We start from the raw sequence: 56,585 nt of genomic DNA, 5'->3' as shown, positions 1-56,585 counted from the left end.
ACTGTTTCCGTGAAGCTGACAAAAGTTATTATATACAGGTTGTACCCCTTTTGTAAAGGGGATTTTTATTTTTTTTATTTTCTAACTATTCAACCCTCATCAGTACAACATTTTGACTGAAATATAATTTCAGTATTTAAATATAATATTGAAATTTCATGTCATACTCAATATACTGAAAATGAAGAAATAAGGAGGTATGTCACATGCAGCCATCTCAACTGCGTTCTTTGACAACAGAATCAAGAAACCCTAACACCATGAGAATTTCACAAGCAAGCCCGCTAGAAATACTCCAAATGATTAATGCGGAAGATATGAAGGTCGCTCAAGCCGTCAACCGTGTCCTTCCAGACGTAAAGACAGCAAGTGACTTTGCCTTTGAATCCATCTCGAATGGGGGCAGACTCATTTATCTAGGCGCTGGAACAAGCGGCAGAATTGGGGTAATGGATGCGGTCGAATGTCCACCTACCTATAGCATTTCACCTGATGTCATCGTAGGCATCATGGCCGGTGGCGACTCTGCCTTTTCACATGCAGCAGAAGATGTGGAAGACAGTGAAGAAGCTGGTCAAAAAGATTTAGAACACATTCACCTGACATCAAAAGATACGGTTGTCGGCATCGCGGCGAGCGGTAGAACACCCTATATCATTGGCGCTTTAAACTATGCTAGAACCATTGGAGCAAAAACAGTAGCCCTCAGCTGCAATGAACAAGCAGAGATTAGCGAACTAGCAGACTGCGCCATTGAAGTCGTCGTAGGAGCAGAAGCCATCACTGGGTCAACACGAATGAAAGCCGCATCCGCTCATAAAATGATTTTAAATATGCTTTCCACCTCTGTCATGATCAGACAAGGCAAAGTATATGAAAACCTGATGGTAGATGTAAAAGTAAGCAATCATAAACTGAAAGAACGCGCCATCACCATCATTCAGCATGTGACCAATGCTTCCTACGAACAAGCCGTAAAAGCCCTTGAAGCAGCCGATTTAGAAGTTAAAACAGCCATCGTCATGCTCCAAACCAAAACAGATAAAAAGACAGCCAAAGACCTGCTCAACAAAGCAGATGGTCACATCGACAAAGCCATCTTACGTCATCAATCTTAAAGGAGGAAACTCATGTCAGCAGGCGGACTCACCCTACTACACACAATGAAATCAAAGCTTCCCCAATCTGAAAAAATCATTGCAGACTATATCCTTGCCCATCCTGACAAAGTCATTAAAAGCACAGTGCATGAAATCAGTCAGGCTGCCGGCGCAAGCAGCTCTGCCGTCATCCGCCTCTGTAAGTCTCTCGGGCTGGATGGCTATCACGATTTGAAAATGCGGATCGCTGGAGACTTAATGCACACTGATAAACAAGGCTACCGGGATATCGAACAAGATGAACCACTTCAATCCATTATTCAAAAGACAGCAGGAAACACCATTCAATCGATCAAAGATACAGCCTCTATTTTAAATGTAGAAGCTTTAGAAAAAGCTGTTCAACTGCTGCTGAATGCAAACCAAATCCATTTTATCGGTGTGGGTGCATCTGGCATCGTCGCAGCTGATGCCCAGCAGAAATTTCTCAGAATCAATTATGCAGCTACAGCCTTTACTGACATGCACATCGCATCTACGGTCATCGCAAATGCTGGAAAGAATGACATTGTGTTCGGTATATCCTTTTCAGGAGAAACGTTAGACATCATCCAAGCCCTTCAGCTCGCAAAAGAAAATGAAGTGAAAACCATTGCTTTAACGCATCCAGGGCATACAAGCGTTTCTGCATTGTGTGATGTCCATCTATCAACGTCCGGTTCCAATGAAGCACCTTTTCGCAGTGCTGCCACTTCCTCTAGAATGGCACAGCTCTATTTAATCGATGTCTTGTTCCTCAGTTTAGCCTCCCGTCAATATGAACAGACAGCACAATATATTGACAAAACAAGGCATGCCATCCGCTCCATGAAACGAAAAACAAAGGGGGATTCAACATGAGTCATCAAAAGAAATATCAGCAGTTGGCGAAAGACATCCTTTCACTCTGTGGTGGTTCTGAAAACATTTCTTCCCACACACATTGTATGACACGTCTCCGAATTACACCCATTGATCGTGAAAAAGTGCAAACCACCGCGATCAAAGAACTCGATGGCGTCATTGGCGTCGTCGAAGCGGAAACACTGCAAATCATTTTAGGCACAGGTGTTGTCAACCAAGTATCAAGTGCGTTTGAACAGCTGCTCAATGCCTCAGGTTCATATGACTTAAACAACGAAGCACAGAAAAACAAACAAGCCATTTCACAAAAGAACCGCACACCATTCAAGCTGTTCTTACGGCGGATCGCCAGCATTTTCATTCCCATTATTCCAGCACTCGTTGCATCGGGTCTTATAACGGGTATTACAAAAGCGGTCGTGCAAGCAGGCTGGCTCGATGAAAAATCTCAAGCTGCGATTATCCTAACCGTTATAGGCTCAGGCTTGTTTGCTTATCTCGGTATATTAGTAGGAACAAACGCCGCAAAAGAATTTGGTGGCTCTCCTGCATTAGGCGCATTAGCAGGTATTCTCATCATTAACCCAGCTGCCACTGATATTATGTTATTTGGCACTAATATTCTACCAGGTAGAGGCGGACTTATCGGTGTTCTTCTTGCAGCTATTTTTATGGCACTTGTTGAGACCCGGATCAGACGCTTCGTCCCGCAATCACTCGATATCATCGTCACACCAACCATCACACTACTCATTACAGGCATTTTCACGTACGTTATCTTCATGCCAGTCGGCGGATTTATATCTGATGCCATCACCTCTGGACTTACTTATCTATTAAACATTGGCGGTATTTTTGCCGGATTTGTCCTTGGTGCGACCTTCCTTCCTCTTGTTGTCACTGGACTTCACCAAGGCCTAACACCTATTCATATGGAACTGATTAATTCAATTGGAGATGACCCGCTTCTGCCAATCCTCGCTATGGGAGGCGCAGGACAGGTCGGTGCTGCCTTTGCCATTTATATGAAAACAAAAAAGAAAAAGCTGAAAAGAGCCATTGCAGGCGGACTTCCTTCAGGAATGCTTGGAATTGGAGAACCGCTCATTTTCGGTGTCACACTCCCGCTCGGAAGACCCTTCCTCACTGCTTGTCTCGGCGCTGGAATCGGCGGAGCATTTCAAGCCTATTTCCAAATCGCCACTAAAGCAATCGGGGTATCAGGTCTCCCATTAACCTTTATCGTTCACACACATCAAATGCTACTTTACTTAATAGGACTCTTCATTGCATATGTCGCTGGATTTATCTTCACATACTTATTCGGATTTCATGATGATATGGCTGTTGAATTCGAGGAAAATAAGCAATAGGAGGTCTAGCTCTTGAAGAAATATTTTCTCATCATCACAAGTCTGTTCATGCTCCTAGGGTTACCAGTACAAACATTTGCAACTAGCTCCCATCCTGTATCGTCTTTGTCTAAAACAGCACCTGAAGAATATCCCGTCTTAAAAAAAGCAAAACGACCGGAACAAGTAGGTTTTTCTTCTAGGCAGCTTAGGAAGGTTGATCACATGATTCAAAACGATATCAAAGCAGGGTTTCCAGGGGCAGCACTCATCATTATCAAGGATGGTCAGATCGTCCATCAAAAAGCCTATGGCTACAGACAAAAATATAAAGGGACAACAGAACTCAAATTCTATAAGAAAATGAAAAAGAACACACTGTTCGATTTGGCATCCAATACTAAAATGTATGCCACCAACTATGCCCTGCAAAAGCTAGTATATGAACAAAAACTAGATGTAAATGAAAAAATACAAACCATCCTGCCTGACTTTCAAGATGAACCAGATGCAAAGGTAACCGGCAAAGATCAGCTTCGAGTCAAAGACCTTCTCACCCATTCTGCCGGACTGCCTTCCAGTGTTTTATTTTATAGCAAAGAGCAAGCGGGCTCTTTTTTCTCTCAAGATAGACAAACAACCATGAAATGGCTGCCAAAGGTGCCTCTGCAATACAAGCCAGGCACTCAGCATATTTATAGTGATATTGATTACATGCTGTTAGGCATGATCATTGAGAAAAAAACCGGTATGCCACTTGATCAATATGTAGAGTCGACGATTTATCGACCGCTTGGTCTAAAACATACCATGTTCAATCCGCTGAAAAAGGGATTCAAGCCAAAGCATTTTGCAGCAACCGAGCGTCTAGGCAATACACGCGATGGTGTCATTGATTTTGAAAACATTCGCAGGTATACCTTGCTAGGTGAAGTCCACGATGAGAAAGCCTACTACTCAATGGCAGGTGTCTCCGGACATGCTGGACTTTTCTCTAATACATCAGATATGGCCGTACTGCTTCAACTGATGCTCAATAAAGGAGGCTATGGGAAAACAACCATCTTTGACCAAGCTTCTATCGATCTCTTTACGGAATCATCAGACACGAACCCAACTTACGGGCTAGGCTGGCGGAAAAACGGCAATACTGACATGGAATGGATGTTTGGGAAATACGCAAGTAAAGAAGCGTATGGACACACAGGCTGGACCGGAACGATGACACTAATTGATCCAAAACACAATCTAGGCGTCGTCTTGCTGACAAATAAAAAGCATTCACCCGTCGTTTCACCTGAAGTCAACCCAAATCAATTTGAAGGTGACCTTTTCCCAACTGGTACTTATGGAAGCATCATGACTGCAATCTACGAATCTTTTAAGTAAAAGGAGGAATTCGATGTTAAAAGCTCTGTTCCCCGCTGCACTCGTTTTGGCCCTGCTCACCTCTTCCATTCCAACGGAAAAGGTGAGCTCCGCCCCTCTCCCAACTGCCAAACAAATGGTTCAGGACATGTCCTTGGATGAAAAAATTGGCCAAATGCTCATGCCAAACTTTCGCAATTGGCAAGCAGAAGGTGAATCCGCTCCTACAGGCTTCACAAAAATGAATAAAGAAGTCTCTCACCTTGTAGAGAAATATCATTTAGGCGGTGTCATCTTATTTGCAGAAAATGTCGTTGATACGAAACAAACCGTCAAACTCACACATGAATTTCAACAAGCATCACCCAACATTCCTTTACTCATTTCCATTGATCAAGAAGGCGGAATCGTCACAAGACTACAAAAGGGAACACATTTCCCAGGAAATATGTCGATTGGTGCCTCTCGAAGTAAGAAAAATGCTTATGACACTGGTAAAATCATCGGCAAAGAATTAAACGCTCTAGGTATCAATACAAATTTCTCTCCTGTTCTTGATGTAAATAATAACCCGAATAACCCCGTCATCGGTGTCCGTTCCTTTAGCTCTGACCCTGAACTTGTCACGAGACTTGGTCTGCAAACCATGAAAGGACTTCAAAAGGAAAAGACCATTTCCACATTAAAGCATTTCCCAGGACATGGTGATACAGCTGTTGATAGTCACTACGGTCTTCCGCTTGTCGAACATGATCTAGATCGTCTTAAAAAGGTGGAGCTGTATCCATTTCAACAAGCAATCAACGCAGGGGCAGATATGGTCATGACCGCTCATGTTCAATTCCCAGCCATTGATGACACAACGTATAAAAGCAAAAAAGATGGCGAGGACATTATGGTTCCAGCAACCTTATCAAAAAAAGTCATCACAAACTTATTAAAAGAAGACATGGGCTTTCAAGGAGTGGTTGTAACAGACGCCCTCAATATGAAAGCGATTGCAGATAACTTCGGACAGGAAGAAGCTGTGGTAATGGCTATTAAAGCAGGCGTCGACATTGCCCTCATGCCAGCACCTGTCACGTCCTTAAAGACAGAAAAAAACCTAGAGAATGTGTTCAATGCTTTAAAAAGAGCAGTTCTCACAAAAGAAATTCCGATATCTCAGATCAATCAATCTGTCGAAAAAATCCTTCAATTAAAGATCAAACGCGGCATCATTTCCGCCAATAAACCAGTAAGCCTTGAGAAGAAAATCAAAAAAGCCACACAGCTCGTTGGTCAAAAGTCGCACCGAAAAGCAGAACAAAAAATGGCACGTGAAGGAATCACTCTCCTTAAAAACAACGACAAAACTTTGCCTTTTAAGCCTAAAAAGAATGACAAAATCTTGTTCATGGCACCGTACGAAGATCAAACAAAAGCAATGTCCGTCACAATTGAATCACTAATCAAACAGAAAAAGATCAAACCTGTGCGTATCCAATCATACGCATTTGCAGATAAGAGCTTCTCCAAAGAAACAGCCAAACTCATTCAAAATGCTGACTATGTCATTACCGGCTCTTACGTTGTCCAAAATGACCCGGCTGTGAATGATGGCGTCATTGATGACGGTGTACAGGATCCGAAAAAATGGGCAACGGCCTTCCCTCGTGCTGTCATGAAAGAAGCAGCAGCACAAAACAAACAATTGGTCATCATGAGTCTCCGAAACCCTTATGATGCGGCAAATTTTGAAGAAGCCGATGCCTTACTAGCTGTGTACGGTTTTAAAGGGTACTCAAACGGACAATTCAATCAACCGAATATTCCTGCGGGACTAGAAGTGATTTTTGGAGCGGCCTCACCTAAAGGGAAATTACCCGTCGCTATCCCATCAGTCACTCATCCTAATCAAACCCTTTACCCATTTGGCTATGGACTCAATTTAAAAGGAAAACAGATCAAATAGGAGGGATTCTCTTGAAAAAGACAGCAAGCTTGATACTCGCTAGCATTCTCATGATCAGCACATTGACCGCCGCCTCCCCCGCAGATTCAGAACGAACAGATACAAAAGGAAAAAAAGCAACAGTCAAAACAGGTATCGAAACATTACTCTCAAGTAACCTCTCTTGGCTTAAAGGGAAAAAAGTAGGGCTTATTACGAATCCTACAGGCATTGATGCAAACATGAAAAGCAGTGTCGATCTGCTATTTGAACACCCCGATATTAAACTGACTGCCTTGTATGGGCCTGAACATGGCGTGCGCGGTGATGCACAAGCAGGAGAAGGCGTCGAATCGTATACTGACGAAAAAACAGGCCTGCCTGTTTACTCTCTTTATGGAAAAACAAGAAAGCCAACTCCTGAAATGCTCAAAAATGTAGATGTCCTGCTATTTGATATTCAAGACGTTGGTGCTCGTTATTACACCTATATTTACACGATGGCCTATGCAATGGAAGCAGCTAAGGAAAACAACATTCCATTTGTTGTCTTAGATCGTCCAAACCCAATAGGCGGGCTAAAAGTAGAAGGACCCGTATTAGAGCCAGAACACGCCTCTTTTGTAGGTCTCTATCCCATCCCATTAAGACATGGGATGACGACTGGAGAACTTGCATACATGTTTAATAAAGAGTTTCATATCAACGCTGATGTAAAAGTGATCAAAATGAAACATTGGAAACGATCCATGACGTTCGATGACACGAAGCTGCCGTTCGTCCTCCCTTCACCTAACATGCCGACCGTTGATAGTACCTTTGTTTACCCAGCAACAGGATTAATCGAAGGCACAAACGTTTCTGAAGGCAGAGGAACGACAAAACCGTTCGAACTCATTGGCGCTCCATATATCAATAGCAATGAGCTAGCAGATCATTTAAATGGGTTAAAACTAAAAGGCGTTCAATTTAGACCTGTCTCATTTACCCCTACCTTTTCAAAACATGCCGGGACTTTGTCTCACGGGGTACAGCTTTATGTCACAGACCGAAAATCATTCGAAGCAGTCAAAACAGGTCTATCCATCATCAAAGCAATACATGACTTGTATCCTAATGACTTTCAATTCCTACAAACAGGCAGCTTTGATAAACTCATCGGGAATAGCTGGATCAAAGAAGAAATCAATAAAGGCACTTCCATCAAACACATCATGAAACAATACCACCATGACCTAAAGACATTCGAAAAGAAACGAAAAAAATACCTCATCTATTAATCGCAAAAAAACCTCCATCTTAAAGGATGGAGGTTTTTTCATGATAAAGACTTAGTCACAGCAGGTACTTTCAGCTCGAAACGATGAAGTAAAAAGCCAAACAAGGCTGCAAGCACTTGCTGAAACAGCATGCCAATCACAACAGGAACAGCAACAGCAGGCGGGAAAAAGCTAATGGCAAGCACAGCACCCGCGCTAATGTTCCGCATACCGCCCGTATACACAATCGCCACAATTTCTCCTTGGGTACATTTCATCGCCTTTCCAATCAACCACGCAAAAGCATACCCACTCATCGCAATGAAAAAGACAGTCGCTGCTTTGCTAAAAAATGCAGCATCCAGTTCACGCAAATATGGGGCGACAACAGAACTGTTAATCGATACGACAACAAACAAGCCTAATTTTGAAAAAGGAGCCAAGGTCTGACTCATTGCTTTTGTCACCGATGGCTTTGCATACTGACGAACGAGCATCCCTAAAATAGAGGGCAGCACCACCATACCGAATAGTCCTTTCATGATCGCCACCATGTCCATATGGACCTGTGTACCAACGAAGATTGACAAGCTTACTGGCACAATCAATGGCGAAAGCAATGTATCAATTAATATGATAGATAACGTTAACCCCACATTCCCTTTATACATTGCCGCCCATATTAAACTAGACACACCTGTCGGAATCACCATCGCAAGCGTCAAACCGGTGATCGTCATAGAATCACCCGCAAATATCAAATGCCCCGCCGACCATGCATAAAGGGGCATCAGCACATGCAAAATCATAAACGATAAAATCAAAGGCAATGGATGCATCACCGTATGCTTTAAAGCTGAAAAAGTAGATGACAAGCTCCCTGAAAATGTCATCACAGCAAACACCCAAGGCACCAAAAAGGTGAAATCTTTTAAATACGCCGCCAATAATACACCAAGTAGCACGCTGACAGGCGTAATGAGCGGCATCATCCGGCCGAGCACCTGATTCAAACGGACAAGCATGCCGGCCACCTCCATCCTTCACTTTCTTCCTTGTTCTATTGTAACAAACAGAAAAGTCTCTTTAAGATCCGATCACTTGTTTCATAAGTTTTTGACTAGACGTATCCATTCCAACTACGTCCACCTCTACACCAGCTGTACGATATTTTTCCTTCACACGTTCAATCGCGGCCACACCTGATTCGTCCCATATACGCGCTTCAGACAAATCAATCACAACCGTTTTCAGGTCGTTTCCATGATGGAAGGCTTGAATCAATTCAGTCACGGAAGCAAAGAAAATTTGTCCCTTAATTCGATAAATCCATGTACCAGCTTGGCTTTCTGTAGAGGTGATATGAAGTTTTGATATTTTAGCTACAAAGAATACGGCACTAAGCAGCACCCCTGCAAAAACACCCTTGGATAAATCATGAGTGAACACCACCGTCACGACCGTGACAAACATCACAAGAGAATCTGTTTTTGGGTTCTTTTTTAGCTGCTGGAATGAACTCCAATCAAAGGTACCAATAGAAACCATGATCATGACAGCCACAAGAGCAGCCATTGGAATTTGAACGACTACATCACCGAGCACAAAAATCAATACCATTAAAAATGCACCAGCCACAAAGGTAGAAAGCCTACCTCGTCCCCCTGCCTTTGTATTAATCACAGATTGACCAATCATCGCACAGCCAGCCATACCGCCAAAAAATCCTGCCACCACATTGGCAATTCCTTGGCCTCTCGCTTCCTTATTTTTACGACTAGACGTTTCCGTCATATCATCTACAATCTGTGCTGTTAATAAAGATTCAAGTAAACCAACCATCGCAAGTGCTAAGGAATAAGGAAAAATGATGGCAAGTGTTTCCCAGCTAAACGGTACATTGGGAATAAGAAAAGTTGGCAAAGAGCTAGGAAGCTCTCCCATGTCCCCAACCGTTCTGACATCAATATGCCCAAATACAGCAATCATCGTCATCACAATAATCGCAATAAGTGGAGAGGGAATAACTTTTGTGACCATCGGCAATACATAAATGATCAACAATGCTCCACCTGTCATGATATACATAGCCATGGATTCCCCAACGAAATGCGGCAGCTGGGCCATGAAGATCATAATTGCCAACGCATTGACAAAACCAACCATCACAGACCTCGGAATAAATTTCATCAGACGAGAAACACGGCACACTCCAAACACAATTTGAATCAAGCCTGTTAAAATCGTAGCTGCGAACAAATACTGCAATCCATGATCTGCAATTAAATTGACCATGACCAGCGCCATAGCCCCAGTAGCGGCAGAGATCATACCTGGTCGTCCACCAACAAACGAAATCACAATCGCGATACAAAACGAAGCATACAAACCGACCTTAGGATCAACGCCCGCAATAATTGAAAACGCAATCGCCTCAGGAATCAAAGCCAAGGCCACTAAAATACCCGCCAGCACATCCTGACGCACATGTCCAAACCATTCTTGCTTTACAAATAAATCTTTCAAACCATCTACTCCTTTTTATATACATACCGTACAAGGAAAAAGTAGGCGAATAAAAACCGGAGATACAGAAAGGGAAAAACAATAACCATTCAATTTCGGGGAAAAAGATGAACGTACAGAGTCTTTTGTAAGAGAGGAAGTCATCACTTTAGTAAGGATAAAAGAAATACGCCGAAGAATCAAGAACAAATAGAAGGGGTATGTAGAAAGCTAAGGCAAAGCTTCCATCAAAATCGCTCGAGTCATTTTCTATTTTCATGAGCCTAACTAAGATCAATAAACGTCAACTTATTTTAAAACAAACAAAAAAAGCCTTCTCATCAACGAGAAACCTTAACATTTACCATTATCATATAGAGGAAAGCTTCCAAGCGGGCTCGAACCGCTGACCTCTTCCTTACCATGGAAGTGCTCTACCTACTGAGCTATGGAAGCATGGCTCCGCAGGTAGGACTCGAACCTACGACCGATCGGTTAACAGCCGATAGCTCTACCACTGAGCTACTGCGGAATGGATAAAGTAACTTCTTCCATTGGAAGGATATAAACAAAAAGCTTGGCGGCGTCCTACTCTCACAGGGGGAAACCCCCAACTACCATCGGCGCTGAAGAGCTTAACTTCCGTGTTCGGTATGGGAACGGGTGTGACCTCTTCGCTATCGCCACCAAACCTGATGGAGAGAATGTTCTCTCAAAACTAGATAACAATGTTCATTTTTCACATTAGAATATAGGTTAAGTCCTCGATCTATTAGTATCTGTCAGCTCCACGTGTCACCACGCTTCCACCTCAGACCTATCAACCTGATCATCTTTCAGGGATCTTACTTCCTTGCGGAATGGGAAATCTCATCTTGAGGGGGGCTTCATGCTTAGATGCTTTCAGCACTTATCCCGTCCGCACATAGCTACCCAGCGATGCCCTTGGCAGAACAACTGGTACACCAGCGGTGCGTCCATCCCGGTCCTCTCGTACTAAGGACAGCTCCTCTCAAATTTCCTGCGCCCGCGACGGATAGGGACCGAACTGTCTCACGACGTTCTGAACCCAGCTCGCGTACCGCTTTAATGGGCGAACAGCCCAACCCTTGGGACCGACTACAGCCCCAGGATGCGATGAGCCGACATCGAGGTGCCAAACCTCCCCGTCGATGTGGACTCTTGGGGGAGATAAGCCTGTTATCCCCGGGGTAGCTTTTATCCGTTGAGCGATGGCCCTTCCATGCGGAACCACCGGATCACTAAGCCCGACTTTCGTCCCTGCTCGACTTGTAGGTCTCGCAGTCAAGCTCCCTTGTGCCTTTACACTCTGCGAATGATTTCCAACCATTCTGAGGGAACCTTTGGGCGCCTCCGTTACATTTTAGGAGGCGACCGCCCCAGTCAAACTGCCCACCTGACACTGTCTCCCTGCCCGATAAGGGCAGCGGGTTAGAAGGTCAATACAGCCAGGGTAGTATCCCACCGATGCCTCCACCGAAGCTAGCGCTCCGGTTTCCAAGGCTCCTACCTATCCTGTACAAGCTGTACCAACATTCAATATCAGGCTGCAGTAAAGCTCCACGGGGTCTTTCCGTCCTGTCGCGGGTAACCTGCATCTTCACAGGTACTATAATTTCACCGAGTCTCTCGTTGAGACAGTGCCCAGATCGTTGCGCCTTTCGTGCGGGTCGGAACTTACCCGACAAGGAATTTCGCTACCTTAGGACCGTTATAGTTACGGCCGCCGTTTACTGGGGCTTCAATTCGCACCTTCGCTTACGCTAAGCGCTCCTCTTAACCTTCCAGCACCGGGCAGGCGTCAGCCCCTATACTTCGCCTTACGGCTTCGCAGAGACCTGTGTTTTTGCTAAACAGTCGCCTGGGCCTATTCACTGCGGCTTCTCGGGGCTTTAACACCCTAAGAAGCACCCCTTCTCCCGAAGTTACGGGGTCATTTTGCCGAGTTCCTTAACGAGAGTTCTCTCGATCACCTTAGGATTCTCTCCTCGCCTACCTGTGTCGGTTTGCGGTACGGGCACCTCTCACCTCGCTAGAGGCTTTTCTTGGCAGTGTGGAATCAGGAACTTCGCTACTAAATTTCGCTCGCCATCACAGCTCAGCCTTCACGGGAAACGGATTTGCCTATTTCCCAGCCTAACTGCTTGGACGCGGATATCCAATACCGCGCTTACCCTATCCTCCTGCGTCCCCCCATTGCTCAAATGGTGAGGAGGTGGTACAGGAATATCAACCTGTTGTCCATCGCCTACGCCTTTCGGCCTCGGCTTAGGTCCCGACTAACCCTGAGCGGACGAGCCTTCCTCAGGAAACCTTAGGCATTCGGTGGACGGGATTCTCACCCGTCTTTCGCTACTCATACCGGCATTCTCACTTCTAAGCGCTCCACCAGTCCTTCCGGTCTGACTTCACTGCACTTAGAACGCTCTCCTACCACTGTTCGTAAGAACAGTCCGCAGCTTCGGTGATACGTTTAGCCCCGGTACATTTTCGGCGCAGAGTCACTCGACCAGTGAGCTATTACGCACTCTTTAAATGGTGGCTGCTTCTAAGCCAACATCCTGGTTGTCTAAGCAACTCCACATCCTTTTCCACTTAACGTATACTTTGGGACCTTAGCTGGCGGTCTGGGCTGTTTCCCTTTCGACTACGGATCTTATCACTCGCAGTCTGACTCCCAAGGATAAGTCATCGGCATTCGGAGTTTGACTGAATTCGGTAACCCGGTAGGGGCCCCTAGTCCAATCAGTGCTCTACCTCCGAGACTCTTACCTTGAGGCTAGCCCTAAAGCTATTTCGGAGAGAACCAGCTATCTCCAGGTTCGATTGGCATTTCACCCCTACCCACACCTCATCCCCGCACTTTTCAACGTGCGTGGGTTCGGGCCTCCATTCAGTGTTACCTGAACTTCACCCTGGACATGGGTAGATCACCTGGTTTCGGGTCTACGACCACGTACTCATGCGCCCTATTCAGACTCGCTTTCGCTGCGGCTCCGCATCTTCTGCTTAACCTTGCACGGGATCGTAACTCGCCGGTTCATTCTACAAAAGGCACGCCATCACCCGTTAACGGGCTCTGACTACTTGTAGGCACACGGTTTCAGGATCTATTTCACTCCCCTTCCGGGGTGCTTTTCACCTTTCCCTCACGGTACTGGTTCACTATCGGTCACTAGGGAGTATTTAGCCTTGGGAGATGGTCCTCCCGGATTCCGACGGAATTTCACGTGTTCCGCCGTACTCAGGATCCACTCTGGAGAGAACAACATTTCAGTTACAGGGCTGTTACCTTCTTTGGCGGGCCTTTCCAGACCTCTTCGCTTATATCGTTCCTTTGTAACTCCGTATAGAGTGTCCTACAACCCCAAGAGGCAAGCCTCTTGGTTTGGGCTGTTCCCGTTTCGCTCGCCGCTACTCAGGGAATCGCATTTGCTTTCTCTTCCTCCGGGTACTTAGATGTTTCAGTTCCCCGGGTATGCCTTCTCATACTCTATGTATTCAAGTATGGATACTACTCCATTACGAGCAGTGGGTTTCCCCATTCGGAAATCTCCGGATCAAAGCTTGCTTACAGCTCCCCGAAGCATATCGGTGTTCGTCCCGTCCTTCATCGGCTCCTAGTGCCAAGGCATCCACCGTGCGCCCTTTCTAACTTAACCATTTCTTACTTTAGAAAGAATCACTATGTGTGATGAACTTTGCATTGCATTCAATGTGAATGTATTACTTATTGTTATCTAGTTTTCAAAGAACAATCCTGTCTCGCTAGAGACATGTTTGAAGGAATGATCCTTCAAAACTAAACAAGACGAAAAACGTACGCTGCTCCATATATCCTTAGAAAGGAGGTGATCCAGCCGCACCTTCCGATACGGCTACCTTGTTACGACTTCACCCCAATCATCTGCCCCACCTTCGGCGGCTGGCTCCATAAAGGTTACCTCACCGACTTCGGGTGTTGCAAACTCTCGTGGTGTGACGGGCGGTGTGTACAAGGCCCGGGAACGTATTCACCGCGGCATGCTGATCCGCGATTACTAGCGATTCCAGCTTCACGCAGTCGAGTTGCAGACTGCGATCCGAACTGAGAACAGATTTGTGGGATTGGCTAAACCTTGCGGTCTCGCAGCCCTTTGTTCTGTCCATTGTAGCACGTGTGTAGCCCAGGTCATAAGGGGCATGATGATTTGACGTCATCCCCACCTTCCTCCGGTTTGTCACCGGCAGTCACCTTAGAGTGCCCAACTGAATGCTGGCAACTAAGATCAAGGGTTGCGCTCGTTGCGGGACTTAACCCAACATCTCACGACACGAGCTGACGACAACCATGCACCACCTGTCACTCTGTCCCCGAAGGGAAAGCCCTATCTCTAGGGTTGTCAGAGGATGTCAAGACCTGGTAAGGTTCTTCGCGTTGCTTCGAATTAAACCACATGCTCCACCGCTTGTGCGGGCCCCCGTCAATTCCTTTGAGTTTCAGTCTTGCGACCGTACTCCCCAGGCGGAGTGCTTAATGCGTTAGCTGCAGCACTAAGGGGCGGAAACCCCCTAACACTTAGCACTCATCGTTTACGGCGTGGACTACCAGGGTATCTAATCCTGTTCGCTCCCCACGCTTTCGCTCCTCAGCGTCAGTTACAGACCAGAGAGTCGCCTTCGCCACTGGTGTTCCTCCACATCTCTACGCATTTCACCGCTACACGTGGAATTCCACTCTCCTCTTCTGCACTCAAGTTTCCCAGTTTCCAATGACCCTCCCCGGTTGAGCCGGGGGCTTTCACATCAGACTTAAGAAACCGCCTGCGAGCCCTTTACGCCCAATAATTCCGGACAACGCTTGCCACCTACGTATTACCGCGGCTGCTGGCACGTAGTTAGCCGTGGCTTTCTGGTTAGGTACCGTCAAGGTGCAAGCAGTTACTCTTGCACTTGTTCTTCCCTAACAACAGAGCTTTACGATCCGAAAACCTTCATCACTCACGCGGCGTTGCTCCGTCAGACTTTCGTCCATTGCGGAAGATTCCCTACTGCTGCCTCCCGTAGGAGTCTGGGCCGTGTCTCAGTCCCAGTGTGGCCGATCACCCTCTCAGGTCGGCTACGCATCGTCGCCTTGGTGAGCCGTTACCTCACCAACTAGCTAATGCGCCGCGGGTCCATCTGTAAGTGACAGCCGAAACCGTCTTTCATCCTTGAACCATGCGGTTCAAGGAACTATCCGGTATTAGCTCCGGTTTCCCGGAGTTATCCCAGTCTTACAGGCAGGTTACCCACGTGTTACTCACCCGTCCGCCGCTAACATCCGGGAGCAAGCTCCCTTCTGTCCGCTCGACTTGCATGTATTAGGCACGCCGCCAGCGTTCGTCCTGAGCCAGGATCAAACTCTCCGAAAAAGTACAAAACCGAAGTTTTGCTTTTCGCCAGTTTGACTGACTACCTATGATGTATCATAGGATTTTTTATAAAAACTCGAATTAACAGGTACGTTTTGTCTTGTTTAGTTTTCAAAGATCATCTTCGCCGTTCTTAGCGGCTTTAATAATATAACATTTCGCTTCATCTTATGTCAATAACTTTTTTCAAGTTTATTTCCCGAAGCGTTTGTGTTTGTCACTGTGTGTCAGCGACGATTAATAATATATCACGAAAACATTCTGTTGGTCAACGCCTTTTCAGAACTTTTTTTAAAATAGTTTTATCGTGCATGTTAAACCCTTGTCCTGCATACAATCAAGTAACAATCTTGGACAAGGCAGGAGTGTTTGAATTGAGTCGATTATATGTGTTGCCTATTAAACGGCTGAAGCAAGTAGTCATTATTCTTGTAGCAGCCCTTGCAGCTGCAACCTTTTTTTATGTACAAAAGGCACCGCCGCTGTCGGTATTTAAAACAGAACAAGGACCCCGAGCAATTTATAAAGGAGAGACATCATCAAAACACGCAGCCCTTACGTTTAATATTGGCTGGGGAGACGAGAAGGCTGTTCCTATTTTAAATGTCCTCCGCGAGTACGATATAAAGAACGCCACTTTCTTTCTGTCTGCTTCTTGGGCTGAGCGTCACCCGGATATTGTGAAAAGGATTAAAGAGGACGGCCATCAAATCGGCAGCCTTGGCTATGCATATAAAAATTATAGCCAGCTTGAAGAAAACGAAATTAAGCAAGATCTTGTCCGTGCACAAAATACATTTCAAAAGCTTGAACTGGAAGACATTCAATTATTAAGACCGCCAACTGGGCAATTTAATGAAACGGTATTGAAAATTGCAACACAGTATGGTTATACCGTTGTCCATTACAGCATCAATTCTCAAGATTGGCTGAACCCGGGCGTCGACCAGATTGTTCATAATGTAAATGATCGAATGAAAAGCGGAGACATCATTCTCCTTCACGCCTCAGATTCAGCCACCCAAACCGCTCAAGCCTTACCAGCCATTTTAAAACACTTAAAAGACAAGAATTTAAGAAACGTCACGGTTGGCGAGCTTATCTCTAATACAAAAACAAAGTCAACTGAGGTTAAGTAGCTTTTGCTTTTGAAAACCGCGGCATAGCTAATAACTGAAACGCATTACAACCTAATAGCGGGAATAGCATTAAATATAGCCAGTCCTCTTCATTGACTCTAAGCGCCGGAAACCATTCTAACGACGTGATGACGACCATGAGAAACATTGCAGAAATAAATGTTTTCTTAGAGGACTGCTGCTGTTTAAAATAAGACACGATCAATGCAAACACACCGATAAAAACAGGCAGCCACAAGTATGGAAGAAATGATTCATTCTCCCCGAAAAACAAAAATCGCAAATAAGCTAAATCAAACAGCACGAAAATCACAAGGAATAACTGAATGGTATTCCATAAAGAATGCGACCTGAAAATCTCCAGCGCAAACCGGTGCACTGTCAAAAAGACAACAAACCCCATCTGACTGATTACACTAAAGATCATCCCCACACCAATAAACCAAAATAACACAGACGCAATCTCTAAAATCTCAAACGATACAAACAGCTTCTGATATTTCCCCCACTCCAGCGCAAAACCTACCACGCTTGTAATGACCGCTCCAACAGCCAGCACAGAGAAGAAAAAACGAACTAAATCCCGACTTTTCATTGAAATGACCCAACCCCTATTTTTGTTATGTATAAATTCATGTGAAACATTCATATTAAAAGTAAGACATGTAACGAAAGGAGCCACAGTATGTCAAAAGGCATCTTGCGTATAATGAGCTGTTTTCTTCTTTTATCTCTAACAGCTTGTGCTCCCAAAACCCAATCCTCATCTAATATGGACTATGACGAAACGAAAAAAATGGTCGTCGATATTTTGAAAACAGATGACGGTAAAAAGGCCATTCAACAGTTATTAAATGACGAGGCAATGAATGAAGCTTTGGTAATGGATGAACAAACTGTGAAAAAAACAATAGAGAAAACACTGACTTCTGATAAAGGCAAAGAGTTCTGGAAGAAGGTCTTTGAGGATTCTAAATTTGCCGAGACTTTCGCAAAATCCATGCAGCAACAGCATGAAAAGATGTTAAAACAATTGATGAAGGACCCTGACTATCAACAAATGATGATGGATATTCTCAAGGATCCTGAAATGGAAAAGAAATACGGTGAACTGGTCAAAAGCAAAGAGTTCAGAAAGCACTTAGAGAAAGTTATTACAGAAACATTAAGCAGCCCTCTCTATAAGAAGAAGTTCGAAGATGAGCTAAAAAAAGCAGTCTCTGAAAGCAGCAATGATTCCGGTTCACAAGGAAGCGGCAGTTAAACATCACCCGAGTGGCACAAGGTCCACTCGGGCTTTCATTATGCTTTCACTGTTAATTGTTCAATGACTTTATTGGCAATGTGTTGATACACTTCCCCTGTCGGATGACTCGCATCATAGACAGAAGGTGCAAAATCGTCCTCATTCCAATCAGGCTGTCTTAAAGGGATTTGACCAAGAACTGATACACGCAGCTCCTCCGCCAGCTTGTCCCCGCCGCCCTTTCCAAAGACATATTCCTTCTCACCTGTTTTTTTGCTTTCATAGTAACTCATATTCTCAACGACCCCTAGCACCTCGTGATCTGTTTGCAGTGCCATTGCGCCTGCTCTAGCAGCAACGAAAGCCGCTGTTGGATGCGGTGTCGTCACAATGATTTCTTTACAGCTCGGAAGCATCGTATGAATATCAAGTGCCACATCACCTGTTCCAGGCGGAAGGTCTAATAGTAAGTAATCTAATTCTCCCCACTCTACTTCGTGGAAGAAGTTATTTAGCATTTTACCAAGCATCGGTCCTCTCCAAATGACCGGTGCGTTTTCTTCAACAAAAAAGCCCATTGAAATCACTTTGACGCCAAAGCGTTCCACAGGAATAATTTTTTCCCCTTTAACTGTCGGTCTGACGGTGATTCCCATCATATCCGGTACGCTAAAGCCGTAAATATCAGCATCGATCAGTCCCACTTTTTTCCCTAGACGAGCCAGTGCCACAGCCAGGTTAACGGAAACGGTTGATTTCCCAACTCCGCCTTTTCCACTCGCAATCGCTAAGAACACAGGTGGATTTTTAGAGTTGAGCAAATTTTCTTCCTCATCCTGTGACGGCATAAACTTTTCAAGCGTTTCTTGAGGCAGTTCTTCAAAACGAAGTCCTACAGTGTTCGCGCCGGCTGCTTTTAAAGCTTGTACGATGTCTTGCTGCAGCTTCATCTGCTCAACAGTGCCTGTTTTGGCAATCGCCACTTTTAAGCTCACATGCTCTTTTTCAGGCTTTAGGCTGATTTCCTTGATGGCATCCAGCTCACCAAGCGGTATATGAAGGAAAGGTTCGTCCATCTTCCCAACTAGTTTTCTCACATCATCTTGTCCGATCATAGCAGAACCTCACCCTTTATTGAATTCGTTTACAATCCAAGTATATCATACATATCCTTACAATGTCTGTCCTCTTTGCCTGCGATAAACAGGAAAAAGCCCCTTATTCAGGCGGCTCTTTTTGCTCTGTTAAATATCTTAAAATGCCTTTATAAATCGAAGCAGCAATTTGATCCTGATATTTAGGAGTCGCCAGCTGACCAGCCTCTTTTGGATTCGATAAAAATCCGATTTCGACAAGCGCTCCTGGCTTCGTGACATTTTGCATTAAATAAATCCCGTTGATTCGCTTCGCCTTGCGATCTGTGTTTTCAAGGTTGTTGCGCAATTCATCTTGAATGAACTTCGCTGCTTTTTCATTCTCTTCATACTTTCCGTAAAAGAACGTCTGTGCCCCGCTCCATTTGTTCGATGGGATCGCATTTAAATGAATGCTTAAATAGAGATCCGCTTCAGATTCATTGATGACTTTCACACGGTTTCTCAAATCCTCCGCTTTCTTTCGGGCATAACCCTTTGTATTCTTTGATGATAAATCAGAGTCATCCTCCCGGGTCATGAGAACAAGCGCTCCCTGCTCCTGCAAATAGTCTCTTATCTTCATGGACACATCCAGTGCAATCTCTTTTTCGAGTAACTCGCCGCCAACAGCACCGCCATCTGGACCGCCGTGACCCGGATCTAAATAGATGATCTTGCCGCTCAAAGGCAAGTTCCACGATTTCCACGAATCATCATTTAGAAACTGAAATCTGAATAAGAATAAGAGGACAATAAACCCGATTAAAAACCCTGTCCATTTCAGCTTTCTTTTCATCCCTGTCCCTCCCATACACCATTATTTTATAGATATGGGACAAGGGCTGGAAATATGCTTAGTGCAGTCGAAGCTTATGCCTTTTTTCTGATTCCCGAAAGCCTTCCTGCCACCACTTACTTAAAAATTCCTTCGCAAATGGATACAGACACGACATCTTACGCTCCATTCGGAACATATTCCCCCACGATTGCAAACACCCTGCTAGCTCCTCAACCAGCTCATCTTCTTCATGAACTGACCGCTTTTTTATATCATCGAAGGATTCACCATACTTACTCGACTCACCGTATCTCCCACCTGCTAAAAAAGCCTCAATGGCGAAATCGATACAGCCATCACTCATAATCCCAGCTGGATCATCTGCAAATGGGAACAGCTTCCTCGTGAATTTCTCGGAAGCGACCGTCACCTGTTGAAGAGACAATGTACGCAACAGTTTCTTTTCAAGCGTGACATCTCGTTTTGTTTTCAATTGATAAAATGAAAGAACTTCTGCCATGGACTGAACTCCTTTTTTGTTTGTATTGTTCGTTGGTTTGAACAAAACATGCAGTTCAGTAAAGTACCAAAATTATCCTTATAAACTTAAAACAAGATTATATTAGCATTTATCTATAACATATCTCACAAATTACACACTATATTTTACTAAAGAAATAAGTTACATATCAGATACTCAGGATAAAATCCCCTTTTTCGAAATGTAACTAAACAAAATAATAAAAAATCATAGGTAAAAACCTTAAATTTACTTTAAATCAATTGACAATTTTCCTAAAAAAAATATAATTTGGTATGTGGTTGCAAAAAAAAACATAGGAGGAAAATAATGAAAAGTAAATTTTTCATCAAATTATCTGCATTTCTAATCATTGGAATATTATCATTAAATCTAGAGGGCACAGTAAATGCTTATTCTGATTCTTCAAAAGAATCCATCCCTCAATTAAAAGGTAACTCGATTCAATCTAATGCTTGGATGAGTAACACAAACTTTTTACAAAAACAAAGCTTTAAAGTAAGCGCAAAATTCCTAGGCAATAACCCTCCAAAAGCAAATTGGGTCAAGACTTCTTACAATATTGAAGCAAACGGTATTGGTGTATCTATAAAAGGTGCTAGCGCCGGTTCAACTAGTGGCAACTCTCTTTCAGGGACATGGACTAATAAAAATGCATGGATTTCCGACATTGCTGGGTCTTATAAGATTTCTGGAGCACCATTAACAGGAAGCCTAAATAATACTGCAAGTTTCTTAGCTCGTGGTGTAAAACGTTCTACAACAGCTTCTATATTCCGCTTTTACTAAAATTATATATGTGTAACCACAAAAAAGTGAATACATTTGTATTCACTTTTTAGACTGTAAAAAACTTTATCGGGGATAGATGATAAATGAAAACTTCTCAAAAAATAATTTCAATATTAATAATCTTCATATTGCTGCTCTCAATTTATTTTTTACTTTTTTATAACAAGGGAATCGAACAAACGACTAAATTGTCCAATGAACTCTCCTTGGAACTGAAACAGCAACAACAACAAAGTATTCAAAATATACAATATAGTTGGAAAGATGATTCATTATTTACTCTTGTAAATGCAATTAATGGTACAGAAGATGAATATACCTCCTATTATTTCCACCAGTCTGCTTTACTTTTGAATCAACCAACCGACAAAAATTACTGTAAGACAATAACAAAGAAACTGGAGAAAGAATCCTTTGCAAGAGATATAACTGATAATATGATATTTACTGGAATTGAACGAGTCTATAGAGCATATCAATCAATACAAAATTGTAAAACTGACGCAATTCCTTTATTAAAAAAACATACACAATATCTTCTTAAAGAATCCTTTTATAAAAATGGTTTTTTTTTATCTGAAGAATTTAAAGAATTTAAAAATAATCCAGATTATCAGGATGTAAAATTGCAACACACTTATATGATGCTAGAATTACTATCGAATCTAAATTTAATCGAGAAAGTGAATAAGCATAAAATAAATATGTGGGTTGATAACATTAAACCAAAGGATTTTGTTACTCTAGAAACACTCCTTGGCATATATGGATTTTTAGGGATTGATAAAAAATTTAATTTGAATAATGAAATAATTAGAAAACGAATAACTAAAAAAACTTTAGACTTTGATGACTTATTAGAGATTAACAGTTATGTGAATATCCATAAAAGTAATATGTTAAAAGCAGATAAACAGTTATTAAAATCAATATCTAATAAAATTAAATACCTATCTATTGAAGTTTCTGACATACAAAGTGAATATTTTAAACTGAATATTTTGAGGAATTTAAATGTGACTATCAATTCAAAAGAGAAAGATGCTTTCTTAAACAAATACTCAACTTTTGAATATAATAACGGTATGTTTCCAACAATTACACCATTTAACAATGCATTTACTCCAATCTTAATTGGTAAAGATCTTTCTCAATTTTCTAATGATCAAACAAAGAAAATAAATACCATCATTAGAAAACATATCGCCAAGGTGACTTTAGACGACTTATTAAAATTAGACGCATTAGAAATTTATAGTTACCTAACACTTTTAGATCTAACTGGAGCACAACACTCAAATAATCAATTAAGTATGCAATTAAAAAAATACTTAATAAAAAAAACCAGAGAACCTATTAATGTACAGAATGTAATGAATTGGAGTTTTTATACTCGATCTCTTCTAATTTTGGAAAAGGACTTCAATAAAGACTTTCTGCCAGTGAATACAGAAGACCAAATTAACAAAATAACAAAGTATCCTGGAAATTACTTTAACGAAGAGAACAAAATAACTTCACTAATCTTTTTAGATACGTTAGCTAGAACTAATTTATATTCTACCGAATTGAAAAAACTTGAATCTGACATACGTAATGTCTATATAAATACCAGTGTTGATATTGCAGCCTATTTAATTTACTATAAAGTATCACTAATGGAAAAATTGGATATTCAATACGATAAGAATGAAATCGCCGATCAAATAACAGTACTATATAAGAACACAGGGTACACCTTAAATGAAAAGCAAAATTTCCCTGATATGTACTCTACATATTTAATCACAAGCGTTAACAAAATGGTAATGGGGGAAAAAAATGAGTAATACAATACTAAAATTAAAAGATGTTGAGAAAAATTTTATATTGAAAAACCAGCACCTTTCAATTCTCAAAAAAGTAAATATTGAAGTTAAGGAAGGTGATTTCAGTGTAATAATGGGACCTTCCGGTTCAGGTAAAAGTACATTATTAAATTTAATGGGGCTTCTTGATAGCCCGTCAGAAGGGTCTATTTGTTTAAATCAACTGTTCACGACTGAACTGAATGAAAGAAGTAGAGCTAAATTAAGATCGGAGTTTATAGGTTTTATTTATCAGGAATTCAATTTATTACCTAATTTAGACGTATTAAATAACGTAACCCTTCCCTTATTGATTCATAAAAATATAAGTAAAAAGGAAAGGGAAGAACGTGCAAAAGAATTATTAAATCTAGTGGGTCTATCACACAGAATTACTCACTTTCCTAGATCATTATCTGGGGGCGAAAAACAGAGAGTTGCGATAGCAAGATCATTGATAAACAATCCCAAATTAATTCTGGCTGACGAGCCTACTGGTAATGTCGATGAAGCTAATGAAATTAAAATTATAGAACTTTTTAAAAAGTTATCTTCATCTGGAGTTGGAATTGTTATAGTTACTCACAACCCAATTTTCACGAAATATAGCGATCATTTCTACACAATGCGATCTGGAATACTTCAGGAGGATACAGTTTAAAATGAGATTAAATGATTATTTGAAACTTAGTTGGAACAACTTTTTGAGAAATGGGTTTAAAAGCATTGCGCCTATAACAATCATTACTCTTAGCATCATTATATTAAATATCATATTATCATTATTTTCAAGCATTACTGCTAGTATAAATACTACTGTTATTGAAAATCAAAGCCTCAAACTTATAGAAATATCATCAAACTCAGAAAATGAGTTAACTTCTGGTTCTTTTAAGAAATTAAATGAAATAGATAATGTTGTAACAGCATTCCCTAAGATAGAAGCTTTTGTAGGAGTAGAATATAAAAACAGTAAGACGACGACAAATCTCGTTGGGGTTAATGATAAAGGATTAGAGTACTTTACATCAAATAAAGATAAAATGATAAACAATAATCAAATCGTAATTAATTCCTCTTTAGCAGACGAGTTAGCCTCAAATGACCAAATAAAAATTAGTTACACGGTTAAGGTTAAAGAAGGGGAAGGTATTCGGAAAACCAAAAACACTACGATTCAATCAAAGTTTGATCAGTTCTATTTAGATAACTATCCAGATGATGTATCATTAGGTAGTATTGATTTTGTAGAAAAATTTAATGCTGATTTTCTTGGTCTTCCTTTAAAAGATTACAGAAAAAATTTAACCTATGAGTTTGGAACTGTTATTGTAAATGATGTGGAAAATTTAACTCAAGTTGCTAATGATATTGAGAAATTAGGTTATGACACAGGCTATTCATTAAAAGCCTCTCAGTCTATTCCACTAGTAGCTAAAATAATTATTGCTATTGGAGGTATTATCTTAGTTGTACTATTGGCCTTCTCAGGGGTCAGTATTGCATCAGTTATTGGCCAATCTTTAAGAAATCGTTATAAAGAAATTGGAGTTATGAGAACTTTTGGTTATGAAAAGTCTCACCTTATCAAGCTATTCTCTATAGAGGTTTTATTTATATCTTTAATATCTTTTGTTATTTCTGTTATTTCAAGTTTTATTATCATTGAGTTATTAAACTCTTACTTAGAAAAATCTATTGGAGTTAACATTGATTTTTCAGTTAATATGACATGGATACAGATTTTCATTAGTTTTATTTTAATTGTATTAGTTAGTTTCATTTCAAGTTTTAGACCTATTCTTAAAGCATCTTCAATTCATATTACAGAAATTATTAGAGGTAATGATTCATGAAAAGAATTTTAAAGATTATTGCTATCTTGATCGCAATAATTTCAATTATCTATGTAGTTATGTTATTTATTCCTCAAAACACCCAGCTTCAAAACAATAGTGGAGAATCAATTAGTTATTTATCAGAAGACAAAGGTGTTCCTATGATTAATGTATTTAATTTCAATAAAGAGGAAATTATAAAAAAATTTAAAATTCAAAAAGAGAAAGATTTATATTCTTCAACAACTTATAATGAAAAGCAAAAAAAAACAGTTGTAGTAACTCAACAATTAGAGCCGTATGGATACCAGATCTTTGTTCAAGATCAGGATGAAATAAAAAAGATTGGATTAATAAAAGAACCAATACATGAAGCCATGATTATAAATAATTATCTTTATGTGCTGGCATATCCTCCAAATCAGGCCAATAAAGTAACACTAAATAAATATAATATTGATAATATTGAAAAACCTATTGAATCTTGGAGTCTGAAAGGTTTACCGGAGAGGATGCTTTTTGATGAAACTTCTAACAATATATATATATTAACAATAAATAACAACACCATTTTATACTCCCTAAATACAAAATCTCAAAAGCTTCGAATGACTCAAGTTTTTGATAAAGCTTATGATTTAAATGCCTTCTTAAAAAATGGTGAATTGTGGTTGCTTCTACAAGAAGAAATAATGGACATAAATATAAAATCTCAAAAAGAAAAAAAACCGGTTAAACTTATAATGACATATAACTTTATAAAAAATAAACTTGAAAAAAAAATAGATACTACTTATCCACCTAAATTCATGCAATTTGATAATAATAAACTCTATATCATTTCGGGAACTTCTAACACTTCTTACCTAGAAATTTATAATACCAATAGCTTTAGTAAACCAAAAGCTGAAGTGTTAAAATTAGATGTTGGTAATATCAATGGTTTTATGAACAAAAAATATATTTTCTCTGATAAAGGAGTCTTTAAAATACAAAATGGTACTATCAAGAGGGTTATTAAGGAGAACACCTCATCTGATATAGATTTATTAATAAATTGATTATAATTGAAGGAGCATTATATAATGAAAAAGTATTTGATATTGATGTTAACGTTTATTGTTATTTTAAGCACCGGGTGCAGTAATAAAGACGCTAACGATAACCAAGAAAAAAAAGATAATTTACAGCAGCTACTAGAACATAAAGAAACACAGCTTGGAAACAACTCATCTGTTGGCTCTATAATCTCTATACTTCCAGGTGGAGACATGTATAAAGAATTTGAAATAGTAGATGGAAACAAGCTAAAAGTTGTATATGGCTTAAAAGAAAACTCATCAATAAGTGAGGAACAATTCACTGACTATTGGCTCAATAATGATACTATCAAAAAGAACTTTCTATACAATGCTTTAGCTGCCTTTATCTTAATTGAGAACTTAGATGAGGTACAATTTGAATTAGAAGGGCCCAGAGAAAATAAAGTGACTTTTAAGAGAAAGCAACTTGAAAAAAAATTACCACACTCATATTTAGAATATAAAGAGAGTGAAACACTTTGGAAAAAAGATTTAGTGGATAATTTAGTTAACTCAAATAAAGCAAGAAAAGACCTGTATCAAGATTTAAACTCAACAAAGGATAAATAAATTAAAATACTTTTTAAGTACCTGTGATTACCTGAAACAAAAAAGCACTTTAAGCGAAGAACTCGGGACTGACCCCCGTTTTTGAGACAGGAATCAAAACACCTTTATACAGCCAATTGCCGATAGTTTATCGGTGATTGGTTGTTTAGTTTCGTTTGAATACGAATGTTGTTATAATAATAAATGTATTCTTTGACAGTGCGTTCTACGATGGTGGTCGTAGTGCGATCAATCCTGTTAAGATAGAACGTTTCAGACTTTAGTGAGGAATGAAACGATTCGATGGAGGCATTATCAGCGGGCGTCCCTTTACGGGACATGCTCATGGTAATGCCTTTTATATGAACAGCTTTCTGATACTCGTAAGATGTATACACAGAACCTTGATCGCTATGTAACACGCAATTCTCAGGAAGTGCTGGGAGCTGATTAAGTGTGTTTAAGATAAAGTCTGTGTCCTGCTTATCACCAATTGTAAAAGCAATCACTTCTCCATTATATAAATCCAATATACTGGAAAGGTACAATTGTTTCTGTCCATAAGGCAAATACGTGATGTCCGTGACTAGTTTTTCAAGAGGGCGATCAGACTGAAAATTCCGATCCAGTATATTACCGGCTACGGCATAAGGCTGCCCACTCTTCTTACGCTTTTTCATTTTAACCCGGCATTGCCACTGGTTTTTCTGCATGATACGTTGAACAGTTTTATGGTTAATACGCATTCTCATTTTTAGTATGGCTGTGATTTTCCGATAACCATATCGATATTTGTGCTTTCGGCACAACGTGCCGACCTGTTTCTCTAGTTGTCTTTTAGAATGAGTCTGAGTCAAATCCTTTTTCCATCTATAATACGGCCTAAATGGACACAGATGTCCTGTACTGTCATCGTTTTGCACAATTCTTCTACCAGTTTGATTGACGTTTCCTTATCAACTTCCTTTCCAATTCGTTGTACTTTTTTAAAACCTCATTCTGTTGACTCAAATAGCGCTTTTCTGCCTGTAGTCTCTCTAATTCAGAAGAGTACTCGGGACCCTTTCCATAGGTATATTGTTTTCCAACAGGTTGTTCGAATCTGTGTGTATCCCCAGTTTTATGCCATCTCACCCATGTCTGAACCTGCGTCTTATTCTTGATATTCAATTCCTGCATGATCTCTTTCATAGGTACGCCTGCCAATCTCATTTCCACAGCCTTCTGTTTAACTTCAACCGGATAACTCACTCTTGTCCCCATAGAAAAAACACCTCCATGTTTTATTTCGGATCACAACGATCCGTTTTCAAACTTGAAGGTGTTTTTTATTTGTCTCATCTTAGGGGGTCAGTCCCCTCTTTCTCTTAAAGTGTTTTTAATTTTAATAGTTCATAATAAGATTATTAAAATATAAAATCAAATACAATTAACTAATTATCCTTGATTCGCATCAATTCGTTAAGAATCTTATTTTTAAAATTCCTTTTCTAATCATCGCAGTAGTCTAGTATGTGTTACACCCAAATTTTCTTCAAACCATTTCATACTTATCTCTTATAAATATATAATCAATGTTTTGATGAAAACAATATCAGTAAAGATATTACGACCTTTGCTATATGTTGTTTCATTACAAACATTAATTGATAGTGCTCTTTTCTAAATTTAGTATGGCTTCTCTAAATGTCAATACAATCAACACACCTCCTATAATGGAACGGAAGCCTTATTCATTCATCAAAATACCAATTGATAGCGTTCTTATATAAAATTTTATCAGCCGCTTCCTCATCAAACATCTGTTGAATCAATTCAATATCAACGTATTCAAATGGACGTTTCGCCCTTGTAGATGGAAGATCTGTACCAAACATCAGTGCATCAGGATTCGTTTGATAAATAGACGTCAATGCATGTTCAACCTTTAAATCAACACGCCCAAAGCCAGTCGCTTTCACACGAACCCCTTTATCAACCAGCTTGAGCAAATGCGGCAAGCCTTCTTCAGATAAGCCTAGATGATCAATGGAAACGGCCGGCAGCTGTTCAAGCGTTGATGAGATGTCAGGGAGATGCTTAGCGTCTATGTAAATCTCACTATGCCACCCAGCCAGCTCATACACCCTTCTCGCAAAATAGTCGAGCTTTGAAATATCCTCCGAACCGCCCCGCTTCACATTAAAACGTAAAGCCTTTACCCCTTGTTGATTCAATTGAACAATCTCATCATCGGCTGCGGTAAAAGGTAATTGAGTCACACCGCAAAAAGCCGGTCCCATTTCATCTAGTGCTTTCAACAAATAACCTTGATCAAAGCCCTGAAATGACCCTGATACAATCGCTCCACCTACAATCCCTAAATCAGCCGTCTCTCTCCTATAATCATTCACCACATAACTCGGCGGTGTATATCCTTGGTTTTCTTGAATGGGAAAATCAAAATCAATGATATGAAAATGTGCATCAAAGATCCTCATGCCCGCGCCCCTCTTCTGCTTATTTGACCTGATTATATCAATAGAGCAAGCCAAGGGATATTTGGAATGACGAATTACTTCATATCATGAAAACTTATCAAGTTTTCCATTCCTCTCGTAAGATGGCATAATAAAACTCATCCCACCACTCATTTCCTTGTGGTATACATTTTTTAAAATAGCCCTCTCTCCTCATCCCCATTTTCTCCATCACTCTCCATGACGGCACATTTTCAGGCTGACAAGTGGCAATGATTCGATGTGAATTCATTGTGTGAAAACCATGATGTAGGACAGCATAAGCCGCTTCAGATGCATAGCCTTTGTTTTGATATGCAGAATTGAAGACCCAGCCAATTTCATATGTGTGCTCACCAAAGTAAGGATGAAACACGATATGCCCAATGCATGTATGATCTTCTTTTAATAGAACAGCAAAATTCTTGCCTGTCTCAAGACGATTATTTTTGACAAATTCCTGCGCCTCTTCTCTAGAAAAAACACCTTCTGGCATATACCTCATCACCACCGGATCAGATGTATATGCATAGACATCCTGCCAATCATCCTCAATAAACGGTCGAATGAGACATCTTTCTGTTGTTAGATTCATAAATGCCATCCCCCTTTAACATCATTTTTTAAACAGAAACCTGACTATGACCCTATTTTATATGTTTCCAGACAGAAAAAAACACAAATAAAAAAGCACCAGCAGGATGCTGATGCTTTTCATATAGGGTTTGTCTGTACAAACCCTTGTAAAACGTCCATACAATATAAAATTGATTAACGTTTTGAGAACTGAGGTGCGCGACGTGCGCCTTTAAGACCGTATTTCTTACGCTCTTTCATACGAGAGTCACGAGTAAGAAGTCCAGCACGTTTAAGTGGTGTACGGTACTCAGGATCTACTTCTAGAAGAGCACGAGAGATACCGTGACGAATTGCTCCAGCTTGACCAGAGAATCCACCACCGTGAACATTTACAAGAACATCGTAGCTGTTAGCTGTTTCTGTGATGTTCAAAGGCTGTTTCACGTCTTCGATTAAAGCAGCAAATGGAATGTATTCAGTAATTTCACGATTATTAACGACGATACGGCCTTCACCTGGAACTAAGCGAACGCGCGCTACAGAACTTTTACGACGACCTGTACCGTAATATTGAACCTGTGCCAAATTGTTAACCTCCCTTATAATTAACCGCGAAGTTCGTAAACTTCAGGTTGTTGTGCTTGATGTGGATGCTCAGAACCACGGTACACATTTAATTTTTTGAACATTTGACGACCTAGTGGACCCTTTGGAAGCATACCTTTGATAGCAAGCTCCAACATTTTTTCAGGGTAGTTTGTACGCATCTCAAGAGCAGTTCTTTGTTTCAAACCACCTGGGTGCATCGTATGACGGTAGTAAATTTTGTCCGTCAATTTCTTACCAGTTAATTCGATTTTCTCAGCATTGATGATGATCACGTGATCACCTGTATCAACGTGTGGTGTATAAGTTGGTTTGTGCTTACCGCGCAAAAGTGATGCTACTTCAGTAGAAAGACGACCTAGAGTCTTGCCTGCCGCATCAACCACTAGCCATTTGCGCTCAATTGTGCTTGCGTTCGCCATTGGTGTTGTACGCATGAGTTTCCCTCCTAAATAAATCAATGAATTTTCCTGAATCAAATGCTACGTTCTATTTCAAAACACAGATAAGTCTTCCGGGGCTTATTTGTGGGGTTGAAATACATACCATATGATATCTTATAACTTTCTGCTTCCTGTGTCAAGAACATGTTACACCTGGTTTAGTTGTCATAGAAAACTTCCCATAAATACAGTCCGTGACTGGGCGCAGTCTTGCCTGCCGCTTCGCGATTTCGGGCGGCAAGCATGGCTTTTATCTCCTCGGGGTGAAATTTACCAGAACCAATTTCAAGTAACGTTCCAGCGATAATTCGCACCATGTTGTATAAAAAGCCATTCCCTCTCACACGCATTTCAAGCCCGTCTGAGACGTTTTTCCACTCAAGGGCATAAATCTCCCTCACCTTGTCTTGAACCTCTGTATTGGCCGCACAAAAGCTTGTGAAATCGTGTATGCCAATGAGGTGCCCAGCAGCTTCTCTCATTTTGTCTGCATCCAGCCGGTAAGGAAAGTGGCAGGCATACTGTCTCGTGAACACATTTTGGTGCGTTTCCGTTGAGACCTTATAACGGTACTCCTTCGAAACGACACTAAAACGTGCATGAAACGATTCATCCACTTCCTCAGCCTTTAGAACCCTGATGTCATCAGGCAGGAGACTATTGAGGGCAAAAGGCCATCTTTCCATCGGGATGGCAAGCGGGGTGTCAAAATGGATGACCTGCCCCTTTGCGTGAACGCCACTGTCTGTCCGGCCAGAAGCCACAATCGGAATCAGTTCATCTTGTTTATGCATTCTAGCAAGAGCAGATTCAATCTCCGTTTGTACAGTACGCTGTCCTGGTTGCACTTGATACCCTTTAAAATGTGTCCCATCGTATGATACGGTACATTTTACTTTCATCTAGGCATCACCTAATTTCTAAGCAGCACAAGGAGTGCTGTTAACAGGATGAATAGAAGCAGCGTGAACGTGTCTTTCATGCCCCAGACAAGCTGACGGTATTTCGTGCGCCCTTCTCCCCCGCGGTAGCCTCTCGCTTCCATAGCGGTCGCCAATTCCTCCGCACGCTTAAACGCACTGACGAAAAGCGGGACAAGCAACGGAACAATCGCTTTTAAACGATCTTTCACGGGTCCGCTTGTAAAATCAACACCTCTTGCCATTTGGGCTTTCATGATTTTGTCTGTTTCTTCGAGTAAAGTCGGAATAAATCGAAGAGAGATAGACATCATAAGAGCAAGCTCATGAACAGGTAGCTTGATTTTACGGAAAGGATGCAACAGCTTCTCCATACCGTCTGTCACTTCAATAGGCGTTGTGGTCAACGTCAGAAGTGTTGTCATCATGATGAGATAGACAAAACGGAGTGAAATGAAAATCCCCTGTTTTAGACCTTCTTCATAAATATTCAGAAAACCAAAGTGAAAGAGCAAAGCGCCATCCTTTGTCATGAAGATATGCAGAATAAAGGTAAACAGAACAATCCAAAGGATGGGTTTCATTCCTTTGAGAATAAAGTACAGCGGCACCTGAGACACCATCACCACAAGGATCGTAAAGACCCCTAAAAGCCCATAAGTGATGTAGTTATTCGCAAAAAAGACAATAAAGACAAAAAAGAAAATTGATAACAGCTTTGTCCTTGGATCAAGACGATGGACAAAGGATGTACCTGGCACATATTTGCCGATAATCATACTATCCATCATGATGTCGTGTCCTCCTGATATAAAGCTGTTAAGGCTTCTGCCATTTCATCCATGGTCAGAAGCGGTCTTGGAAACGTCATCCCCAGCTTTTCTTCGACAGCCTGCTGGAATTTGATCGTTTCCGGGAGGTCCAGTCCGAAAGAAGACATGTCGGTACGATTGGCAAATAGCTCCCTCGGCGTACCTGTCGCCTTTACTGTTCCTTTGTGCATCACAATCATTTGATCCGCATAATGAGCGGCATCTTCCATACTGTGTGTCACAAGGATCGTCGTCAGGTTGGCTTTTTGATGAAGCTCATAGAACATGTCCATGATTTCTTTACGTCCGCGTGGATCTAATCCCGCAGTCGGCTCATCAAGCACAAGCACTTCTGGCTCCATCGCTAGAACACCTGCAATCGCCACACGTCTCATTTGACCACCGCTTAATTCAAAGGGTGATCGAGATAACAAGGATTCAGGAAGGCCTACAAGCTTCAGCATTTCTTTAGCCTTGGCTTCTGCCTTTTCTTTTGGAACACCGAAATTCATCGGACCAAAGCAGATATCCTTCAGAATGGTCTCCTCAAAGAGCTGATGTTCAGGAAACTGAAACACGATGCCGACCTTTTTTCGAAGGGGTTTCATATCCTTTTGTTTTTTATTGGCTTGTAAGACCGTATCTCCAAGCGCAATGCTCCCTTTTGTTGGCTTGAGCAGTCCATTTAAGTGCTGCAGCAACGTCGACTTGCCAGAACCCGTATGACCGATGACAGCCACATAGCTGCCTTCTTTGATGGAAGCATTGACATCATACAAAGCGAGACGCTCAAACGGCGTTTTCATTTGATAACGATGCTCTAATTCTTTGATCGTAATGTCCATAGCTCTTTCACCAATCCTTCTTGTGTCAAATGGGCATTTGCAAGCGGCACACCTTGCTGCTTCAATTGCTTACTCAACCGGTAGGAAAATGGCAGATCAAGTCCAATCTGAACCAGCTGTTCATCTAGTTCAAATACTTCCTCTGGTGTTCCCTCGGCAAATTTCTTCCCACCATTCATCACAATAACGCGGTCTGCCTTCGCAGCCTCGTCTAAATCATGTGTGATGGAAATGACCGTGACCGTTCCTTGTTCCTTCAGCAGTCTGACGGTTTCTAACACTTCTTCACGGCCAATCGGATCAAGCATTGATGTTGCTTCATCCAAGATCATGATGTCAGGGCTTGCGGCAAGTACACCTGCGATTGCTACTCTCTGCTTTTGCCCGCCTGATAGATGGTGCGGCTCTTGATCAAGAAACTCCTGCATATTGACCTGTTTGACAGCCCAATCTACACGCTCTATCATCAATTCCCGCTCAACCCCGTTATTTTCTAAACCAAAAGCCACATCATCACGAACTGTTGAGCCAACGAATTGGTTGTCTGGGTTTTGAAAGACCATGCCGACCTTTTTGCGAATATCCCAAACACTTTCTTCTTTCAGCTCAATCTCACCAACCTTGACCGTTCCTGCATCCGGTAAAATGAGCCCATTCAGTACACGGGCAAGTGTGGATTTACCTGAACCGTTGTGGCCAACAATGGCAAGCCATTCATTTTGATTCACATGCAATGACACTTGGTCTAAAGCGGGCTTGTCCGCATCTTTGTGATAACGAAATACAATGTCTTTTACGTCAATTAATGTCTTCTCCATCTCTACCGGACCTCCTCTCAGCTCAACCTCTACTTTGCCTATTGCTAAAAAGCCGTAGTATCTAAAAAAGGGCATAGATCCAGTTATGAACTGTCCCGCCCTTTCTTAGATACACGATATGTGATTAAACTAATTCAATGACAGCCATTGGTGCGCCATCGCCGCGACGAGGTCCAAGCTTCATGATACGAGTGTATCCACCTTGGCGATCTTCGTAGCGAGTTGCAACGTCAGCGAATAATTTTTGAAGTGCATCTTGGTTTGTTTCAGCGTTAGCTACTTCGTTACGAATGTAAGCTGCAGCTTGACGGCGAGCATGAAGATCTCCGCGTTTGCCAAGAGTGATCATTTTTTCAACTACAGAGCGAAGTTCTTTCGCACGTGTTTCAGTTGTTTCGATGCGTTCGTTGATGATCAAATCAGTCGTTAGGTCACGAAGCATTGCTTTACGTTGTGCACTAGTGCGTCCTAGCTTTCTGTATGCCATGTGATGTCCCCTCCTTAATTAGAGATGCTGTATGAATAAAAAACACACGAAAATCCTAGTTCACAATGAAACTAGTCAATCGTCTTTACGAAGACCCAGTCCAAGTTCTTCTAGTTTCGCTTTCACTTCTTCAAGAGATTTACGTCCAAGGTTACGAACTTTCATCATATCCTCTTCTGTCTTGTTAGCAAGCTCTTGAACAGTGTTAATACCCGCACGCTTCAAACAGTTGTAAGAACGAACAGAAAGATCAAGCTCTTCAATTGTCATTTCAAGCACTTTTTCTTTTTGGTCTTCTTCTTTTTCAACCATGATTTCTGCATGCTGAGCTTCGTCAGTTAACCCAACGAAAATATTTAGGTGTTCAGTTAAAATCTTAGAACCTAGAGCGATCGCTTCTTTCGGTCCTGTGCTTCCATCAGTCCATACATCTAGTGTTAATTTATCATAGTTTGTGATTTGCCCAACACGGGTGTTCTCCACTTGATAAGTTACACGAGATACAGGTGTATAGATTGAGTCGATCGGAATCACGCCGATAGGCTGATCGTCTCTTTTGTTTGCATCAGCAGGATTATACCCGCGACCTCTTTGTGCAGTCAAACGAACACGGAAGCTCGCATTTTTGCCAAGAGTTGCGATGTGGAGATCTGGATTTAAGATTTCAATATCGCTGTCGTGTGTAATATCAGCAGCTGTTACAGTTCCTTCATCTTGTACATCAATTTCAAGCGTCTTCTCTTCTTCAGAGTAGATTTTGAGTGCAAGCTTTTTAATGTTTAAGATAATCGTTGTAACATCTTCAACCACGCCTTCGATCGTTGAGAATTCGTGTAAGACACCATCTATCTGGATCGATGTTACAGCTGCACCAGGAAGTGAGGATAAAAGGATACGACGAAGGGAGTTCCCTAAAGTGGTACCATATCCACGCTCAAGTGGCTCTACGACAAACTTGCCATACTTGGCATCGTCGCTGATTTCAACCGTTTCGATTTTTGGTTTTTCAATTTCGATCATCTAATAAAACCCTCCTTCAAAACGTCGAAACCTCGAATAGAATCATATGAGATTCCATCCGAAATTCCTCATTGTTTAGTCCCGTATGTGCTCAGGCAACGAGTCGTGTATTCGTCTCATAAATAACTGTATCATAACCCATTATTGACAGGGACACAAAATCTATACAAACAAATTACACGCGGCGACGTTTTGGTGGACGGCATCCGTTATGAGGAACTGGAGTTACGTCTCTGATTGCAGTAACTTCAAGACCTGCAGCTTGAAGCGCACGAATTGCAGCTTCACGACCAGAACCAGGACCTTTAACAGTTACTTCAAGTGTTTTAAGACCATGTTCGATAGAACCTTTAGCAGCAGTTTCAGCAGCCATTTGTGCAGCGAAAGGAGTAGATTTACGAGAACCTCTGAATCCTAATGCACCAGCACTTGACCAAGAAATTGCGTTTCCATGAACATCAGTAATCGTTACAATCGTGTTGTTGAAAGTGGAACGGATATGAGCGATTCCAGCTTCAATATTCTTTTTCACGCGACGTTTACGCGTATTTTGTTTACGAGCAGCAGCCATTCTTTAACTACCTCCTTTACTTATTTTTTCTTGTTAGCTACAGTACGACGCGGACCTTTACGAGTACGCGCGTTGTTTTTTGTGTTTTGTCCACGAACAGGAAGTCCTCTACGATGACGGATTCCGCGGTAGCTTCCGATTTCAATTAGACGCTTAATGTTAAGTGAAACTTCACGACGAAGGTCACCTTCTACTTTAAGTTTGTCAATGATATCACGGATTTTACCTAGTTCGTCTTCAGTTAGATCGCGAACGCGAGTGTCTTCAGAAACACCTGCTTCTTTAAGGACTTGTTGAGCCGTCGTACGACCAATTCCAAAAACATATGTTAAAGAAATGACAACACGCTTATCACGTGGAATATCTACACCAGCAATACGAGCCATGATTTGGGCACCTCCTTGTTATTAGCCTTGTTTTTGTTTATGTTTTGGGTTTTCACAGATCACCATTACTTTTCCTTTTCTGCGAATCACTTTACATTTTTCACAGATAGGTTTAACAGATGGTCTCACTTTCATGTGTTTCCAACCTCCTTCTTCCGGAGTTGCTTTATTTGTAACGGTACGTAATTCTACCACGAGTTAAGTCATATGGAGATAATTCTACCGTAACTTTGTCTCCAGGTAAAATGCGAATGAAGTGCATACGGATTTTTCCTGATACATGAGCCAAAACTGTATGACCATTCTCTAGTTCAACTTTGAACATTGCATTTGGCAAAGTTTCTGCTACAGTACCTTCCACTTCAATTACATCGTCTTTCGCCATTCAAGTGTTCTCCCTTCTTCAAATCAGTAACTTGCTCTCTGATAAATGTTCAAATGAGATGTTCTCAATTGTCCATCTATCACCCGACCTGTTTTGAATATACTGTTCTGAACTTCCGGAGATACGCAATCATAAAAGGTTAAATGATTGATATTTTTTCTTAGGAGAATGAATTTACGCTTTTCTCCGTCTGCGATTAGTACATGGCAGCCATCGAACACGCCGATGACAACTGTATACTGATCTTGTTCTTTCCTTGGACTATACAGACAACCTGCCCGATTTGGGCCTGAAAGGCTTCAGTGAAGACCTAAATCTTAGTCAGTATATCAAAACCTGTATCTGTAATCGCAATCGTATGCTCAAAGTGAGCACACTTTTTCCCATCAACCGTTACAACCGTCCAGTTATCAGCCAGTGTTTTCACATATCGGCTGCCTGCGTTCACCATCGGTTCGATGGCCAACACCATTCCAGGTTTGAGCCGTGGGCCTTTGTTCGGCGGACCATAATGAGGAATTTGAGGGTCCTCATGAAGATCCTGTCCGACCCCATGTCCAACATATTCTCTAACAACTGAGAAATTCTCATCTTCAACATACGTTTGTATGGCATGGGAAATGTTTGACAGACGTTCACCTGGCTTTGCTTCCTGTAAGCCCTTATATAGAGATTCCTCTGTGACTTCCAGTAGTTTGCGGTCCTCATCACTGATTACCCCAACTGGATAAGTCCAAGCAGAGTCACCATGATAGCCATTTAACTTTGCGCCGATATCGATACTAATGATGTCTCCATCACGTAAAACCCGTTTACCAGGAATACCGTGAACGAGTTCTTCATTCACCGAAACGCAAATGCTCCCGCGAAAACCATTATACCCTTTAAAAGATGGGATTGCACCCTGCTTTGTAATAAAACGTTCGGCAATTTGATCCAATTCTTTTGTCGAAATACCTGGTTTTATGTGTTTCTTCAGCTCTTCATGAGTCAGTGCGACAATGCGTCCAGCTTCTCTCATAATCTCAAGCTCGCGAGGAGTTTTACAGATAATCATTTATTTAATCCCCCAAGCAGGTCCTTGATATCAGCGTAAACATCGTTAATGTGCTTCGCACCATCAATGTTTGCAAGATATCCTTTTTCTGAATAGAAGTTCAGTAAAGGTTCAGTCTGCTTTAAGTTCACTTCAAGTCTTGTCGAAACGGTTTCTGCATTATCATCTGCACGTTGATAAAGCTCGCCTCCACACTTGTCACAAACATTTTCTTTCGCAGGTGGATTGAATACTAAATGATATGTTGCTCCGCAATCTTTGCAAATTCTTCGGCCAGTCAGACGCTCCATCAAAGCATCTTTATCGACTTTAATATTAATGACATAATCAATCGTTCTGCCAAGGTCCTTTAGAATGTCTTCTAAAGCTTCAGCCTGAGCGACTGTTCGCGGAAATCCGTCCAGAAGAAAACCTTGTTCACAATCATTCTTGCCAAGTCTTTCTCTAACAATACCGATTGTGACCTCATCAGGAACAAGCTCTCCTTTATCGATAAAGGATTTTGCTTCGAGTCCAAGTTGTGTCTCCTCTTTCATAGCAGCACGGAACATATCTCCTGTTGAGATATGAGGGATCCCATAATCATCAACAATTCGTTCTGCCTGAGTGCCTTTACCAGCACCCGGAAGCCCCATTAAGACTAAGTTCATTTCGGATTTCCCCTTCCTTACTTAGAGAGGTTGGGCAGGAGCCCAGCCCTCTGTTTTATTTCATAAATCCACGGTAGTTTCGTTTCACTAATTGGCTTTCAAGCTGTTTCATTGTTTCAAGTGCAACACCTACAACAATGAGAAGACTTGTGCCGCCAATTTGTGCAGCGGAAGGTAATCCAGCGAATTGAATGAAAAAGATAGGAAGTATTGAAATCACGGCTAAGAAAATGGCGCCCACAAACGTGAGTCGGTACAAAATGCTCGTAATTCTATCTTGAGTCATTTTCCCTGGACGAACTCCCGGGATATAGCCACCCTGCTTTTGCAGATTTTCAGCCATTTGTTCAGGGTTTACTTGGACAAAGGCATAAAAATATGTGAAAGCAACAATCAGTGCTACATAAATCGTCATACCGATTGGCTTAGTATAGTCAAAGTTGTTAGTTATCCAGGTTGTCACATTATTTGTTCCGAAGAACGATGCGATCGTCTGCGGAGTAATAATGAACGAAACGGCAAAGATGACTGGAATCACCCCTGCTGGATTCACTTTCAATGGAAGGTGCGTTGCTTGACTAGCAGACATTTGTGCACGGCCAGTTCCTTTTGAATATTGAATTGCAATCTTTCTCACTGCCATTTGAATGTAAATAACACCGATAACAATGACAAGAATAGCAATCACAATAAGGGCAATTTTCAGGATTTGCATGAACAGCTGTCCATCTCCACCTACAAATTGCTGAGCGTACACTTGCTTTAATGTTTGAGGGATTCCTGCGATGATACCGGCAAAGATAATAATCGAAATACCGTTACCAACACCGTGAGCAGTAATCTGCTCTCCCAGCCACATTAAAAATGCTGTTCCCGCAGTGAGCACGACCGCAATTAAGAGATACGTTGAAACACCTGGGTTTTCAATCAGCATGCCTCCTGCCATATTGTTAAATCCATATGACATTCCTAACGCCTGGATAAATCCTAGAACAATTGTAAAATACCTTGTGAATTGTGCTAATTTTCGGCGGCCAACCTCTCCTTGCTTTGACCACTCAGTAAACTTCGGTACAACATCCATCTGCAAGAGCTGGATGATGATCGAAGCAGTGATATACGGCATAATCCCCATTGCAAGAATGGAGAATTGGAAAAGTGCCCCGCCCCCAAACGTGTTGAGGATTCCGAAAACACTCATTTGATCCTGTGCCTGGAGAACTTCGGCGTTCACATTAGGCACAGGGATGAAAGCACCTATACGAAAGACGACTAACATTAAAAGTGTAAATATAATCTTATTCCGTATATCTTTCACGCGCATAAAATTGGAGATTGTCTTAAACAAGTTAGATCACCTCGGCTGTACCGCCAGCAGCTTCAATCGCTTCTTTAGCAGAAGCAGAGAATTTATTGGCTTTTACAGTTAATTTTTTTTCTAATTTACCGTTGCCAAGAATTTTTACTCCTGCTTTTAACTTGCTTATTGCACCAGTCTCTAGAAGAAGTTCAGGAGTGACTTCCGTTCCTTCGTCAAAACTGTTTAATCTGTCTAAGTTGATTACCGCGTAATCTTTACGGTTGATGTTTGTAAAACCACGTTTTGGAAGGCGTTGGAATAAAGGCATTTGACCACCTTCGAATCCAGGGCGTACACCGCCGCCAGAACGAGCGTTTTGACCTTTATGACCTTTACCAGAAGTTTTACCGTTACCTGATCCAATACCACGACCAACACGGTTGCGTACTTTACGTGAACCTTCTGAAGGCTTCAATTCATGAAGTTTCATTTGGGCACCTCCTTATCGATTAAAAATGTTTTATTGTTCTTTAACAGAAACTAAATGAGACACCTTGTTAATCATGCCGCGGATCGCTGCATTGTCTTCATGTACGACTGTTTGGTTTGTTTTCTTTAGACCAAGAGTACGAACAGTGACACGCTGATCTTCCGGGCGACCGATTACACTGCGTTTGAGGGTAATTTCTAATTTATTTGCCATTATTGTTCCCTCCTTATCCTAACAGGTCTTCTACAGATTTTCCACGAAGCTTCGCTACATCTTCAGCACGTTTAAGTTCACTTAAACCTTGAAGTGTTGCGCGGATCATGTTGATCGGTGTATTAGAACCTAGAGATTTAGAAAGGATATCAGCTAGACCAGCAAGCTCAAGTACCGCACGCACTGGGCCTCCAGCGATAACTCCTGTACCTTCTGAAGCAGGCTTCAATAGAACGTTTCCTGCACCGAATCGACCGATGATTTCATGTGGAATTGTAGTTCCAACCATTGGTACTTCAATTAAATTCTTTTTCGCGTCTTCAACAGCTTTGCGGATCGCTTCTGGTACTTCTTGTGCTTTACCAGTACCGAATCCTACATGACCGTTTTTGTCACCGACAACAACTAAAGCTGCAAAACGGAAACGACGTCCACCTTTAACAACTTTCGCTACCCGGTTAACCGTAACTAAGCGTTCTTCTAACTCTAATTTGCTTGGGTCAATACGACTCATTCGGATGTGTCCCTCCTTCTTTTATTAAAATTTAAGTCCAGCCTCACGAGCAGCTTCAGCTAGAGCTTTTACACGTCCATGATATAAGTATCCTCCGCGGTCAAATACCACGTTAGAGATGCCTTTTTCAACAGCACGTTTTGCAACAAGTTCGCCAACTTTAGTAGCAGCTGCAGCGTCAGAACTATTCTCGATCTTTAACTCTTTATCAAGAGTAGAAGCACTTACAAGTGTTACACCGTTAACATCATCAATTACTTGAGCGTAGATGTTCTTGTTAGAACGGAAAACGTTAAGGCGAGGTCTTTCAGCAGTACCTGAAAGTTTCGCACGAACACGAGCGTGTCTTTTAAGACGAGTAGCGTTTTTGCTAGTTTTCGTAATCATCCGAGTCACTCCTTTCTTCACATTAAGCGATCTTACTTACCAGTTTTTCCTTCTTTACGGCGAACGAATTCACCTTCGTAACGAATTCCTTTACCTTTGTAAGGCTCTGGAGCACGGACAGCGCGGATGTTAGAAGCTAGAGCTCCTACACGCTCTTTATCGATACCTTTAACGATTACTTTCGTTTGAGATGGAACTTCTACTTCTACTCCAGCCTCAGGAACGATTTCAACTGGGTGAGAGTATCCAACGTTAAGAACAAGTTTGTTTCCAGATTTAGCTGCACGGTAACCGACACCGATTAGTTCTAAACCTCTTTCGAAACCTTTAGATACACCTTCAACCATGTTTGCAATTAAGCTACGTGTTGTACCATGTAATGCACGGTGTTCTTTATTTTCAGACGGACGGCTTACAGTTAAGACGTTGTCCTCAATTTTAATTTCCATATCAGGGTGAAATGCACGAGTTAGTTCACCTTTTGGTCCCTTTACTGTCACTGTGTTATCGTTGTTTGTCACAGTTACTCCTGAAGGGATCTCGATTAGCTTTTTACCTATACGAGACATACCAAGCACCTCCATTCATCTTAAACTTTTTTTACCATACGTAAGCAAGTACTTCTCCACCAGCTTGTTTAGCACGGGCTTCTTTGTCCGATAAAACACCTTGTGATGTAGAAATAATTGCGATTCCAAGTCCGTTAAGTACACGTGGTACTTCATTTGATTTCGCATATACGCGTAAACCAGGTTTACTGATTCTTTTAAGACCAGTGATAACACGTTCGTTGTTTTGGCCGTATTTAAGGAACAAACGGATAATTCCTTGTTTGCTGTCTTCGACGTACTCAACGTCACGGATAAAACCTTCACGCTTTAAAATTTCAGCAATTTCTCTTTTGATTTTTGAAGCCGGTACTTCTAGCTTCTCATGACGTACCATGTTCGCATTGCGAATACGAGTCAGCAAATCTGCAATCGGATCTGTCATAACCATTATTTAATAACCTCCTTCCCATTTATGGGGATTACCAGCTGGCTTTTTTAACGCCAGGAATTTGTCCTTTATATGCAAGTTCGCGGAAACAAATACGGCAAAGTTTAAACTTGCGAATTACTGAATGTGGACGTCCACAACGTTCGCAGCGCGTATACTCTTGAACTTTAAACTTTTGTTTGCGTTGTTGTTTCGCAATCATAGACTTTTTAGCCACGATTTCGCCTCCCTTTCATTGATTATTTCTGGAACGGCATACCTACTTGAGTTAATAACTCACGTGCTTCTTCATCCGTGTTGGCAGTCGTAACGATAACGATATCCATACCGCGGACTTTTGTTACTTTATCGTAATCAATTTCTGGGAAGATTAACTGTTCTTTAATACCAAGCGTGTAGTTTCCACGACCGTCGAAAGATTTCTTAGAAATCCCGCGGAAGTCACGTACACGTGGTAAAGATACAGAAATAAGTTTATCAAGGAAATCGTACATGCGCTCTCCGCGAAGTGTTACTTTCGCACCGATTGGCATTCCTTCACGTAGACGGAATCCAGCAATAGACTTCTTCGCACGAGTAACGACAGGTTTTTGACCAGCGATAAACGTTAATTCTTCAACAGCAGTATCGATTGCTTTAGCGTTTTGAACGGCGTCACCAACACCCATGTTGATCACGATTTTTTCGATTTTTGGCACTTGCATTACTGATTTGTATTCAAACTTAGAAACTAATGCAGGTGTAATTTCTTTTACATACTTTTCTTTAAGGCGGTTCATGAGAAAGACCTCCCTTCCTTATTTACTATTTATCTAGAACTTGCCCAGATTTTTTCGCTACACGGACTTTCTTTCCGTCCTCAACTTTATATCCAATACGTGTCACTTCACCCGTTTTAGGATCAAGCGGCATTACGTTTGATACGTGGATCGGCGCTTCTTGTTCAGAAATTCCGCCTTGAGGGTTAGCTTGGGTTGGTTTAGAGTGTTTTTTCACAAGGTTAATACCTTCTACTAAAACACGGTCCTTTTTAGGGAAAGCAGCAAGGATGACACCTTGTTTACCTTTATCTTTACCAGAGATAACCACTACTTTATCGCCCTTTTTAACATGCATTTAATCGCACCTCCTTGAGTCGCGGATTGTATTCATTAAAGTACTTCTGGTGCTAAAGAAACAATTTTCATATAGTTGTTTTCACGAAGTTCACGTGCTACTGGTCCGAAGATACGAGTTCCACGTGGGCTCTTGTCGTCACGGATGATGACACATGCATTTTCATCAAAACTGATGTAAGATCCATCGTTTCTGCGAGCTCCGCTCTTAGTACGAACGATAACTGCTTTCACAACTTCACCTTTTTTGACAACGCCTCCTGGTGTTGCTTGTTTAACCGTACAAACAATGACATCACCGATGTTAGCCGTTTTACGTCCAGAGCCACCAAGAACTTTAATCGTTAGTACTTCGCGTGCGCCAGAGTTGTCAGCTACTTTTAAACGAGTCTCCTGTTGAATCATTAATGTTACCTCCCTTCGGAAAAAGAAATCCGAACTTTATTAGATAATAACAGCTTCTTCGACAACTTCAACTAGACGAAAGCGTTTAGTCGCAGATAATGGACGAGTTTCCATGACCTTTACGATGTCTCCGATTTTTGCTTGGTTGTTTTCATCATGTGCTTTGAACTTTTTAGAGTATCTTACACGTTTGCCATAAAGTGAATGCTTTTTGTATGTTTCAACTACAACAGTGATGGTTTTATCCATTTTGTCAGAAACAACACGACCTTGATACACTTTACGTTGGTTACGTTCGCTCATGTTTGCGGGGCCTCCCCTCTAATTATTATTTATTAGCAGCGATTTCTCTTTGACGAATCACAGTTTTCATGCGTGCGATTGATTTACGCACTTCACGAATGCGAGCAGTGTTTTCAAGCTGCCCAGTCGCTAATTGGAAACGAAGATTGAAAAGTTCTTCTTTAAGAGACTTTACTTTTTGTTCAATTTCAGCAGTGGTAAGGTCACGAATTTCATTAGCTTTCATTTGATTCACCACCAATTTCTTCACGTTTTACGAACTTCGTTTTAATTGGCAATTTGTGAGATGCAAGACGAAGAGCTTCACGAGCAACTTCTTCAGACACACCAGAAATTTCAAATAAAACTTTGCCCGGTTTTACTACAGCTACCCAGCCTTCTGGAGCACCTTTACCGGAACCCATGCGGACCTCTAGAGGTTTTGCTGTGTATGGCTTAGAAGGGAAAATTTTGATCCAAACTTTACCGCCACGTTTCATGTAACGAGTCATAGCAATACGAGCAGCTTCGATTTGACGGTTAGTGATCCAAGAAGCTTCAAGAGCTTGGATACCGAACTCACCGAAATGTACTTCAGTGCCGCCTTTTGCACGACCACGCATTTTTCCACGATGTTCTCTGCGATACTTCACGCGTTTTGGCAATAACATATTATTTTCCTCCTTCCGCAGTATTCTTCTTAGTTGGAAGGACTTCTCCACGATAGATCCATACTTTTACGCCAAGCTTACCATAAGTAGTATCAGCTTCAGCAGTAGCATAGTCGATGTCAGCACGAAGTGTGTGCAATGGAACAGTACCTTCACTGTAATATTCAGAACGAGCAATATCTGCACCGCCAAGACGACCAGAAACCATTGTTTTGATTCCTTGTGCTCCAGCACGCATTGTGCGTTGGATTGTTTGTTTTTGTGCACGACGGAATGAAATGCGATTTTCAAGTTGACGAGCGATGTTTTCAGCAACTAGCTGAGCATCAAGATCTGCTCTCTTGATTTCAAGAATGTTGATGTGTACACGTTTGCCAGTTAGGCTGTTAAGAGCTTTACGAAGTGCTTCAACTTCAGATCCGCCTTTACCAATTACCATACCTGGTTTAGCCGTGTGGATTGTGATATTTACGCGGTTTGCAGCACGTTCGATTTCTACTTTAGAAACAGACGCGTCAGACAAACGCTTGCTGATGAATTCACGGATTTTCAAGTCTTCATGTAAGAAGTCAGCGTAATCTTTTCCTGCGAACCATTTAGATTCCCAATCACGAATGACGCCAATACGAAGACCTACTGGATTTACCTTTTGACCCACGGATTATCCCTCCTTCTTTTCTGATACAACGATTGTAATGTGGCTAGTACGTTTGTTAATTGCGCTCGCACGACCCATAGCACGTGGACGGAATCTCTTAAGTGTTGGACCTTCGTCAACGAATGCTTGAGTAATCACTAGGCTGTTAGCATCCAACTCGTAGTTGTGCTCAGCATTTGCGATAGCAGATTTTAATACTTTTTCAATAATTGGTGAAGCAGCCTTAGGCGTAAGGTTTAAGATAGAAACTGCTTCTCCTACTTGCTTACCTCGGATCAGGTCCATTACTAGACGTGCTTTACGAGGAGCAATACGGACTGTTCTTGCGACAGCTTTAGCTTGCATTTAAAAGCCTCCTCTCATTAGCGTCTTGTTTTTTTATCGTCACTAGCATGACCTTTGTAAGTACGGCTTGGTGCGAATTCGCCCAATTTGTGACCTACCATATCTTCAGAAATGAAAACAGGTACATGTTTGCGTCCGTCATAGACAGCGATTGTGTGACCGATGAATTGTGGGAAAATTGTAGAACGACGAGACCAAGTTTTTACGACTTGCTTTTTGTCAGTTTCATTCAATTTCTCGACTTTAGCCATCAAATGATCATCAACAAATGGTCCTTTTTTTAAGCTGCGAGCCATTGTGGAACCTCCCTTCGTGATTGAACTACGGTCCTAAATGAACCGTAGACAACCCCGTTACTTGTTTTTACGACGACGTACAATGAATTTATCAGACTTGTTGGTTTTCTTACGAGTCTTGAATCCAAGAGTCGGTTTACCCCATGGAGACATTGGTGATTTACGTCCGATTGGAGCGCGTCCTTCACCACCGCCGTGTGGGTGATCGTTAGGGTTCATTACAGAACCACGAACTGTTGGGCGTACGCCTTTCCAGCGAGAACGTCCAGCTTTACCGATGTTGATTAGTTCGTGTTGTTCGTTTCCAACTTGACCGATAGTCGCACGGCAAGCAGAAAGGATCATGCGTACTTCACCAGAGTTCAAACGTACAAGAACGTATTTACCTTCTTTACCTAGAACTTGAGCAGAAGTACCAGCAGAACGAACTAATTGTCCACCTTTACCTGGTTTTAATTCAATGTTATGCACAACTGTACCAACTGGGATGTTGATAAGTGGAAGAGCATTACCTGGTTTGATGTCAGCTTCTGGTCCAGAAGTAACTTCAGTACCAACTTGGATTCCTTTCGGAGCAAGAATGTAACGTTTCTCACCATCTGCATAGTTTACAAGAGCGATGTTCGCTGAACGGTTTGGGTCATACTCGATTGTAGCAACGCGTCCAGGTATACCGTCTTTATCACGCTTAAAGTCGATGATACGGTATTGACGTTTGTGACCGCCACCTTGATGACGAACAGTCAATCTACCTTGGTTGTTACGTCCGCCTTTTCTGTGAAGCGGTGCAAGCAACGATTTTTCTGGTTTGTCAGTCGTGATTTCAGCAAAATCTGAAGTAGTCATGCCACGACGACCATTACTGGTTGGTTTATACTTTTTAATCGCCATTTTGAATTTCCCTCCTTCTTTTTAAGATTTACGCTTCAAAAATTTCGATTTCTTTGCTGTCAGCAGTTAATTTCACGATCGCTTTTCTGCGACGGCTAGTCATACCAGTGTAGCGTCCAACGCGTTTTGATTTACCTTTGTAGTTTTGAACGTTGACTTTCTCAACTTTCACTCCAAAGATTTCTTCAACAGCGTCTTTCACTTCTGTCTTGTTAGCTCTGACATCAACTTCGAACGTGTACTTCTTCTCTGTCATTAGATCAGCAGAACGTTCAGTAATGATAGGGCGCTTTAGAACATCACGAGGATCTTTCATTATGCAAGTCCCTCCTCTACTTTTTCAACCGCTGCTTTAGTGATCAGAAGTTTGTCGTGGTTGACAACGTCAAGAACGTTGATACCGTTAGCTTCAACAACTGTTACTCCAGGGATGTTACGAGCAGATAAAGCAACTGTTTCGTTTGCATCCGCAGTGACGATCAACGCTTTCTTCTCAACAGATAACCCTTTAAGGATCCCTGCGAATTCTTTCGTTTTCACTGCATCAAGAGTAAGATCTTCAAGAACGATGATGTTGTTGTCGATTACTTTAGAAGACAATACTGACTTGATAGCCAAGCGGCGAACTTTTTTAGGTAATTTATAAGAATAGCTGCGTGGTGTTGGACCGAATACGATACCGCCTCCGCGCCATTGTGGTGAACGGATAGAACCTTGACGAGCACGACCTGTACCCTTCTGTCTCCAAGGTTTACGACCCCCGCCACGTACTTCAGAACGAGTTTTTACTTTGTGAGTTCCTTGACGTAAGGAAGCTCTTTGCATAAGAATAGCATCGAATACTACGCTTTCGTTTGGCTCAATTCCAAACACAGAAGCGTTTAATTCGATTTCACCGTTAGTAGAACCGTTTTGGTTATATAATGCTACTTTTGGCATGACTGTTTCCTCCTTTCCTAAGAGAGTTATTTAGTTTTAACTGCACTCTTTACAGTTACTAGAGATTTTTTAGCTCCTGGTACGTTTCCTTTGATCAAAAGAAGATTGCGTTCTGCATCAACTTTAACGATCTCAAGATTTTGGACAGTGATTTGCTCTCCGCCCATACGTCCTGGAAGAAGTTTACCTTTGAATACTCGGTTTGGATCAACAGGTCCCATTGAACCAGGACGACGGTGGTAACGTGAACCGTGAGTCATTGGTCCGCGTGATTGTCCGTGGCGTTTGATAGCCCCTTGGAATCCTTTACCTTTTGATGTTCCTGTTACATCTACGATATCTCCATTTGCGAAAATATCAACTTTGACTTCCTGACCAACTTCATACGCATCTAACTCCACACCGCGTAATTCTTTTACGAAGCGCTTAGGAGCAGTTTCCGCTTTAGCAACGTGGCCTTTCTCTGGTTTGTTAGAAAGCTTCTCACGTTTGTCGTCAAAACCGATTTGGATTGCTTCATAGCCATCCGTGTCAGTAGTCTTCTTCTGAAGAACAACGTTAGCAGCAGCCTCAACAACAGTTACAGGGATAAGATCACCGTTTTCTGCGAATACTTGCGTCATACCAATTTTTCTACCTAAGATTCCTTTGGTCATTCGTCACACCTCCTATAATATGTGTTTTCTATTTGAATTAAAGTTTGATTTCGATATCTACACCGGATGGTAAATCTAAACGCATAAGTGCATCAACTGTTTGCGGAGTTGGATTCACGATGTCGATTAGACGTTTGTGAGTACGCATCTCGAATTGCTCACGAGAATCTTTGTACTTATGCACCGCACGAAGGATTGTGTAAACTGATTTTTCAGTTGGAAGCGGGATTGGACCAGATACACTAGCACCAGAACGCTTAGCCGTTTCAACAATCTTCTCAGCAGATTGATCAAGAATTCTATGATCATATGCTTTTAAACGAATACGAATTTTTTGTTTTGCCATTATTTTCCCTCCTTTTCGCCTACTTACGTTAGACAGTTCTCCGTGAGAAAAACCTGATCACCTTGCCATGGCAAAGCGGCCGGGTGTGTCAGCAACCTCTCACTTCATCGCAGTCAAAGACCAACATGCACTATTGTACCAAATTGGCCTGCGTGTTGCAATAATAAATCGGATAAATTTATGATTTGCACACTTTTCATATTATACAGGGGTTCAGCCTATAAATCAAGCTTTCCCTGAAGATGATGTGTAGCTGTCTTCCTGACGATACGAATAAATTCTTCTGGCTCTTCAATATGCGGAGAATGCGCAGATTCTTTAAAAGTAAACCACTCTTTTATTGGTGCTGTAAGTTGATCAACATATGGTTTTGATACAGCAGCTGGTGTAATCATGTCATGTTCCCCGATGATAAAGTAGCAAGGTATTAATATAGAAGAAACTCGGTATTGAATGCTTTCGTTCATCAGCTCGTCCCACAGCAAATCCTGGCTATACTTCTGTCCCATAAGGAATTTCCACTTATCTTTTAGCTGATAATGCTTACTAACAAGAAATGCATACAGCATTTGAAAAAGTGGCTTCCACCTATGCGTGAGCCCTACTTTTGCGAACTCTTTGTATAGAGAGAACAAAGCATGAGCAGAGGTGCGTTTCCAAGGGGGCGGTGTCAGCAATTTTAGGCATCTACTGAAGAAATGCTTGCCTTGATATTTTTTTAGAAGAAGTTCGTACGATACAATATCCTCTTTTAATACATCAACCACCTGACTAATTCCATAATAGGCATGATACAAATCTGGTCGTTTATGTACAGCTTGTATCGCTATTAATGATCCCCATGAATAACCTGCAATGTATATTTTCGTTTGATCATTATAAGAAAGCAGTTTTTCTGTAAGCTCAATCGTATCCTCTACGAATTGCCCAATGGTCATAGAAGACTCAGGAATGTTTTTTTGATAAGACAATCCTGCACCGCGCTGGTCCCAATGAACAACAGTGAAGTCTTGATCAAGTTCCTTATGAAAGGAATCGATATAACTCATTTGAGCTGAGCCTGGGCCACCGTGTAAAAATAATAAAACAGGTTTTGTTTTTTCTGCTTGATCTTCTTTTATCATAATCCATTGATCAAGACCGCCAATCGGCCACTTTTTCAACATTGTCTTCGCCATTCCAGTGATCCTCTCGGTTCCATTTAGATTCTATAGCTTATAGTAGCCGTTATGCACTGGAAAAGCAAAAAAAGAGACCCTTTTGCAAGGAGTCTCTTTTAACTGTTATTACTTAATGATAGTAGAAACGACGCCAGAACCTACAGTACGTCCACCCTCACGGATAGAGAAACGAGTTCCTTCTTCGATAGCGATAGTAGAGATAAGTTCAACTTCCATCTCAGTGTTATCGCCAGGCATTACCATTTCAGTACCTTCTGGAAGATGTACGATACCAGTTACGTCAGTTGTACGGAAGTAGAACTGTGGACGGTAGTTAGTGAAGAATGGAGTATGACGTCCACCCTCTTCTTTAGAAAGTACATAAACTTCAGCTTTGAAACGGCTATGTGGAGTGATTGTACCTGGTTTAGCAAGTACTTGACCACGTTGGATATCTTCACGAGATACACCACGAAGTAGTGCACCGATGTTGTCACCAGCTTCAGCATAGTCAAGAAGTTTACGGAACATTTCAACACCTGTAACAGTTGTTTTACCGTTTTCTTCTTGAAGACCGATGATTTCAACTTCGTCACCGACTTTAACTTGTCCACGCTCAACACGACCAGTAGCAACTGTTCCACGACCAGTGATTGAGAATACATCCTCAACTGGCATCATGAATGGCTTCTCAGTGTCACGCTCTGGAGTTGGGATGTACTCATCAACCGCATCCATAAGTTCGAAGATTTTTGCTTCGTAATCAGCATCACCTTCAAGAGCTTTAAGAGCAGAACCTTTGATAACTGGTACATCGTCACCAGGGAAGTCATAGTCAGAAAGAAGGTCACGAACTTCCATTTCAACAAGTTCAAGTAACTCTTCATCGTCAACCATGTCACATTTGTTAAGGAATACTACGATGTAAGGAACACCTACGTTACGAGAAAGTAGGATGTGCTCACGTGTTTGTGGCATTGGACCATCAGCAGCAGATACTACTAAGATCGCGCCGTCCATTTGAGCAGCACCAGTGATCATGTTTTTAACATAGTCAGCGTGTCCTGGGCAGTCTACGTGTGCATAGTGACGAGTTTCAGTTTCATACTCAACGTGTGCAGTTGAGATTGTGATTCCACGCTCGCGCTCTTCTGGAGCACCATCGATTTGGTCATAAGCCATAGCTGTACCTTTACCAGATTTCTTATGAAGAACTGTTGAGATAGCAGCAGTTAGAGTTGTTTTACCATGGTCAACGTGTCCAATTGTACCAATGTTAGCATGCGATTTGGAACGGTCGAATTTTTCTTTAGCCATTCTAAAAATCCTCCTTAAAGGTTCATTGTATTTGGTATGAGTGATAGAAAGTGAAGAGTTACCTCCCACTTTCTGATCTTCAATAGTAGTTATACTTTAGTTTAAAGGCAAAATCAATTATTCACCTTTATTTTTTTTGATGATTTCTTCACTGATGCTCTTAGGCACTTCTTCGTAGTGATCCATGTGCATAGTGAAAGTACCGCGTCCTTGTGTGTTAGAACGGAGTGCAGTTGCATATCCGAACATTTCAGAAAGTGGAACCATAGCGCGAACAACTTGAGCGTTACCGCGAGCTTCCATACCTTCTACACGTCCACGACGAGATGTGATATCACCCATGATGTCTCCCATGTATTCTTCTGGGATAACGACTTCTACTTTCATCATTGGCTCAAGTAGAACTGGGTTACATTTGCTGACAGCATTTTTCAATGCCATAGATGCAGCAATTTTAAACGCCATTTCGTTAGAGTCAACATCGTGGTAAGATCCATCGAATAATTTTGCTTTGATGTCGATTAATGGGAATCCAGCTAATACACCATTTTCTAGTGAATCTTCAAGACCTGCTTGAATTGCTGGAATGTATTCACGTGGAACAACCCCACCGACGATTGCATTTGTGAATTCGAAGCCTGCGCCTTCTTCGTTTGGTTCGAATTCGATCCAAACGTGTCCGAACTGACCGCGTCCACCAGACTGACGTACGAATTTACCTTCAACTTTTGCACTAGAACGGAATGTTTCACGGTACGCAACTTGAGGAGCACCTACGTTAGCTTCAACCTTGAACTCACGCTTCATACGGTCAACAATGATATCAAGGTGAAGCTCACCCATACCAGAGATGATCGTTTGACCAGTTTCAGTGTTTGTTTGTGTACGGAATGTTGGATCCTCTTCAGCTAGTTTAGCTAAAGCGATACCCATTTTATCTTGGTCAGCCTTAGATTTAGGCTCGATAGCTACATCGATAACTGGTTCTGGGAATTCCATAGACTCAAGGATAACAAGATTTTTCTCGTCACAAAGAGTATCACCAGTAGATGTATCTTTAAGACCAACAGCTGCTGCGATATCCCCTGCATATACAGTAGAGATTTCTTCACGGCTGTTTGCGTGCATTTGAAGGATACGTCCAACACGCTCACGCTTGTTCTTAGAAGAGTTCTTCACGTAAGAACCAGAATCAAGTGTTCCAGAGTATACGCGGAAGAAAGTTAGTTTCCCAACATAAGGGTCAGTCATAACTTTAAATGCAAGAGCTGCGAATGGTGCGTCATCAGTAGACTCACGTACAACCTCTTCATTTGTATCTGGCAATGTACCTTTGATTGCAGCAACATCAGTTGGTGCAGGAAGGTAGTCAAGCACAGCGTCAAGTACAAGCTGAACACCTTTGTTTTTGAAAGCAGATCCAACAAGAACTGGGTAGAATTCAACATTCAAAGTTCCTTTACGGATAGCAGCTTTCAATTCAGGAATTGTGATTTCTTCACCCTCAAGGTATTTTTCCATAAGCTCTTCATCAAGCTCAGCGACAGCTTCAATTAAGCTGCTGCGAAGCTCTTCAGCTTTGTCTTTATACTCAGCAGGGATTTCTTGTGCATCAGAGCGAGTTCCAAGGTCATCTTCGTAGAAGTATGCTACGTTTTCTACAAGGTCGATGATTCCTTCGAATTGATCTTCAGCGCCGATCGGCAATTGAATTGCATGAGCGTTCGCTTGAAGACGATCTCTTAATGTGCTTACAGAGTAAAGGAAGTCCGCACCGGTTTTATCCATTTTGTTAACGAATACGATACGAGGTACTCCGTAAGTTGTTGCTTGGCGCCAAACTGTTTCAGTTTGAGGCTCTACACCTGATTGTGCATCAAGAACAGCAACCGCACCATCAAGTACACGCAAAGAACGTTCAACTTCAACAGTGAAGTCTACGTGTCCTGGTGTATCAATGATGTTTACACGGTAACCTTTCCATTGTGCTGTAGTAGCAGCAGAAGTGATTGTAATACCACGTTCTTGCTCCTGCTCCATCCAGTCCATTTGTGAAGCTCCTTCGTGAGTTTCACCAATTTTATGGATACGACCAGTGTAGTACAAGATACGCTCAGTCGTTGTCGTTTTACCGGCATCGATGTGAGCCATGATACCAATATTACGAGTTTTGTCTAAGGAGAACTCTCTTGCCATTGGGTAATTTCTCCTTCCTTATTAGGGAATAGTTTTTTTAGTTTGGTATAAATCCTACCAGCGGTAGTGAGCGAATGCTTTGTTCGCTTCTGCCATTTTGTGTGTATCTTCACGTTTCTTAACAGCAGCACCAGTGTTGTTAGCTGCGTCAAGGATTTCGTTAGCAAGACGCTCTTCCATCGTTTTTTCTCCACGAAGACGAGCGTAGTTTACTAACCAGCGAAGACCTAAAGTCGTACGACGATCTGGGCGAACTTCTACAGGAACTTGGTAGTTAGCTCCACCTACACGACGTGCTTTAACTTCAAGAACTGGCATGATGTTTTTCAAGGCTTGTTCGAAAACCTCCATCGCTTCATTACCAGTACGTTCTTTGATGATATCAAATGACTTGTAGAGAATAGTTTGTGACTTTCCTCTTTTACCGTCGATCATCATTTTGTTGATCAAACGAGATACAAGTTTAGAATTGTAAATTGGATCTGGCAAAACGTCTCTTTTTGCTACAGGACCTTTACGTGGCATCTGAATAGCCTCCCTTCTCTTTTAAAAGGATTTCTATCTGTCTTTCATCTCAATTTCATTGTCAGCTGCCTGACTCCACTGATCTGAACTCAACTTCTAAAAACCCTTATGTTTGTTTATATTATTTGCTTTGTTTAGGGCGTTTTGTTCCGTATTTAGAACGTCCTTGCATACGACCGTCAACTCCGGCAGTATCAAGCGCACCACGAACGATGTGGTAACGTACACCCGGTAAGTCTTTTACACGTCCGCCACGGATAAGTACTACACTGTGCTCTTGTAGGTTATGTCCGATACCAGGAATGTAAGCTGTTACCTCAATCAGGTTAGACAAACGTACACGAGCATATTTACGTAGTGCTGAGTTTGGTTTTTTCGGTGTCATTGTACCGACACGAGTACAAACCCCGCGCTTCTGTGGAGATGTTACGTTAGTGTGCTCTTTTTTGAAACTGTTGTATCCTTTGTTAAGTGCAGGAGACTTTGAGTTTTCAACTTTACTCACGCGTCCTTTGCGTATTAGCTGATTAATTGTAGGCATGTTGTTATTCCTCCCTTCATTACTTTTTTTATAACCCACATACCCAGGTGGTTCATCAAAAGGCAAAAAACAATGCTTTTGCATTTTAAGCATGCAAAAACAAAACAAGTACGCTATAACATAATGGCAACAGCTGCTGCCCCAACTTCAATTCCGCAGGCCTTGCCGAGCTTTTTCATGGAATCTACCACTAAAATGTCTACACCCTTCTCTTGCGCTAGTTTCATTACACTAGCGGTTAAAGCAGGATCAGCATCTTTCGCTACGACGATTTCCTTCACTGAATCTCGTTTCAGAGCTTTTACTGTTTGCTTCGTACCAATAATAATGGATTGAGCCTGTGATACTTTATCATAAGACATCGAATATCCTCCAAAGTAACAGGTTTTATTTTGAGCACCTTGGTTATATTATCATCATGGCAGAAGGATGTCAATATCGTTTGACAGATTATCTTGACATCCTTCACCATTTTTTGATGATTTTTAAAGAAATCTTAAGAGAAAGATTACTCTACAGGAACCATATCGTCAGACGGCTGCACTTGTGAAACCGGCTTAACTTTACGGTAGTTTGGCATTCCAGTTCCAGCAGGAACAAGTTTACCGATGATGACATTCTCTTTCAAGCCAAGCAGTTCATCACGTTTTCCTTTGATCGCCGCATCTGTTAGGACACGAGTCGTTTCTTGGAAGGATGCTGCAGACAAGAATGAGTCTGTTTCAAGCGATGCTTTTGTAATACCAAGAAGAACTGGACGGCCTGTTGCAGGACGTTTGCCTTCGAATAGTACTTTTTTGTTCGCTTCTGTGAACTGGTGTACATCAAGAAGTGTGCCTGGTAATACATCTGTATCCCCTGCATCAGCGACACGCACTTTACGAAGCATTTGGCGAACCATAACTTCTACGTGCTTATCTCCGATTTCTACCCCTTGCATACGGTATACTTTTTGTACTTCATGAAGCAGATATTCTTGAACAGCTGTCATGTCAGTCACTTTAAGAAGTTCTTTCGGATCGATTGAACCTTCTGTCAGTACTTGACCACGAGTAACTTTGTCACCTTCAACAACTTTCAGACGTGCATTGTAAGGAGCTGTGTAAGAGCGAGTTTCAACTTCGCCTTGAACCACAATTTCCTGTTGCTTGTCACGAACATCGTTAATTTCAGCAACGACACCATCAATTTCAGAAATGGTTGCCTGCCCTTTCGGATTACGCGCTTCAAATAACTCTTGGATACGAGGTAAACCTTGAGTGATATCGTCTCCTGCTACCCCACCGGTGTGGAACGTACGCATTGTAAGCTGTGTTCCTGGCTCACCGATCGATTGTGCAGCGATGATTCCAACTGCTTCACCGACTTCAACGTCAGTACCAGTTGCAAGGTTACGGCCGTAGCATCGTTTACATACACCATGAGGCGTGTTACATGTAAATGCAGAACGGATCCATACTTCCTCGATTCCTGCTTCAAC

General features: G+C 41.7%; 65 protein-coding genes, 2 tRNA genes, 3 rRNA genes and 1 pseudogene (1 of these 71 only partly in view). 14 read left to right on the top strand and 57 right to left on the bottom strand.

The window, feature by feature from the left end; all coding sequences use genetic code 11:
- Positions 1-206: 206 nt before the first annotated feature.
- Genes murQ through MHI20_RS14125 form a run of 6 tightly spaced genes read left to right on the top strand, consistent with a single transcriptional unit; the run spans position 207 to position 7,936 of the window.
- Positions 207-1,118, top strand: coding sequence for an N-acetylmuramic acid 6-phosphate etherase (murQ, locus tag MHI20_RS14150; protein WP_017358876.1), 912 nt, complete (start codon positions 207-209; stop codon positions 1,116-1,118).
- Positions 1,119-1,130: 12 nt separating this feature from the next.
- Complete coding sequence (locus MHI20_RS14145) at positions 1,131-2,000, top strand: MurR/RpiR family transcriptional regulator (protein ID WP_007498558.1); 870 nt, start codon at positions 1,131-1,133, stop codon at positions 1,998-2,000.
- Positions 1,997-3,376 carry a PTS transporter subunit EIIC gene (locus MHI20_RS14140; RefSeq protein ID WP_144668379.1) on the top strand — a complete coding sequence of 460 codons (1,380 nt, stop codon included), beginning with the start codon at positions 1,997-1,999 and terminating at the stop codon, positions 3,374-3,376. The genes MHI20_RS14145 and MHI20_RS14140 overlap by 4 nt, the downstream gene beginning before the upstream one ends.
- A gap of 12 nt (positions 3,377-3,388) precedes the next feature.
- Positions 3,389-4,744 carry a penicillin binding protein PBP4B gene (gene pbp4b / locus MHI20_RS14135; protein ID WP_060832001.1) on the top strand — a complete coding sequence of 452 codons (1,356 nt, stop codon included), beginning with the start codon at positions 3,389-3,391 and terminating at the stop codon, positions 4,742-4,744.
- 13 nt (positions 4,745-4,757) lie between these two features.
- The gene (locus tag MHI20_RS14130) at positions 4,758-6,677 is read left to right on the top strand and encodes a glycoside hydrolase family 3 protein (protein WP_340939017.1); all 1,920 of its coding nucleotides are present in this window, start codon (positions 4,758-4,760) and stop codon (positions 6,675-6,677) included.
- A 50-nt stretch (positions 6,678-6,727) separates the two neighbouring features.
- Positions 6,728-7,936 carry an exo-beta-N-acetylmuramidase NamZ family protein gene (locus tag MHI20_RS14125; protein WP_370648324.1) on the top strand — a complete coding sequence of 403 codons (1,209 nt, stop codon included), beginning with the start codon at positions 6,728-6,730 and terminating at the stop codon, positions 7,934-7,936.
- A 38-nt stretch (positions 7,937-7,974) separates the two neighbouring features.
- Here MHI20_RS14125 and MHI20_RS14120 read toward each other — a convergent pair whose 3' ends face one another.
- From MHI20_RS14120 to MHI20_RS14090, 7 genes are all read right to left on the bottom strand, one after another.
- Positions 7,975-8,940, bottom strand: a complete 966-nt coding sequence (locus MHI20_RS14120) for a bile acid:sodium symporter family protein (RefSeq protein WP_035390705.1) — start codon at positions 8,938-8,940, stop codon at positions 7,975-7,977.
- A gap of 61 nt (positions 8,941-9,001) precedes the next feature.
- Positions 9,002-10,441 (bottom strand): SulP family inorganic anion transporter, encoded by a 1,440-nt coding sequence (locus tag MHI20_RS14115; RefSeq protein WP_326111581.1) that lies wholly within the window; start codon positions 10,439-10,441, stop codon positions 9,002-9,004.
- 362 nt (positions 10,442-10,803) lie between these two features.
- A tRNA-Thr gene (locus MHI20_RS14110) sits at positions 10,804-10,876 on the bottom strand.
- 1 nt (position 10,877) lies between these two features.
- Positions 10,878-10,952, bottom strand: a tRNA-Asn gene (locus tag MHI20_RS14105).
- Between the two features lie 43 nt (positions 10,953-10,995).
- Positions 10,996-11,111: ribosomal RNA gene (gene rrf, locus MHI20_RS14100) — 5S ribosomal RNA — on the bottom strand.
- Between the two features lie 61 nt (positions 11,112-11,172).
- A 23S ribosomal RNA gene (locus MHI20_RS14095) occupies positions 11,173-14,103 on the bottom strand.
- A 182-nt stretch (positions 14,104-14,285) separates the two neighbouring features.
- Positions 14,286-15,834 (bottom strand): 16S ribosomal RNA (locus MHI20_RS14090).
- Together the 16S, 23S and 5S rRNA genes with 2 tRNA genes alongside form the textbook arrangement of a ribosomal RNA operon.
- Positions 15,835-16,208: 374 nt before the next feature.
- Between MHI20_RS14090 and pdaB the strand changes: the two genes are divergently transcribed.
- Positions 16,209-16,973: a polysaccharide deacetylase family sporulation protein PdaB gene (gene pdaB, locus MHI20_RS14085; RefSeq protein WP_340939010.1), complete on the top strand. Its 765-nt coding sequence runs from the start codon at positions 16,209-16,211 to the stop codon at positions 16,971-16,973.
- Here pdaB and MHI20_RS14080 read toward each other — a convergent pair.
- Positions 16,966-17,568 (bottom strand): KinB-signaling pathway activation protein, encoded by a 603-nt coding sequence (locus MHI20_RS14080; protein WP_008345196.1) that lies wholly within the window; start codon positions 17,566-17,568, stop codon positions 16,966-16,968. The two genes, pdaB and MHI20_RS14080, sit on opposite strands and share 8 nt — an antisense overlap.
- Before the next feature lie 90 nt (positions 17,569-17,658).
- Here MHI20_RS14080 and gerD point away from each other — a divergent pair, with 90 nt between their 5' ends.
- The gene (gerD, locus tag MHI20_RS14075; protein WP_007496366.1) at positions 17,659-18,237 is read left to right on the top strand and encodes a spore germination lipoprotein GerD; all 579 of its coding nucleotides are present in this window, start codon (positions 17,659-17,661) and stop codon (positions 18,235-18,237) included.
- A gap of 38 nt (positions 18,238-18,275) precedes the next feature.
- On the opposite strand, the gene MHI20_RS14070 is transcribed toward gerD, so the two are convergent.
- The 3 genes from MHI20_RS14070 to MHI20_RS14060 form a co-directional block, all read right to left on the bottom strand.
- Positions 18,276-19,334 (bottom strand): Mrp/NBP35 family ATP-binding protein, encoded by a 1,059-nt coding sequence (locus tag MHI20_RS14070; RefSeq protein WP_340939008.1) that lies wholly within the window; start codon positions 19,332-19,334, stop codon positions 18,276-18,278.
- Positions 19,335-19,437: 103 nt separating this feature from the next.
- The gene (cwlD, locus tag MHI20_RS14065) at positions 19,438-20,151 is read right to left on the bottom strand and encodes an N-acetylmuramoyl-L-alanine amidase CwlD (protein WP_017359175.1); all 714 of its coding nucleotides are present in this window, start codon (positions 20,149-20,151) and stop codon (positions 19,438-19,440) included.
- A 58-nt stretch (positions 20,152-20,209) separates the two neighbouring features.
- Positions 20,210-20,653: a YbaK family protein gene (locus tag MHI20_RS14060; protein WP_035389125.1), complete on the bottom strand. Its 444-nt coding sequence runs from the start codon at positions 20,651-20,653 to the stop codon at positions 20,210-20,212.
- Between the two features lie 330 nt (positions 20,654-20,983).
- Here MHI20_RS14060 and MHI20_RS14055 point away from each other — a divergent pair, with 330 nt between their 5' ends.
- The 6 genes from MHI20_RS14055 (at position 20,984) to MHI20_RS14030 (ending at position 26,803) form a co-directional block, all read left to right on the top strand.
- Positions 20,984-21,463, top strand: a complete 480-nt coding sequence (locus MHI20_RS14055) for a hypothetical protein (RefSeq protein ID WP_340939004.1) — start codon at positions 20,984-20,986, stop codon at positions 21,461-21,463.
- An 86-nt stretch (positions 21,464-21,549) separates the two neighbouring features.
- The gene (locus tag MHI20_RS14050) at positions 21,550-23,295 is read left to right on the top strand and encodes a hypothetical protein (protein ID WP_340939002.1); all 1,746 of its coding nucleotides are present in this window, start codon (positions 21,550-21,552) and stop codon (positions 23,293-23,295) included.
- Positions 23,288-23,974, top strand: a complete 687-nt coding sequence (locus MHI20_RS14045; RefSeq protein WP_340939000.1) for an ABC transporter ATP-binding protein — start codon at positions 23,288-23,290, stop codon at positions 23,972-23,974. Before MHI20_RS14050 ends, MHI20_RS14045 begins: the two co-directional genes overlap by 8 nt.
- 1 nt (position 23,975) lies before the next feature.
- Positions 23,976-25,169 (top strand): ABC transporter permease, encoded by a 1,194-nt coding sequence (locus MHI20_RS14040; protein WP_340938998.1) that lies wholly within the window; start codon positions 23,976-23,978, stop codon positions 25,167-25,169.
- Positions 25,166-26,212 carry a hypothetical protein gene (locus MHI20_RS14035; RefSeq protein WP_340938996.1) on the top strand — a complete coding sequence of 349 codons (1,047 nt, stop codon included), beginning with the start codon at positions 25,166-25,168 and terminating at the stop codon, positions 26,210-26,212. The genes MHI20_RS14040 and MHI20_RS14035 overlap by 4 nt, the downstream gene beginning before the upstream one ends.
- A gap of 24 nt (positions 26,213-26,236) precedes the next feature.
- On the top strand, positions 26,237-26,803 hold the full coding sequence (locus MHI20_RS14030; protein WP_340938994.1) for a DUF4825 domain-containing protein: 567 nt from the start codon (positions 26,237-26,239) through the stop codon (positions 26,801-26,803).
- 104 nt (positions 26,804-26,907) lie between these two features.
- Here the strand turns inward: MHI20_RS14030 and MHI20_RS14025 are convergent.
- From MHI20_RS14025 to rpoC, 46 genes and pseudogenes are all read right to left on the bottom strand, one after another.
- Positions 26,908-28,045: pseudogene (locus tag MHI20_RS14025) on the bottom strand (IS3 family transposase).
- Between the two features lie 470 nt (positions 28,046-28,515).
- Positions 28,516-29,262: an amidohydrolase family protein gene (locus MHI20_RS14020; protein ID WP_340938992.1), complete on the bottom strand. Its 747-nt coding sequence runs from the start codon at positions 29,260-29,262 to the stop codon at positions 28,516-28,518.
- A 97-nt stretch (positions 29,263-29,359) separates the two neighbouring features.
- On the bottom strand, positions 29,360-29,875 hold the full coding sequence (locus MHI20_RS14015; protein WP_268418552.1) for a GNAT family N-acetyltransferase: 516 nt from the start codon (positions 29,873-29,875) through the stop codon (positions 29,360-29,362).
- Positions 29,876-30,051: 176 nt separating this feature from the next.
- Positions 30,052-30,444 (bottom strand): 30S ribosomal protein S9, encoded by a 393-nt coding sequence (gene rpsI / locus MHI20_RS14010; RefSeq protein WP_007496354.1) that lies wholly within the window; start codon positions 30,442-30,444, stop codon positions 30,052-30,054.
- Between the two features lie 20 nt (positions 30,445-30,464).
- On the bottom strand, positions 30,465-30,902 hold the full coding sequence (gene rplM, locus MHI20_RS14005) for a 50S ribosomal protein L13 (RefSeq protein WP_003217042.1): 438 nt from the start codon (positions 30,900-30,902) through the stop codon (positions 30,465-30,467).
- A gap of 164 nt (positions 30,903-31,066) precedes the next feature.
- Complete coding sequence (truA, locus tag MHI20_RS14000; RefSeq protein WP_110487780.1) at positions 31,067-31,810, bottom strand: tRNA pseudouridine(38-40) synthase TruA; 744 nt, start codon at positions 31,808-31,810, stop codon at positions 31,067-31,069.
- A gap of 11 nt (positions 31,811-31,821) precedes the next feature.
- On the bottom strand, positions 31,822-32,619 hold the full coding sequence (locus tag MHI20_RS13995; protein ID WP_008345215.1) for an energy-coupling factor transporter transmembrane component T family protein: 798 nt from the start codon (positions 32,617-32,619) through the stop codon (positions 31,822-31,824).
- Complete coding sequence (locus MHI20_RS13990; protein ID WP_024718300.1) at positions 32,616-33,485, bottom strand: energy-coupling factor ABC transporter ATP-binding protein; 870 nt, start codon at positions 33,483-33,485, stop codon at positions 32,616-32,618. Before MHI20_RS13990 ends, MHI20_RS13995 begins: the two co-directional genes overlap by 4 nt.
- On the bottom strand, positions 33,461-34,303 hold the full coding sequence (locus MHI20_RS13985) for an energy-coupling factor ABC transporter ATP-binding protein (RefSeq protein ID WP_008345218.1): 843 nt from the start codon (positions 34,301-34,303) through the stop codon (positions 33,461-33,463). Before MHI20_RS13985 ends, MHI20_RS13990 begins: the two co-directional genes overlap by 25 nt.
- A gap of 124 nt (positions 34,304-34,427) precedes the next feature.
- Positions 34,428-34,790, bottom strand: a complete 363-nt coding sequence (gene rplQ, locus MHI20_RS13980) for a 50S ribosomal protein L17 (RefSeq protein ID WP_003216944.1) — start codon at positions 34,788-34,790, stop codon at positions 34,428-34,430.
- Between the two features lie 75 nt (positions 34,791-34,865).
- On the bottom strand, positions 34,866-35,810 hold the full coding sequence (locus MHI20_RS13975; protein ID WP_003217009.1) for a DNA-directed RNA polymerase subunit alpha: 945 nt from the start codon (positions 35,808-35,810) through the stop codon (positions 34,866-34,868).
- A gap of 175 nt (positions 35,811-35,985) precedes the next feature.
- On the bottom strand, positions 35,986-36,381 hold the full coding sequence (rpsK, locus tag MHI20_RS13970; protein ID WP_003217231.1) for a 30S ribosomal protein S11: 396 nt from the start codon (positions 36,379-36,381) through the stop codon (positions 35,986-35,988).
- A 20-nt stretch (positions 36,382-36,401) separates the two neighbouring features.
- A complete protein-coding gene (gene rpsM, locus MHI20_RS13965; RefSeq protein ID WP_003217023.1) occupies positions 36,402-36,767 on the bottom strand; it encodes a 30S ribosomal protein S13 in 366 nt (121 codons plus the stop codon).
- Between the two features lie 21 nt (positions 36,768-36,788).
- Entirely contained in the window at positions 36,789-36,902 is a 114-nt protein-coding gene (gene rpmJ, locus MHI20_RS13960; protein WP_003156543.1) for a 50S ribosomal protein L36, read from the bottom strand.
- Positions 36,903-36,933: 31 nt separating this feature from the next.
- Positions 36,934-37,152 carry a translation initiation factor IF-1 gene (gene infA, locus MHI20_RS13955; protein WP_003217190.1) on the bottom strand — a complete coding sequence of 73 codons (219 nt, stop codon included), beginning with the start codon at positions 37,150-37,152 and terminating at the stop codon, positions 36,934-36,936.
- 310 nt (positions 37,153-37,462) lie between these two features.
- Positions 37,463-38,209 (bottom strand): type I methionyl aminopeptidase, encoded by a 747-nt coding sequence (gene map / locus MHI20_RS13950; protein WP_017359166.1) that lies wholly within the window; start codon positions 38,207-38,209, stop codon positions 37,463-37,465.
- Positions 38,206-38,859: an adenylate kinase gene (locus tag MHI20_RS13945; RefSeq protein WP_007496336.1), complete on the bottom strand. Its 654-nt coding sequence runs from the start codon at positions 38,857-38,859 to the stop codon at positions 38,206-38,208. Before MHI20_RS13945 ends, map begins: the two co-directional genes overlap by 4 nt.
- A gap of 55 nt (positions 38,860-38,914) precedes the next feature.
- Complete coding sequence (gene secY, locus MHI20_RS13940) at positions 38,915-40,207, bottom strand: preprotein translocase subunit SecY (protein WP_007496334.1); 1,293 nt, start codon at positions 40,205-40,207, stop codon at positions 38,915-38,917.
- A 1-nt stretch (position 40,208) separates the two neighbouring features.
- A complete protein-coding gene (gene rplO, locus MHI20_RS13935) occupies positions 40,209-40,649 on the bottom strand; it encodes a 50S ribosomal protein L15 (RefSeq protein ID WP_003216888.1) in 441 nt (146 codons plus the stop codon).
- A 30-nt stretch (positions 40,650-40,679) separates the two neighbouring features.
- Positions 40,680-40,862 (bottom strand): 50S ribosomal protein L30, encoded by a 183-nt coding sequence (gene rpmD / locus MHI20_RS13930; protein ID WP_003217067.1) that lies wholly within the window; start codon positions 40,860-40,862, stop codon positions 40,680-40,682.
- Between the two features lie 13 nt (positions 40,863-40,875).
- A complete protein-coding gene (gene rpsE, locus MHI20_RS13925) occupies positions 40,876-41,376 on the bottom strand; it encodes a 30S ribosomal protein S5 (RefSeq protein ID WP_007496332.1) in 501 nt (166 codons plus the stop codon).
- Between the two features lie 24 nt (positions 41,377-41,400).
- Positions 41,401-41,763, bottom strand: a complete 363-nt coding sequence (gene rplR, locus MHI20_RS13920) for a 50S ribosomal protein L18 (protein ID WP_003216951.1) — start codon at positions 41,761-41,763, stop codon at positions 41,401-41,403.
- A 32-nt stretch (positions 41,764-41,795) separates the two neighbouring features.
- Positions 41,796-42,332, bottom strand: a complete 537-nt coding sequence (rplF, locus tag MHI20_RS13915) for a 50S ribosomal protein L6 (RefSeq protein WP_008345395.1) — start codon at positions 42,330-42,332, stop codon at positions 41,796-41,798.
- Positions 42,333-42,363: 31 nt separating this feature from the next.
- Positions 42,364-42,762: a 30S ribosomal protein S8 gene (gene rpsH / locus MHI20_RS13910; RefSeq protein WP_007496327.1), complete on the bottom strand. Its 399-nt coding sequence runs from the start codon at positions 42,760-42,762 to the stop codon at positions 42,364-42,366.
- 31 nt (positions 42,763-42,793) lie between these two features.
- Positions 42,794-42,979: a 30S ribosomal protein S14 gene (gene rpsN, locus MHI20_RS13905; RefSeq protein ID WP_008356542.1), complete on the bottom strand. Its 186-nt coding sequence runs from the start codon at positions 42,977-42,979 to the stop codon at positions 42,794-42,796.
- Positions 42,980-43,001: 22 nt separating this feature from the next.
- Positions 43,002-43,541: a 50S ribosomal protein L5 gene (gene rplE, locus MHI20_RS13900; RefSeq protein ID WP_003217159.1), complete on the bottom strand. Its 540-nt coding sequence runs from the start codon at positions 43,539-43,541 to the stop codon at positions 43,002-43,004.
- 25 nt (positions 43,542-43,566) lie between these two features.
- Positions 43,567-43,878, bottom strand: coding sequence for a 50S ribosomal protein L24 (gene rplX / locus MHI20_RS13895; RefSeq protein ID WP_007496325.1), 312 nt, complete (start codon positions 43,876-43,878; stop codon positions 43,567-43,569).
- Between the two features lie 35 nt (positions 43,879-43,913).
- Positions 43,914-44,282, bottom strand: a complete 369-nt coding sequence (rplN, locus tag MHI20_RS13890) for a 50S ribosomal protein L14 (protein WP_003216882.1) — start codon at positions 44,280-44,282, stop codon at positions 43,914-43,916.
- A gap of 39 nt (positions 44,283-44,321) precedes the next feature.
- Positions 44,322-44,585: a 30S ribosomal protein S17 gene (gene rpsQ / locus MHI20_RS13885; RefSeq protein ID WP_003216906.1), complete on the bottom strand. Its 264-nt coding sequence runs from the start codon at positions 44,583-44,585 to the stop codon at positions 44,322-44,324.
- Positions 44,586-44,610: 25 nt separating this feature from the next.
- Positions 44,611-44,811: a 50S ribosomal protein L29 gene (rpmC, locus tag MHI20_RS13880; RefSeq protein WP_003217155.1), complete on the bottom strand. Its 201-nt coding sequence runs from the start codon at positions 44,809-44,811 to the stop codon at positions 44,611-44,613.
- Positions 44,801-45,235: a 50S ribosomal protein L16 gene (rplP, locus tag MHI20_RS13875; protein ID WP_003225801.1), complete on the bottom strand. Its 435-nt coding sequence runs from the start codon at positions 45,233-45,235 to the stop codon at positions 44,801-44,803. Before rplP ends, rpmC begins: the two co-directional genes overlap by 11 nt.
- Before the next feature lies 1 nt (position 45,236).
- Complete coding sequence (gene rpsC, locus MHI20_RS13870; RefSeq protein WP_003217241.1) at positions 45,237-45,893, bottom strand: 30S ribosomal protein S3; 657 nt, start codon at positions 45,891-45,893, stop codon at positions 45,237-45,239.
- Positions 45,894-45,896: 3 nt separating this feature from the next.
- Positions 45,897-46,238, bottom strand: coding sequence for a 50S ribosomal protein L22 (gene rplV / locus MHI20_RS13865; RefSeq protein WP_007496316.1), 342 nt, complete (start codon positions 46,236-46,238; stop codon positions 45,897-45,899).
- Between the two features lie 17 nt (positions 46,239-46,255).
- Positions 46,256-46,534 carry a 30S ribosomal protein S19 gene (rpsS, locus tag MHI20_RS13860; RefSeq protein WP_003216920.1) on the bottom strand — a complete coding sequence of 93 codons (279 nt, stop codon included), beginning with the start codon at positions 46,532-46,534 and terminating at the stop codon, positions 46,256-46,258.
- 57 nt (positions 46,535-46,591) lie between these two features.
- Positions 46,592-47,425, bottom strand: coding sequence for a 50S ribosomal protein L2 (rplB, locus tag MHI20_RS13855; RefSeq protein ID WP_007496314.1), 834 nt, complete (start codon positions 47,423-47,425; stop codon positions 46,592-46,594).
- Positions 47,426-47,453: 28 nt separating this feature from the next.
- Entirely contained in the window at positions 47,454-47,741 is a 288-nt protein-coding gene (rplW, locus tag MHI20_RS13850) for a 50S ribosomal protein L23 (protein ID WP_003217016.1), read from the bottom strand.
- Positions 47,741-48,364: a 50S ribosomal protein L4 gene (gene rplD, locus MHI20_RS13845; RefSeq protein ID WP_024425598.1), complete on the bottom strand. Its 624-nt coding sequence runs from the start codon at positions 48,362-48,364 to the stop codon at positions 47,741-47,743. The genes rplW and rplD overlap by 1 nt, the downstream gene beginning before the upstream one ends.
- 26 nt (positions 48,365-48,390) lie before the next feature.
- A complete protein-coding gene (gene rplC, locus MHI20_RS13840; protein WP_007496311.1) occupies positions 48,391-49,020 on the bottom strand; it encodes a 50S ribosomal protein L3 in 630 nt (209 codons plus the stop codon).
- Between the two features lie 37 nt (positions 49,021-49,057).
- The gene (gene rpsJ, locus MHI20_RS13835; RefSeq protein ID WP_003156464.1) at positions 49,058-49,366 is read right to left on the bottom strand and encodes a 30S ribosomal protein S10; all 309 of its coding nucleotides are present in this window, start codon (positions 49,364-49,366) and stop codon (positions 49,058-49,060) included.
- Positions 49,367-49,584: 218 nt separating this feature from the next.
- Positions 49,585-50,544 carry an alpha/beta fold hydrolase gene (locus MHI20_RS13830; RefSeq protein ID WP_340938976.1) on the bottom strand — a complete coding sequence of 320 codons (960 nt, stop codon included), beginning with the start codon at positions 50,542-50,544 and terminating at the stop codon, positions 49,585-49,587.
- Positions 50,545-50,652: 108 nt separating this feature from the next.
- Complete coding sequence (gene tuf / locus MHI20_RS13825) at positions 50,653-51,843, bottom strand: elongation factor Tu (RefSeq protein ID WP_007496302.1); 1,191 nt, start codon at positions 51,841-51,843, stop codon at positions 50,653-50,655.
- A 117-nt stretch (positions 51,844-51,960) separates the two neighbouring features.
- Complete coding sequence (gene fusA / locus MHI20_RS13820; RefSeq protein WP_007496301.1) at positions 51,961-54,039, bottom strand: elongation factor G; 2,079 nt, start codon at positions 54,037-54,039, stop codon at positions 51,961-51,963.
- Between the two features lie 54 nt (positions 54,040-54,093).
- Positions 54,094-54,564: a 30S ribosomal protein S7 gene (gene rpsG, locus MHI20_RS13815; protein WP_003216884.1), complete on the bottom strand. Its 471-nt coding sequence runs from the start codon at positions 54,562-54,564 to the stop codon at positions 54,094-54,096.
- Between the two features lie 121 nt (positions 54,565-54,685).
- Positions 54,686-55,105 carry a 30S ribosomal protein S12 gene (rpsL, locus tag MHI20_RS13810; protein WP_003216962.1) on the bottom strand — a complete coding sequence of 140 codons (420 nt, stop codon included), beginning with the start codon at positions 55,103-55,105 and terminating at the stop codon, positions 54,686-54,688.
- 113 nt (positions 55,106-55,218) lie between these two features.
- Complete coding sequence (locus tag MHI20_RS13805) at positions 55,219-55,467, bottom strand: 50S ribosomal protein L7ae-like protein (RefSeq protein ID WP_008345416.1); 249 nt, start codon at positions 55,465-55,467, stop codon at positions 55,219-55,221.
- Between the two features lie 146 nt (positions 55,468-55,613).
- On the bottom strand, positions 55,614-56,585 hold the final stretch of the coding sequence (rpoC, locus tag MHI20_RS13800) for a DNA-directed RNA polymerase subunit beta' (protein ID WP_007496298.1). The gene runs 2,628 nt beyond the window's last position; only the last 972 of its 3,600 coding nucleotides appear in the window; the start codon falls outside the window, past its right edge — the gene reads right to left on this strand; its stop codon occupies positions 55,614-55,616.

The organism is Bacillus sp. FSL K6-1106 (assembly GCF_038005245.1).
Lineage (GTDB): Bacteria > Bacillota > Bacilli > Bacillales > Bacillaceae > Bacillus > Bacillus altitudinis.
This window is presented reverse-complemented; position numbering and strand designations above follow the sequence as displayed.

Coding starts and splice junctions, on each gene's coding strand:
- murQ (WP_017358876.1), top strand. CDS start 207: ATGCAGCCATCTCAACTGCGTTCTTTGACAACAGAATCAAGAAACCCT.
- rpsS (WP_003216920.1), bottom strand. CDS start 46,534: ATGGCTCGCAGCTTAAAAAAAGGACCATTTGTTGATGATCATTTGATG.
- MHI20_RS13985 (WP_008345218.1), bottom strand. CDS start 34,303: ATGGAGAAGACATTAATTGACGTAAAAGACATTGTATTTCGTTATCAC.
- rpmD (WP_003217067.1), bottom strand. CDS start 40,862: ATGGCAAATAAATTAGAAATTACCCTCAAACGCAGTGTAATCGGTCGC.
- rplD (WP_024425598.1), bottom strand. CDS start 48,364: ATGCCAAAAGTAGCATTATATAACCAAAACGGTTCTACTAACGGTGAA.
- MHI20_RS13975 (WP_003217009.1), bottom strand. CDS start 35,810: ATGATCGAAATTGAAAAACCAAAAATCGAAACGGTTGAAATCAGCGAC.
- MHI20_RS13945 (WP_007496336.1), bottom strand. CDS start 38,859: ATGAACTTAGTCTTAATGGGGCTTCCGGGTGCTGGTAAAGGCACTCAG.
- rpsJ (WP_003156464.1), bottom strand. CDS start 49,366: ATGGCAAAACAAAAAATTCGTATTCGTTTAAAAGCATATGATCATAGA.
- MHI20_RS14045 (WP_340939000.1), top strand. CDS start 23,288: ATGAGTAATACAATACTAAAATTAAAAGATGTTGAGAAAAATTTTATA.
- rplE (WP_003217159.1), bottom strand. CDS start 43,541: ATGAACCGCCTTAAAGAAAAGTATGTAAAAGAAATTACACCTGCATTA.
- rplC (WP_007496311.1), bottom strand. CDS start 49,020: ATGACCAAAGGAATCTTAGGTAGAAAAATTGGTATGACGCAAGTATTC.
- MHI20_RS14040 (WP_340938998.1), top strand. CDS start 23,976: ATGAGATTAAATGATTATTTGAAACTTAGTTGGAACAACTTTTTGAGA.
- rpsL (WP_003216962.1), bottom strand. CDS start 55,105: ATGCCTACAATTAATCAGCTAATACGCAAAGGACGCGTGAGTAAAGTT.
- rpsK (WP_003217231.1), bottom strand. CDS start 36,381: ATGGCTGCTGCTCGTAAACAAAATACGCGTAAACGTCGCGTGAAAAAG.
- MHI20_RS13805 (WP_008345416.1), bottom strand. CDS start 55,467: ATGTCTTATGATAAAGTATCACAGGCTCAATCCATTATTATTGGTACG.
- rplO (WP_003216888.1), bottom strand. CDS start 40,649: ATGAAACTTCATGAATTGAAGCCTTCAGAAGGTTCACGTAAAGTACGC.
- MHI20_RS14030 (WP_340938994.1), top strand. CDS start 26,237: ATGAAAAAGTATTTGATATTGATGTTAACGTTTATTGTTATTTTAAGC.
- rpsG (WP_003216884.1), bottom strand. CDS start 54,564: ATGCCACGTAAAGGTCCTGTAGCAAAAAGAGACGTTTTGCCAGATCCA.
- rplX (WP_007496325.1), bottom strand. CDS start 43,878: ATGCATGTTAAAAAGGGCGATAAAGTAGTGGTTATCTCTGGTAAAGAT.
- fusA (WP_007496301.1), bottom strand. CDS start 54,039: ATGGCAAGAGAGTTCTCCTTAGACAAAACTCGTAATATTGGTATCATG.
- rplW (WP_003217016.1), bottom strand. CDS start 47,741: ATGAAAGATCCTCGTGATGTTCTAAAGCGCCCTATCATTACTGAACGT.
- MHI20_RS13830 (WP_340938976.1), bottom strand. CDS start 50,544: ATGGCGAAGACAATGTTGAAAAAGTGGCCGATTGGCGGTCTTGATCAA.
- map (WP_017359166.1), bottom strand. CDS start 38,209: ATGATTATCTGTAAAACTCCTCGCGAGCTTGAGATTATGAGAGAAGCT.
- rpsM (WP_003217023.1), bottom strand. CDS start 36,767: ATGGCTCGTATTGCTGGTGTAGATATTCCACGTGATAAGCGTGTTGTC.
- MHI20_RS14080 (WP_008345196.1), bottom strand. CDS start 17,568: ATGAAAAGTCGGGATTTAGTTCGTTTTTTCTTCTCTGTGCTGGCTGTT.
- rplF (WP_008345395.1), bottom strand. CDS start 42,332: ATGTCTCGTATAGGTAAAAAGCTAATCGAGATCCCTTCAGGAGTAACT.
- rplR (WP_003216951.1), bottom strand. CDS start 41,763: ATGATTACGAAAACTAGCAAAAACGCTACTCGTCTTAAAAGACACGCT.
- rpsQ (WP_003216906.1), bottom strand. CDS start 44,585: ATGAGCGAACGTAACCAACGTAAAGTGTATCAAGGTCGTGTTGTTTCT.
- gerD (WP_007496366.1), top strand. CDS start 17,659: ATGTCAAAAGGCATCTTGCGTATAATGAGCTGTTTTCTTCTTTTATCT.
- MHI20_RS14145 (WP_007498558.1), top strand. CDS start 1,131: ATGTCAGCAGGCGGACTCACCCTACTACACACAATGAAATCAAAGCTT.
- rpmJ (WP_003156543.1), bottom strand. CDS start 36,902: ATGAAAGTGAGACCATCTGTTAAACCTATCTGTGAAAAATGTAAAGTG.
- rplN (WP_003216882.1), bottom strand. CDS start 44,282: ATGATTCAACAGGAGACTCGTTTAAAAGTAGCTGACAACTCTGGCGCA.
- MHI20_RS14050 (WP_340939002.1), top strand. CDS start 21,550: ATGAAAACTTCTCAAAAAATAATTTCAATATTAATAATCTTCATATTG.
- MHI20_RS14125 (WP_370648324.1), top strand. CDS start 6,728: ATGATCAGCACATTGACCGCCGCCTCCCCCGCAGATTCAGAACGAACA.
- rplP (WP_003225801.1), bottom strand. CDS start 45,235: ATGTTATTGCCAAAACGCGTGAAGTATCGCAGAGAACATCGTGGAAAA.
- MHI20_RS14070 (WP_340939008.1), bottom strand. CDS start 19,334: ATGATCGGACAAGATGATGTGAGAAAACTAGTTGGGAAGATGGACGAA.
- tuf (WP_007496302.1), bottom strand. CDS start 51,843: ATGGCTAAAGAAAAATTCGACCGTTCCAAATCGCATGCTAACATTGGT.
- MHI20_RS14120 (WP_035390705.1), bottom strand. CDS start 8,940: ATGCTTGTCCGTTTGAATCAGGTGCTCGGCCGGATGATGCCGCTCATT.
- MHI20_RS14130 (WP_340939017.1), top strand. CDS start 4,758: ATGTTAAAAGCTCTGTTCCCCGCTGCACTCGTTTTGGCCCTGCTCACC.
- truA (WP_110487780.1), bottom strand. CDS start 31,810: ATGAAAGTAAAATGTACCGTATCATACGATGGGACACATTTTAAAGGG.
- MHI20_RS14060 (WP_035389125.1), bottom strand. CDS start 20,653: ATGGCAGAAGTTCTTTCATTTTATCAATTGAAAACAAAACGAGATGTC.
- MHI20_RS14035 (WP_340938996.1), top strand. CDS start 25,166: ATGAAAAGAATTTTAAAGATTATTGCTATCTTGATCGCAATAATTTCA.
- rplM (WP_003217042.1), bottom strand. CDS start 30,902: ATGCGTACAACACCAATGGCGAACGCAAGCACAATTGAGCGCAAATGG.
- rplB (WP_007496314.1), bottom strand. CDS start 47,425: ATGGCGATTAAAAAGTATAAACCAACCAGTAATGGTCGTCGTGGCATG.
- MHI20_RS14055 (WP_340939004.1), top strand. CDS start 20,984: ATGAAAAGTAAATTTTTCATCAAATTATCTGCATTTCTAATCATTGGA.
- rplV (WP_007496316.1), bottom strand. CDS start 46,238: ATGCAAGCTAAAGCTGTCGCAAGAACAGTCCGTATTGCTCCTCGTAAA.
- MHI20_RS13995 (WP_008345215.1), bottom strand. CDS start 32,619: ATGATGGATAGTATGATTATCGGCAAATATGTGCCAGGTACATCCTTT.
- infA (WP_003217190.1), bottom strand. CDS start 37,152: ATGGCGAAAGACGATGTAATTGAAGTGGAAGGTACTGTAGCAGAAACT.
- cwlD (WP_017359175.1), bottom strand. CDS start 20,151: ATGAAAAGAAAGCTGAAATGGACAGGGTTTTTAATCGGGTTTATTGTC.
- MHI20_RS13990 (WP_024718300.1), bottom strand. CDS start 33,485: ATGGACATTACGATCAAAGAATTAGAGCATCGTTATCAAATGAAAACG.
- rplQ (WP_003216944.1), bottom strand. CDS start 34,790: ATGGCATACAGAAAGCTAGGACGCACTAGTGCACAACGTAAAGCAATG.
- MHI20_RS14020 (WP_340938992.1), bottom strand. CDS start 29,262: ATGAGGATCTTTGATGCACATTTTCATATCATTGATTTTGATTTTCCC.
- rpmC (WP_003217155.1), bottom strand. CDS start 44,811: ATGAAAGCTAATGAAATTCGTGACCTTACCACTGCTGAAATTGAACAA.
- MHI20_RS14015 (WP_268418552.1), bottom strand. CDS start 29,875: ATGAATCTAACAACAGAAAGATGTCTCATTCGACCGTTTATTGAGGAT.
- MHI20_RS14140 (WP_144668379.1), top strand. CDS start 1,997: ATGAGTCATCAAAAGAAATATCAGCAGTTGGCGAAAGACATCCTTTCA.
- rpsE (WP_007496332.1), bottom strand. CDS start 41,376: ATGAGTCGTATTGACCCAAGCAAATTAGAGTTAGAAGAACGCTTAGTT.
- rpsH (WP_007496327.1), bottom strand. CDS start 42,762: ATGGTTATGACAGATCCGATTGCAGATTTGCTGACTCGTATTCGCAAT.